Source organism: Pseudarthrobacter sp. TE3704 (genome assembly GCF_056279405.1).
In genome coordinates this window covers 563991-620905 of record NZ_JBWCCJ010000001.1, presented here as the reverse complement: position 1 = coordinate 620905, position 56915 = coordinate 563991, and the positions used below count along the sequence as shown (strand labels likewise).

Annotated in this window: 53 protein-coding genes (2 of these 53 cut by a window edge); 12 read left to right on the top strand and 41 right to left on the bottom strand. The window is 67.0% G+C overall.

Annotated elements, in window-relative coordinates; all coding sequences use genetic code 11:
- From ACZ9BC_RS02930 to ACZ9BC_RS02910, 5 genes are all read right to left on the bottom strand, one after another.
- Positions 1-142, bottom strand: partial view of an acetyl/propionyl/methylcrotonyl-CoA carboxylase subunit alpha gene (locus ACZ9BC_RS02930; RefSeq protein ID WP_476244653.1) — the 5' end (the start) only. The gene continues 1592 nt to the left of window position 1, outside the view; the window shows 142 of its 1734 coding nt (coding positions 1-142); its start codon is at positions 140-142; the stop codon falls past the left edge of the window.
- Positions 139-1806, bottom strand: a complete 1668-nt coding sequence (locus tag ACZ9BC_RS02925; RefSeq protein WP_476244652.1) for a 5-oxoprolinase subunit B/C family protein — start codon at positions 1804-1806, stop codon at positions 139-141. Before ACZ9BC_RS02925 ends, ACZ9BC_RS02930 begins: the two co-directional genes overlap by 4 nt.
- A complete protein-coding gene (locus tag ACZ9BC_RS02920; protein WP_476244651.1) occupies positions 1803-2561 on the bottom strand; it encodes a LamB/YcsF family protein in 759 nt (252 codons plus the stop codon). The genes ACZ9BC_RS02925 and ACZ9BC_RS02920 overlap by 4 nt, the downstream gene beginning before the upstream one ends.
- A gap of 158 nt (positions 2562-2719) precedes the next feature.
- Complete coding sequence (locus ACZ9BC_RS02915) at positions 2720-3949, bottom strand: beta-ketoacyl-[acyl-carrier-protein] synthase family protein (protein WP_476244650.1); 1230 nt, start codon at positions 3947-3949, stop codon at positions 2720-2722.
- 6 nt (positions 3950-3955) lie between these two features.
- Entirely contained in the window at positions 3956-5569 is a 1614-nt protein-coding gene (locus ACZ9BC_RS02910) for a peptide chain release factor 3 (protein ID WP_476244649.1), read from the bottom strand.
- 269 nt (positions 5570-5838) lie between these two features.
- Between ACZ9BC_RS02910 and ACZ9BC_RS02905 the strand changes: the two genes are divergently transcribed.
- Entirely contained in the window at positions 5839-6075 is a 237-nt protein-coding gene (locus ACZ9BC_RS02905) for a hypothetical protein (protein WP_476244648.1), read from the top strand.
- 41 nt (positions 6076-6116) lie between these two features.
- Positions 6117-6623 (top strand): 2'-5' RNA ligase family protein, encoded by a 507-nt coding sequence (locus tag ACZ9BC_RS02900; RefSeq protein ID WP_476244647.1) that lies wholly within the window; start codon positions 6117-6119, stop codon positions 6621-6623.
- A gap of 27 nt (positions 6624-6650) precedes the next feature.
- Here ACZ9BC_RS02900 and ACZ9BC_RS02895 read toward each other — a convergent pair whose 3' ends face one another.
- Entirely contained in the window at positions 6651-7673 is a 1023-nt protein-coding gene (locus ACZ9BC_RS02895) for a DUF808 domain-containing protein (protein WP_476244646.1), read from the bottom strand.
- A 400-nt stretch (positions 7674-8073) separates the two neighbouring features.
- On the opposite strand from ACZ9BC_RS02895, the gene disA reads away from it, so the two are divergent.
- The gene (gene disA, locus ACZ9BC_RS02890) at positions 8074-9150 is read left to right on the top strand and encodes a DNA integrity scanning diadenylate cyclase DisA (RefSeq protein ID WP_476244645.1); all 1077 of its coding nucleotides are present in this window, start codon (positions 8074-8076) and stop codon (positions 9148-9150) included.
- 24 nt (positions 9151-9174) lie between these two features.
- On the opposite strand, the gene ACZ9BC_RS02885 is transcribed toward disA, so the two are convergent.
- Entirely contained in the window at positions 9175-9861 is a 687-nt protein-coding gene (locus ACZ9BC_RS02885; RefSeq protein ID WP_476244644.1) for a hypothetical protein, read from the bottom strand.
- Between the two features lie 283 nt (positions 9862-10144).
- Between ACZ9BC_RS02885 and ACZ9BC_RS02880 the strand changes: the two genes are divergently transcribed.
- The 3 genes from ACZ9BC_RS02880 to ACZ9BC_RS02870 all read left to right on the top strand — a co-directional run bounded on the left by ACZ9BC_RS02880 (position 10145) and on the right by ACZ9BC_RS02870 (position 12065).
- Entirely contained in the window at positions 10145-10963 is an 819-nt protein-coding gene (locus tag ACZ9BC_RS02880; protein ID WP_476244834.1) for an HhH-GPD family protein, read from the top strand.
- A gap of 68 nt (positions 10964-11031) precedes the next feature.
- The gene (locus ACZ9BC_RS02875) at positions 11032-11463 is read left to right on the top strand and encodes a DUF3592 domain-containing protein (RefSeq protein WP_476244643.1); all 432 of its coding nucleotides are present in this window, start codon (positions 11032-11034) and stop codon (positions 11461-11463) included.
- A gap of 110 nt (positions 11464-11573) precedes the next feature.
- The gene (locus ACZ9BC_RS02870) at positions 11574-12065 is read left to right on the top strand and encodes a hypothetical protein (protein ID WP_476244642.1); all 492 of its coding nucleotides are present in this window, start codon (positions 11574-11576) and stop codon (positions 12063-12065) included.
- Positions 12066-12081: 16 nt separating this feature from the next.
- Here ACZ9BC_RS02870 and ACZ9BC_RS02865 read toward each other — a convergent pair whose 3' ends face one another.
- From ACZ9BC_RS02865 to ACZ9BC_RS02840, 6 genes are all read right to left on the bottom strand, one after another.
- Positions 12082-12276 (bottom strand): hypothetical protein, encoded by a 195-nt coding sequence (locus ACZ9BC_RS02865; protein ID WP_476244641.1) that lies wholly within the window; start codon positions 12274-12276, stop codon positions 12082-12084.
- Positions 12277-12332: 56 nt separating this feature from the next.
- The gene (gene dhaM, locus ACZ9BC_RS02860) at positions 12333-13028 is read right to left on the bottom strand and encodes a dihydroxyacetone kinase phosphoryl donor subunit DhaM (protein WP_476244640.1); all 696 of its coding nucleotides are present in this window, start codon (positions 13026-13028) and stop codon (positions 12333-12335) included.
- Entirely contained in the window at positions 13025-13657 is a 633-nt protein-coding gene (gene dhaL / locus ACZ9BC_RS02855) for a dihydroxyacetone kinase subunit DhaL (protein ID WP_476244833.1), read from the bottom strand. Before dhaL ends, dhaM begins: the two co-directional genes overlap by 4 nt.
- Positions 13658-13659: 2 nt before the next feature.
- Complete coding sequence (dhaK, locus tag ACZ9BC_RS02850; protein WP_476244639.1) at positions 13660-14661, bottom strand: dihydroxyacetone kinase subunit DhaK; 1002 nt, start codon at positions 14659-14661, stop codon at positions 13660-13662.
- A 208-nt stretch (positions 14662-14869) separates the two neighbouring features.
- A complete protein-coding gene (locus tag ACZ9BC_RS02845; protein WP_476244638.1) occupies positions 14870-16285 on the bottom strand; it encodes an FAD-binding oxidoreductase in 1416 nt (471 codons plus the stop codon).
- A gap of 160 nt (positions 16286-16445) precedes the next feature.
- Positions 16446-16955: an amino-acid N-acetyltransferase gene (locus ACZ9BC_RS02840; protein ID WP_476244637.1), complete on the bottom strand. Its 510-nt coding sequence runs from the start codon at positions 16953-16955 to the stop codon at positions 16446-16448.
- Positions 16956-17209: 254 nt separating this feature from the next.
- On the opposite strand from ACZ9BC_RS02840, the gene ACZ9BC_RS02835 reads away from it, so the two are divergent.
- Positions 17210-18685, top strand: a complete 1476-nt coding sequence (locus ACZ9BC_RS02835; protein WP_476244636.1) for an amino acid permease — start codon at positions 17210-17212, stop codon at positions 18683-18685.
- A gap of 265 nt (positions 18686-18950) precedes the next feature.
- Here the strand turns inward: ACZ9BC_RS02835 and ACZ9BC_RS02830 are convergent, their stop codons facing one another.
- From ACZ9BC_RS02830 to lysS, 5 genes are all read right to left on the bottom strand, one after another.
- A complete protein-coding gene (locus ACZ9BC_RS02830; RefSeq protein ID WP_476244635.1) occupies positions 18951-21068 on the bottom strand; it encodes a S9 family peptidase in 2118 nt (705 codons plus the stop codon).
- 550 nt (positions 21069-21618) lie between these two features.
- Positions 21619-24111: an ATP-dependent Clp protease ATP-binding subunit gene (locus tag ACZ9BC_RS02825; protein WP_079596847.1), complete on the bottom strand. Its 2493-nt coding sequence runs from the start codon at positions 24109-24111 to the stop codon at positions 21619-21621.
- 358 nt (positions 24112-24469) lie between these two features.
- Entirely contained in the window at positions 24470-24802 is a 333-nt protein-coding gene (locus ACZ9BC_RS02820; RefSeq protein ID WP_476244634.1) for a histone-like nucleoid-structuring protein Lsr2, read from the bottom strand.
- 138 nt (positions 24803-24940) lie between these two features.
- On the bottom strand, positions 24941-25132 hold the full coding sequence (locus ACZ9BC_RS02815) for a hypothetical protein (protein WP_476244633.1): 192 nt from the start codon (positions 25130-25132) through the stop codon (positions 24941-24943).
- A 2-nt stretch (positions 25133-25134) separates the two neighbouring features.
- Positions 25135-26673: a lysine--tRNA ligase gene (gene lysS / locus ACZ9BC_RS02810; RefSeq protein WP_476244632.1), complete on the bottom strand. Its 1539-nt coding sequence runs from the start codon at positions 26671-26673 to the stop codon at positions 25135-25137.
- A 69-nt stretch (positions 26674-26742) separates the two neighbouring features.
- On the opposite strand from lysS, the gene ACZ9BC_RS02805 reads away from it, so the two are divergent.
- A complete protein-coding gene (locus ACZ9BC_RS02805) occupies positions 26743-27639 on the top strand; it encodes an alpha/beta fold hydrolase (protein ID WP_476244631.1) in 897 nt (298 codons plus the stop codon).
- On the opposite strand, the gene atzF is transcribed toward ACZ9BC_RS02805, so the two are convergent.
- The 5 genes from atzF to ACZ9BC_RS02780 form a co-directional block, all read right to left on the bottom strand.
- Entirely contained in the window at positions 27587-29371 is a 1785-nt protein-coding gene (gene atzF, locus ACZ9BC_RS02800) for an allophanate hydrolase (RefSeq protein ID WP_476244630.1), read from the bottom strand. The genes ACZ9BC_RS02805 and atzF overlap by 53 nt on opposite strands.
- Positions 29368-33144, bottom strand: coding sequence for an urea carboxylase (uca, locus tag ACZ9BC_RS02795; protein ID WP_476244629.1), 3777 nt, complete (start codon positions 33142-33144; stop codon positions 29368-29370). Before uca ends, atzF begins: the two co-directional genes overlap by 4 nt.
- Complete coding sequence (locus ACZ9BC_RS02790) at positions 33141-33818, bottom strand: urea amidolyase associated protein UAAP2 (protein WP_476244628.1); 678 nt, start codon at positions 33816-33818, stop codon at positions 33141-33143. The genes uca and ACZ9BC_RS02790 overlap by 4 nt, the downstream gene beginning before the upstream one ends.
- Positions 33815-34690, bottom strand: a complete 876-nt coding sequence (locus ACZ9BC_RS02785) for an urea amidolyase associated protein UAAP1 (protein ID WP_476244627.1) — start codon at positions 34688-34690, stop codon at positions 33815-33817. The genes ACZ9BC_RS02790 and ACZ9BC_RS02785 overlap by 4 nt, the downstream gene beginning before the upstream one ends.
- 85 nt (positions 34691-34775) lie before the next feature.
- On the bottom strand, positions 34776-36278 hold the full coding sequence (locus tag ACZ9BC_RS02780) for an amino acid permease (protein ID WP_476244626.1): 1503 nt from the start codon (positions 36276-36278) through the stop codon (positions 34776-34778).
- 226 nt (positions 36279-36504) lie between these two features.
- Between ACZ9BC_RS02780 and ACZ9BC_RS02775 the strand changes: the two genes are divergently transcribed.
- Together ACZ9BC_RS02775 and ACZ9BC_RS02770 are read left to right on the top strand one after the other, a co-directional pair.
- Positions 36505-37176, top strand: a complete 672-nt coding sequence (locus tag ACZ9BC_RS02775; RefSeq protein WP_476244625.1) for a TetR/AcrR family transcriptional regulator — start codon at positions 36505-36507, stop codon at positions 37174-37176.
- A 71-nt stretch (positions 37177-37247) separates the two neighbouring features.
- Positions 37248-38084 (top strand): alpha/beta fold hydrolase, encoded by an 837-nt coding sequence (locus ACZ9BC_RS02770; RefSeq protein WP_476244624.1) that lies wholly within the window; start codon positions 37248-37250, stop codon positions 38082-38084.
- Between the two features lie 69 nt (positions 38085-38153).
- On the opposite strand, the gene ACZ9BC_RS02765 is transcribed toward ACZ9BC_RS02770, so the two are convergent.
- Complete coding sequence (locus ACZ9BC_RS02765) at positions 38154-39629, bottom strand: DHA2 family efflux MFS transporter permease subunit (protein ID WP_476244623.1); 1476 nt, start codon at positions 39627-39629, stop codon at positions 38154-38156.
- A gap of 137 nt (positions 39630-39766) precedes the next feature.
- A complete protein-coding gene (locus tag ACZ9BC_RS02760; protein ID WP_476244622.1) occupies positions 39767-40324 on the bottom strand; it encodes a type 1 glutamine amidotransferase domain-containing protein in 558 nt (185 codons plus the stop codon).
- A 236-nt stretch (positions 40325-40560) separates the two neighbouring features.
- Here ACZ9BC_RS02760 and ACZ9BC_RS02755 point away from each other — a divergent pair, with 236 nt between their 5' ends.
- Positions 40561-42438 (top strand): HNH endonuclease signature motif containing protein, encoded by a 1878-nt coding sequence (locus tag ACZ9BC_RS02755; protein ID WP_476244621.1) that lies wholly within the window; start codon positions 40561-40563, stop codon positions 42436-42438.
- Between the two features lie 69 nt (positions 42439-42507).
- Here ACZ9BC_RS02755 and ACZ9BC_RS02750 read toward each other — a convergent pair whose 3' ends face one another.
- Entirely contained in the window at positions 42508-43128 is a 621-nt protein-coding gene (locus ACZ9BC_RS02750; protein ID WP_476244620.1) for a TetR/AcrR family transcriptional regulator, read from the bottom strand.
- Between the two features lie 128 nt (positions 43129-43256).
- Here ACZ9BC_RS02750 and ACZ9BC_RS02745 point away from each other — a divergent pair, with 128 nt between their 5' ends.
- Positions 43257-43523, top strand: a complete 267-nt coding sequence (locus ACZ9BC_RS02745; RefSeq protein ID WP_079596862.1) for a hypothetical protein — start codon at positions 43257-43259, stop codon at positions 43521-43523.
- A gap of 10 nt (positions 43524-43533) precedes the next feature.
- Here ACZ9BC_RS02745 and ACZ9BC_RS02740 read toward each other — a convergent pair whose 3' ends face one another.
- From ACZ9BC_RS02740 to dacB, 15 genes are all read right to left on the bottom strand, one after another.
- A complete protein-coding gene (locus ACZ9BC_RS02740; protein ID WP_476244619.1) occupies positions 43534-44451 on the bottom strand; it encodes a 4-phosphopantoate--beta-alanine ligase in 918 nt (305 codons plus the stop codon).
- A gap of 2 nt (positions 44452-44453) precedes the next feature.
- A complete protein-coding gene (locus ACZ9BC_RS02735; protein WP_476244618.1) occupies positions 44454-45347 on the bottom strand; it encodes a Rossmann-like and DUF2520 domain-containing protein in 894 nt (297 codons plus the stop codon).
- Positions 45340-46935 carry a PH domain-containing protein gene (locus ACZ9BC_RS02730; RefSeq protein WP_476244617.1) on the bottom strand — a complete coding sequence of 532 codons (1596 nt, stop codon included), beginning with the start codon at positions 46933-46935 and terminating at the stop codon, positions 45340-45342. The genes ACZ9BC_RS02735 and ACZ9BC_RS02730 overlap by 8 nt, the downstream gene beginning before the upstream one ends.
- Positions 46932-47444: a PH domain-containing protein gene (locus ACZ9BC_RS02725; RefSeq protein WP_079596866.1), complete on the bottom strand. Its 513-nt coding sequence runs from the start codon at positions 47442-47444 to the stop codon at positions 46932-46934. The genes ACZ9BC_RS02730 and ACZ9BC_RS02725 overlap by 4 nt, the downstream gene beginning before the upstream one ends.
- Positions 47425-47973 carry a DUF3180 domain-containing protein gene (locus ACZ9BC_RS02720; RefSeq protein WP_476244616.1) on the bottom strand — a complete coding sequence of 183 codons (549 nt, stop codon included), beginning with the start codon at positions 47971-47973 and terminating at the stop codon, positions 47425-47427. The genes ACZ9BC_RS02725 and ACZ9BC_RS02720 overlap by 20 nt, the downstream gene beginning before the upstream one ends.
- Complete coding sequence (gene folK, locus ACZ9BC_RS02715) at positions 47970-48515, bottom strand: 2-amino-4-hydroxy-6-hydroxymethyldihydropteridine diphosphokinase (RefSeq protein ID WP_476244615.1); 546 nt, start codon at positions 48513-48515, stop codon at positions 47970-47972. Before folK ends, ACZ9BC_RS02720 begins: the two co-directional genes overlap by 4 nt.
- Entirely contained in the window at positions 48512-48922 is a 411-nt protein-coding gene (gene folB / locus ACZ9BC_RS02710) for a dihydroneopterin aldolase (RefSeq protein WP_476244614.1), read from the bottom strand. Before folB ends, folK begins: the two co-directional genes overlap by 4 nt.
- A 13-nt stretch (positions 48923-48935) precedes the next feature.
- On the bottom strand, positions 48936-49856 hold the full coding sequence (gene folP, locus ACZ9BC_RS02705; RefSeq protein WP_115524708.1) for a dihydropteroate synthase: 921 nt from the start codon (positions 49854-49856) through the stop codon (positions 48936-48938).
- A gap of 10 nt (positions 49857-49866) precedes the next feature.
- Positions 49867-50511: a GTP cyclohydrolase I FolE gene (folE, locus tag ACZ9BC_RS02700; RefSeq protein ID WP_079596871.1), complete on the bottom strand. Its 645-nt coding sequence runs from the start codon at positions 50509-50511 to the stop codon at positions 49867-49869.
- Positions 50512-50520: 9 nt separating this feature from the next.
- Entirely contained in the window at positions 50521-52584 is a 2064-nt protein-coding gene (gene ftsH / locus ACZ9BC_RS02695) for an ATP-dependent zinc metalloprotease FtsH (protein ID WP_079596872.1), read from the bottom strand.
- A gap of 176 nt (positions 52585-52760) precedes the next feature.
- Positions 52761-53774, bottom strand: a complete 1014-nt coding sequence (locus ACZ9BC_RS02690; protein WP_476244613.1) for a LacI family DNA-binding transcriptional regulator — start codon at positions 53772-53774, stop codon at positions 52761-52763.
- 73 nt (positions 53775-53847) lie between these two features.
- The gene (hpt, locus tag ACZ9BC_RS02685) at positions 53848-54399 is read right to left on the bottom strand and encodes a hypoxanthine phosphoribosyltransferase (RefSeq protein ID WP_041651844.1); all 552 of its coding nucleotides are present in this window, start codon (positions 54397-54399) and stop codon (positions 53848-53850) included.
- Between the two features lie 30 nt (positions 54400-54429).
- Entirely contained in the window at positions 54430-55488 is a 1059-nt protein-coding gene (gene tilS / locus ACZ9BC_RS02680; protein WP_476244832.1) for a tRNA lysidine(34) synthetase TilS, read from the bottom strand.
- 96 nt (positions 55489-55584) lie between these two features.
- Entirely contained in the window at positions 55585-56718 is a 1134-nt protein-coding gene (locus ACZ9BC_RS02675; RefSeq protein WP_476244831.1) for a zinc-dependent metalloprotease, read from the bottom strand.
- Between the two features lie 80 nt (positions 56719-56798).
- On the bottom strand, positions 56799-56915 hold the final stretch of the coding sequence (dacB, locus tag ACZ9BC_RS02670; protein ID WP_476244612.1) for a D-alanyl-D-alanine carboxypeptidase/D-alanyl-D-alanine endopeptidase. It continues 1386 nt past the right edge of the window; 117 of the gene's 1503 nt are visible here — the last part of the coding sequence; its start codon lies off the right edge, out of view; it ends in the stop codon at positions 56799-56801.

Here is a 56915-nt window from a genome sequence, read left to right as displayed (position 1 = left end):
AGGCCTCGTCAGCGAGCCGCACGTGCAGGCTGTCGGCGTCCGGGTCGGAGTAGACGGCCACGGACTCGAGCCCGGAGTCCGAGCACGCCCGGGCAATCCGCACTGCGATTTCGCCACGGTTGGCAATCAGGACTTTTTTCATGGCTGGCTTCCTTCAAACGTGGTGGCGCCTACGGCTGATTCACGGGGGGTTTCCTGGCGGGCTGCTGCGTCGCCAACGGGCGCCAGGGTGCGGGGGTCCACAATGGTGAACTCGACGTGCTGCCCGGGCGGCAGCTGGGCAGCCAGGGGCAGGTCTTCGGGCACGACGACGGCGATCACCGGGTAGCCGCCGGTCACCGGGTGGTCGGCCAGGAACAGGACCGGGTGTCCGTTGGGCGGCATCTGCAGTGCCCCGGCCACCGTTCCTTCACTGGGCAGTTCGCCGTCCCGGGCGCGTGCCAGGGCGCGGCCCTCCTCCGGCGGGGCGAGCCGGACACCGATCCGGTTGGACTGCTCGGTGACCAGCCACTGCTGGCCGGTGAGGAGGGCGATGGCTTCGGCGTCGAACCAGTCATCACGGGGGCCCAGGGTCACCCGCAGGGTAGTGGTGGACGACCCTGCGTCCAGCATGCCGTCCTCCGCTATTCCCACCGGCCGGACTCCTGTTACCGGAGCGACGGGCAGGAAACTGCCCGCCGCCAGCGGGGCGGGTCCGATGCCGGACATCGAATCGCTGGAACGGCTGCCCAGGACCGGGGGAACAGCGAACCCGCCGCGCACGGCCAGGTAGGTCCGGACGCCGGCGCCGGGCGCACCGACGGTGAGGGTCTCGCCGTCGAGCAGGGCAAAGGGTGTGTGCATGGCGGGGTGCCGCAGGAGCGTGCGGTGTTCGTCGCGGATTTCCAGGACTGCCGGTGCGCCGGCAACAGCCAGCACCTGGTCTCCCTGCGCCTGCACGGTGAGCCCGCCGAGGAGGTTTTCGACGACGGCGGCATCCGGCTCATTGCCTGCCAGCCGGTTCGCCTGGCGGGTTGATCGGTGGTCGGCGGCGCCGGATACGGAGACGCCAAGGTCCCCGAAACCGGGCCGGCCCAGGTCCTGCACCAGGGACTGGAGCCCCGGGGCCTGGACGGTGAGCCCGGAGCCGGAGCTTGGGTCCTCGACCGGTGCCTGCTCTGCCCCTTCAACTGAGGGCACTGCCACAGACTCCCGCACCGCGACGTAACGGACTGTATCGCCCGGGCGGACCAGTGCCGGGGACTCCCGGCCCAGGTCCCACATCACCGCGCTGGTGTGGCCGAGGAGCTGCCAGCCGCCCGGGGACTGCCGCGGGTAGACGGCGGAGAATGCGCCGCCAAGCGCCACCGAACCGGCGGGAACCGCGGTGCGGGGCGAGCTGCGGCGGGGCACGTTGAGCGAGTCGTTCTCGCCCACCAGGTAGGTGAAGCCCGGGGCAAAGCCGCCGAACGCCCCGGTCCATGCCTGCCCGGTGTGGGCGGCAATCACGCCGTCAGCGCCCAGCCCGGTAAGCCGGCCCACTTCGGCGAGGTCTTCGCCGTCGTACACCACTTCGATGGTAACCTCGTTGCCGGTGCCGTGGTGGCGGGCCGTGAGGTCAAGGTGCGGAAGCAGTTCGCGGGCGGCGCCCGTGTGGAACCGGGAAGCAAACTTGACCAGCACGGTGGCGGCCCCGGCGATGGCATCGAGCTGGCCGGGAAGGGGTTCGGCCTCCAGCCGGTGGTGCAGCGCAAGGACCGATGCGAGGTCGGTCAGCTCCACGAGGACCGCACGGGGGCCGGCCCAACGGATACCGGTGATGCTCATACAAAGCTCCGCACAGTGACGCCGGCGTCCTCGAGGCCGGTCCGCACGGCTCCGGCCATGGCAACCGCCCCCGCGGTGTCGCCGTGGACGCAGATGCTGTCCGCCTGGACCTGCAGCAGGGATCCGTCGCGGGCAATGATGGTGCCCTCGGTGGCGAGCCGGACCATGTTGCCGGTGATGGCGTCGTGGTCGTGCAGCACGGCGCCTTCCTCGCGGCGGGACACCAAGGTTCCGTCGGGGTTGTAAGCGCGGTCCGCGAAGGCTTCGGACAGGGCCGTCAGGCCGCGGGCCCCCGCCTTTTTCGCGGCAACGGCTCCCGGCAGGAGCAGCAGCGGCAGGTCCGGGTTGAAGGCGTGTACGGCGTCCACCACGGCCTGAGCGTGGACCTCGTGGTGCACGATGGTGTTGTAGAGGGCGCCGTGGGGTTTGACGTACTTGACCTCCGCGCCGGCTGCCCGGGCAAGCGCCTGCAGCGCACCAAGCTGGTACAGCACGTCGTCGGCCAGTTCGTTGGCGGAGCAGTCAAGGAAGCGGCGGCCGAAGCCTGCCAGGTCGCGGTAGCCCACGTGCGCGCCGATGGTGACGCCGGCGGCCACAGCGTCCCGGCAGGTGCGGGCGATAGTGGAGGGATCGCCGGCATGGAAGCCGCAGGCAACGTTGGCGCTGGTCACGTGGCGGAAGACGGCGGCATCGTCACCCATGGTCCAGTTGCCGAAGGATTCCCCGACGTCGCTGTTCAGATCGATGAAAGGCATGTGACCCTCGTCTCAGGTTGGATTCTTCATCCATCATGCCTTACGAACCAAGATTGTTCAACAATCTTTTTATCGCAGTCTGGTTAAAGCAAGGCGGGGTCACTTACGGCCCAATCCGCACCCCGGATTGGGCCCGTAGTGACCCCGCGTTGCTGTGCTTACTCCCCGGTGATCACCAAAGCGACGCTGTGGCCGCCGAAGCCGAAGGCGTTCACCAGGCCGGCCCGGGGATTTCCCGCCGGCAGGGCGTGCGCTTCCTCGGTGATGACGTTCAGGTCCACTTCGGGGTCCTGCGCCTCAACGTTCAGGGTGCCCGGAAGCTGGCCGGTGCGCAGGGCTTCAAGCACAACGACGGCGGCCAGCGCGCCGGCGCCGCCCAGCAGGTGGCCGGTGTGCCCCTTGGTGGAGGTCACCGGCACGTCCGCGCCGAAGATCGCGTTGATGGCCTGACCTTCGAGCCGGTCCCCGACAGGGGTGGAAGTGGCGTGGGCGTGGACGAAGCCGATGTCCGCAGGCTGCATGCCGGCCGATTCCAGCGCCTTCTGCATCACGCGCCGCTGCATGGCGGGGTCTGCCGCGACGATGTCGTTCGCGTCGGAGGTTACCGCGCCGCCGGCCACGGCCCCGAGCACCAAGGCGCCGCGGGCGCGGGCGTGCTCTTCGCTTTCCAGCACCACCACGCCGGCGCCTTCCGCGAGCACAAAGCCGTCCCGGCCGCCGTCGAACGGGCGCGAGGCCCGCTGTGGATCGTCGGAGCGGGTGGACAGTGCGCGGATCTGGGAGAAGCCGGTGATCACCAGGTCGTTGACGGAGGCGTCAACGCCGCCGGCGATCACGACGTCGGCAGCGCCGGAGCGGATCATCTCGGCTGCCTGGACAATCGCCTCGGCGCCGGACGCGCAGGCGCTGACGGGCGTGCGGGCGCCACCGCGGGCGCCAAGGTCGATGGACACCCAGGCCGCGGGGCCGTTGACCATGAGCCGGGTCAGGGTATGGGGAGACACCTTGCGGGGCCCGGATTCGGCCAGGGTCCTGTCCTGTTCCAGGGTGGAGCCCAGCCCGCCGTACGCGGAGCCGATCACCACGGCGAAGCGTTCCGGGTCCACCTCAGGGGCGCCGGCTTGCTTCCACGCTTCCCGCGCGGCAATGAGCGCGAGCTGGCCGCAGCGGTCCATCCGCTTGATCTCGCGGGTGCTCAGGTGCTCCGAAAGGTCGGCGGGCGCCTGGCCGGCGATCTTGACGGGCAGCTGCTCAGCCCACTCCTCCTCCAGGGCCGCGATGCCGGACTGCCCGGTCAGGAGGGCCGTCCAGGTTTCGGCCACCGACGATCCGAGCGGGTTGATGGTCCCGGCACCGGTGACCAGCGCGCGTGGTTGTGATGCTGTCATGTCGCCCTACTTCGCGGGGTTGTGGGTGCCGATGGGCACCAGGGTGAGGTCCGGATGGTTCTTTTCGATCCGCCGCAGTGCCCAGACGTCGTTGAACAGGGCGAGGTATTCGCCGTCGGACCGCAAAAGCACCTCCGCGCCCGGGACGTTTGCAAGCGCCGGCATGGCATCCGCCGTCGAAATCCTGGCCAGCGAGTAGGGCAGGCGCTCCAGGCGCATGGGGGCGCTGAAGTCGTGGGCCATGCGGTCCTCCACCACTTCGAACTGCATGGGGCCGACGGCGGCAAGCACCGGGGCCTGGTCGCCGCGGACGTCGGAGCGGAGCACCTGGATGACGCCCTCGTGCTCAAGCTGTTCGATGCCGCGGCGGAACTGCTTGAACTTGCTGGGGTCCTTGGAGCGCGCAACCTGGAAGTGCTCGGGAGCGAACAACGGGATGGCGGGGTACTCCACCGGTTCTTCCAAAAACAGGCTGTCGCCGACGCGCAGGGAGGAGGCGTTGACCAGGCCCACCACGTCGCCGGGGTATGCCTCGTCGATGACTTCGCGTTCCCGGCCGAACACCTGCTGGGCGTACTTTGTGGCGAAGGATTTGCCGGTGCGGGTCTGGGTGACCACCATGCCGCGCTCGAAGACGCCGGAGCAGACGCGGATGAAGGCCACATGGTCGCGGTGGGCCTTGTTCATGCCGGCCTGGACCTTGAAGACAAAGCCGGAGAACGGTGATTCGACAGGCCTTGGCATGCCTTCCACGTCCGGGCGGGGTGCTGCGGGCGGGGCGAAGTCCACCAGCGCGTCCAGCAGTTCCTTGACGCCGAAGTTGAGCGCGGCGGAGCTGAACAGGATGGGTGTGGCCTTGCCGGCGTGGAAGCTCTCGACGTCGAACTCCAGGTTCGATTCGATCACCAGGCCGGCCTCGTCCACGGCGTCCGACCAGTTGCTGCCCTGGCTTTCCGCCGCTTCCTCCGGGGTGAAGTATTCCGTGATGGCGATCTGCGCGCCGGCGTTGTTGCGCTGGAACCGGGCGAAGCGGTCATTGCGCAGGTCCCAGACGCCTCGGAAATCGCCGGAGATGCCCACCGCCCAGGTCAGGGGCATGGGCTGCAGGCCAGTGCGCTCGGTGATCTCGTCCATCAGGGCCAGGGCGTCGAGGCCGGGACGGTCCCACTTGTTGATGACGGTGATGATGGGAAGGTTGCGCTGCTTGCAGACCTCGAACAGCTTCATGGTCTGGGTTTCCAGGCCCTTGGCGGCGTCCACCAGCATCACGGCGCAGTCCACGGCGGCGAGCACGCGGTAGGTGTCTTCGGAGAAGTCCGCGTGGCCGGGGGTGTCCAGCAGGTTGATAACGGTGTCCCGGTAGGAGAACTGCAGGGCGGCCGAGCTGATGGAAATGCCACGGTCCTTCTCCATCTGCATCCAGTCCGAGACGGTCTCCTTGCGGTTCGCCTTGCCGCTGGATGCGCCGGCAGTGCCGATCACCTTGGCGTGCAGTGCGAGCGCCTCGGTCAGCGTGGACTTGCCGGCGTCAGGGTGCGAGATGACAGCAAAGGTCCGACGGCGGCCTGCCTCTTTGTGAATCGCCGAGATCCGGGCGGGGGTCAGGACATCTTGGGACACGGTGCTACTTTCGCTGCGGGTGGGACTGCCCGGGCGCCTTTCAGGCACTGCGCACCGGGGCGCTGGGGCCCGGGGCCGGGAAACGGGCTGGCGGAAAGCCAAGTTCCAGTTTATCGCAGGGCGGCAAATCCCAACGGTCCCGCTTAACGCCGCCGAAACCAGCAGTTCAAAGCCGCGAAATGAGCCCCCGCTACCGTGGCCGCATGATGACGCTTGGCAATGCCTTCCGCGGCAGTTGCACATCCCGCGGGGGAAGGAACTGATCAGCCGTGCACGGTATCTCTTTTTCGGGCAACCTCTTTTTTGATCCCCTTGCGGGCGGGCTGGCAGCACCCGGAGGTGGCGCCGGTGTGCGCGGCAGCGGACCTGCTGAGGGCGCAGGCAGCATGCCCCCGCGGCGCGGGACGCAGACGCTGGCCGAACAGAAGGCGCTCCGCGCCGCATCCCTTGTGAAAGTCAGCAGGGACCTGGAACGGATGGTGCGGGAGCGCACACGCTCCCGGTGACGCTTCCTGGTGTTTATGGCCTGTAGCGGCATGATGGGTGCATGCGCAGTATCGAGTTGACCTTCGACGACGATACGGACGCCCGCATCAGGTCCGACTGGGCCAGGCTCGCCGAGGCGGACGTGCCCAGCCTTGCTGCCCACACGGCCCCCAGCAACCGCCCGCACATCACCCTCGCGGCGGGTGCCGGCCTGCAGCTTTCCGGCGAAGGCCAGGAGTTTCTGCAGATGCTGCCGGTTCCTGTTGAGTTTTCCGGTGTCCTCGTTTTTCCCGGCGGTCCGGGAAAGTACGTTCTCTCCCGCTCCATCGTGCTGACCCGGCAGCTTCTGGAACTGCATCGCCTGGTGCATGAGGCGGCGGCTGGAGCCGTACCCCTCACCCGTCCCGATGCCTGGACACCGCACGTCACCCTCGCCCGCCGCGTCCCGCACCACCTGCTCGGCAGGGCAGCGGAACTTCTGGACCTGCGGTTGGAGGGCGAATGCACCAACGCCAGGCTGTGGGACAGCGGCACCAAAACGGTCACGTCACTGGGAAGCCACCCCTAGGTCTGGCTTGGGCGTACCGACCAGAGCCTAAGAGGCGGGATCGTGAGGTTTCGCCGGCTTGTAGCCGGCGAGTTCGGCGCGGATGTCGCCCTCCTCGTGCCCGCCCTTTTTCTTGCCAATGGGCAGCGCTTTCAGCAGGGGGTGCACAACAGCCATGACGACGAGGCCCCAGGCCAGGCCGACGACGGCCGAGCACAGGGTGTTCACAAGCCACGCCAGGAAGCCGCCAACCACGGCGATGCCGGCGAAGGGCTTCTCCAGGACATGGACCAGGTCGTAAGGGGCGTGCCAGCCAAGGTCGTGTGCACCCTGCAGCATGATGTGGCCGCCCACCCACAGCATGGCGATCGTCCCCACAAACGTGATCCCGGCCAGAACGGCGGGCATCCCCTTGACGAGCAGCTCGCCAAAACGCTTGGAGCCGGCAGAGTCCTTGGTGGTCAGATGGAGGCCGATGTCGTCCATCTTGACGATGAGGGCAACGGCACCGTAAACCAGCACCGTGATGACCAGTGCCACCACTACCAGGATGAGCGCCCGGACCCACAGGGATTCATCGGCCACCTCGTTCATCGAGATGACCATGATTTCGCAGGACAGGATGAAGTCGGTGGTGATGGCGCCCTTGACCACCTTGGCTTCCGCGCCCGGTCCGCGGTCCACCGCCGGTGCATCCTCGTCGGCGGTGTGGTGGCCGCGGAGCTTGTGCCAGACCTTTTCGGCACCCTCGTAGCAGAGGTAGGTGCCGCCCAGCATCAGGATGAACGGGATTGCCCAGGGGACGAAGGCGCTCACCAGCAGCAGTGCCGGCAGGATGATGAGCAGCTTGTTCCGCAGTGAGCCCCAGAAGATCTTCTTGATCATGGGAAGTTCGCGGGACGGGTCCCTCCCGGACACGTACTGCGGTGTGACAGCGGCGTCGTCGATCACCACGCCGGCGGCTTTGGCGCCTGCCTTGGCGGCGCCGGCCGCGACGTCGTCCACCGAGGCTGCCGCGATGCGGGCCAGGGCTGCGACGTCGTCCAGCAGGGCGACGAGACCGCCGCTCACAGGAGGTCCCCGTGCTGCGCGACGGCGGACGGCTGGGCGGAGATGCGTCGGTTCAGGCGCGTGTTTGGCATGTTTGGAGTATATGACGGCGGGACTCCCGTGGGTGAGAGCAGGAGCGTTAACAGGGAGGGTGCCAGCGCCCGGCGGCACCCGACCCGCTTCTCCGTCCGGAAGCAGGTCCAAGCCAAAGTGCCTTTCGGGCACCCGCCGCGGAACGCGCTTCCAGCGGCTTCCGCAACAGCCCCTAATGGGGCACTTTGGGGCTTGCCCGTGCGGAAGTTGGGGTTTCTTACCCCTATCATTGAGCTTGCGGGAAACTGAGCATTTTCAGATCCTGCCGGCCATCCAATAAAGCCGGCATTCTTGCGGGCGGCGGTCCGCACCTTTGAAGGGAACACCTATGGCGCGGAGCCCCGAAGAGTCACTCAGGGCAACTCTGGGCAGGGTGGCACCCGGAACCCCCCTCCGTGACGGCCTCGAGCGGATCCTGCGGGGGCGGACCGGCGCGCTGATTGTCCTGGGCTCGGACCGGACCATCGACTCCATCTGTTCCGGCGGGTTCGATATCGGCATCGACTTCTCCCCCACCCGCCTCCGCGAACTCGCCAAGATGGACGGCGCCATCATCTGCGACAAAGACGCCGGAAACATCCTCCGCGCCGCCGTCCAGCTTGTCCCGGACTCAAGCATCGAAACGCAGGAATCCGGCACCCGGCACCGCACCGCGGAACGCGTGGCAATCCAGACCGGCGTTCCCGTGATCTCGGTCAGCCAGTCCATGCAGATCATCGCCCTCTACGTCAACGGCCTGCGCCACGTGCTGGAAGGCTCGGAAAAGGTCCTGGCCCGCGCCAACCAGGCACTGGCAACTTTGGAACGCTACCGCTCCCGCCTGGACCAGGTCACCAGCTCGCTCTCGGCCCTCGAGATCGAAGCAATGGTCACCGTACGGGACGTCGCCGTCACACTGCAGCGGCAGGAAATGGTCCGCCGCATCTCGGAGGAAATATCCCAGTACGTCCTGGAACTCGGCGAGGACGGCCGCCTACTGTCGCTGCAGCTTGACGAACTGACCGTAGGCCGCGGACCGGGCAGCGACGTCATCATCCGCGACTATGCCAGCCCGGACGCCTCCGCCGAGGACATCGAAAAGGCCGTCAACGAGCTGGTGAACCTCGGCCCCACCGAGCTGATCGACCTCGGCAAAATCTCCGGGATTGTTGGCTTTGCCGGCGGTGAAGCCAACCTCGACGCCGTCGTCCAGCCCCGCGGCTACCGCCTCCTGTCCGGCCTGAAGGCAGTACCCAAGGCCGTCGCCGACCGCCTGGTGGACCACTTTGGCGGCCTGCAGTTCCTGATGGCCGCCACCATCGACGACCTCATGACCGTGGACGGAATCGGCGACCAACGCGCCCGGACAGTCCGCGAAGGCCTGAGCCGCATGGCTGAGGCAAGCCTGCTGGACCGCTTCCTCTAGAAGCCCCCAGGAGCCTCCCAGAGACTAGTTCAGTTGGAAAACAGCCTTGGGGCTGGCCTTCGAACCGAGCTTCGCGGTGAAGATGTAGTACGCCCCGCCGGTGCCGGGCTTGGACTCCACCGCCTGGCAGCCCTCCACTGTCCGGTTCCGGGACCACGGAAAGTTGGCCGTCTCGCTCGCGCCGGGCGCGATGGTCTTCACGAGGTCCTCGCTGGTGGCCTGGCAGTCCCGTGACGAGAAGACCCGGTCCGGGCCGCTGGTCACCAGGAATTCCATCTGGGAGGTCCCGATGTTGACCTGGCACGGCATGGTGCCGCCGTTGGTCACCTTCAGTGTCAGCATGGGGTTTTCCTCCGGACCGTACGCGGCCTTGTCCGTGGAGGCGGAGACCGTTACCAGGTTCTGGTTGCAGGTGGGCGTAGGGGAAGGCGTGGGTGTGGCGGACGGAGCGGAGGCGGACGGTTCAGGCGTGGCGGTTGGCGACTCGGAAACGGCAGGGCTGCCCGCGCGATCCGTGGACGAGGCCTGTTCGGACCCGGAGAATACGCCGGCCAGGGCGAACCCGCTTACCACCAGGGCGATGACCATCAGCAGCGCGCCGCCCGCGAACAGCCGGCGGCGGCGGTAAACGGCAGGGCTGGCCTTCCGAACGCTGCTGGAACCGGATGCCGATGCTTTGCCGCGCGTTGATGAATCCCCTTGCCTGCCCATCCTCCTAGGCTAGAGAAGCGCACCGGTTCTGCCTGGCCACCACGCCGCCGGGCCTCCATTGCTCTGGTCACATCCGCTTTTCAGGCTCCCGGAACACATCCATTACAGTGTTGGCATCGACACTAAGACTCCCCCTCCGGCCGCGCCCGCAACACTTCATGGAAACGGTGTGGAGCTTCAGCAGCTGCACAGCAGGATCACCGGCTGGTTCGCCGAAACCGCCCGCGACCTGCCCTGGCGCGGACCCGCATGCTCTGCGTGGGGCGTGCTGGTCAGCGAGATCATGCTGCAGCAGACGCCCGTGGTCCGGGTGCTGCCCGTCTGGCAGGAATGGCTCAAACGCTGGCCCACACCCGCAGGGCTGGCAGGTGAACCTGCCGGTGAAGCGGTCCGTTCCTGGGGCAGGCTGGGATATCCCCGCCGGGCCCTTCGCCTGCACGCGGCCGCAGGCGCCATCGTCCAGGACCACGGAGGGAAGGTCCCTGACACCTACGCCGAACTGCTGGCTCTTCCCGGCGTGGGAAGTTACACGGCCGCAGCCGTCGCTGCGTTCGCCTACGGCCGCCGGGAGACCGTCGTGGACACCAACATCCGCCGCGTTCACGCACGCCTGGTTTCCGGCGTCGCGCTTCCCGCCCCGGCGCTGACCGCGGCGGAGATGCGCCTGGCCGCCTCCCTTTTGCCGGACGACGACGGCACGTCCGTGCGCTGGAATGCCGCGGTCATGGAGCTGGGCGCCTTGGTTTGCACCGCGCGTGCGCCCAAATGTTCCGCCTGCCCGGTGAAGGACTCCTGTGCGTGGCTCGCGGCAGGTGAGCCGCCGCCGTCGTACGTCCCCAAAGGCCAGGCATGGCACGGCACTGACCGCCAGGTCCGCGGTGCCGTGATCGCTGTGCTGCGCCTGGCTGAAACCCCTGTGCCGGCAGAGATGTTCACCCATGAGCCCGCGGACTTGGGCTTTGCGCCCGCAGGCATCGGCGTGCCGCTGGCAGCCCTGCACCGGCTAAACCCGCCGCCCGAGCAGCTGGAACGTTCCCTGTCGGGGCTGCTCGCGGACGGACTCGCCGAAATGCACGACGGCGGATACCGGCTTCCTGCCTGACCCGCCAGGTTGACGTGCGATTATGCCTGAGCTGGCATACTTCTTGGTGACCGAAGCCGGGGGAAGCCATGAAAATCATCCTGTACATCGAGTGGGCGCTGTTCGTCGCCGGCGCCGTCTTTGCACTGATCCACGCGGCGCGGAAGACCAGTCGCCAGGAACAGCTCATGACGGCCTGGCCGAAGGCGCAGGCTACAGTGACCGGCAGCGTTGCGGGCTGGACAAGCGGTGGCGGCGGCTCCAGCCGGAGCCGGCGCTTCTTCCCCACCTACCAGTTCACCGACACCCGCGGCACCCTGTTCATGGGCAAGTCCGAGATCTCCCTTGCCACCCAGCCCGTTCCCGGTTCGCTCATTGAGGTGGCCTACAACCCCTCCAACCCGAATGAATCGCTGCAGGTTTCGTCGGCCCCGCGGACCACGCTCGGCTGCCTGATCCCGTTCTTTGCAGTCTTTGCCATCGCCCTGTTCTGGTTCATCGGCATCTTCCCGGTGGGCTGACGCGGCGCTCGGTCTCCTTTTGGCTGTCGACAGGCCTGCAGCCATAACAATGCCGGTACCAGTTTGGCCGCTCCGGGGAACACTTGCGCGGGCCGGTCCTACGCTGAAGTATGCGCAAGCCGGGGCTGCTTTTGGCATTGATGACGACGGCGGGACTCGCCTCGGGATGCGGGCCCGGCCCCGGCGCGGTCCCGTGCCCGGCCATCGCGCAGGCGACGGCCGTTTCCGTAACGGTCGCGGCGGACTATGCGCCGCAGGTTGGCGCTCTCCACCTCAAGGCATGCCAGGACGGCACCTGCAAGGAATCCGCCGTGGAGCTGCATCCCGGGAGCGCCTCAATTGACCAGGGCTGCACCCCGGACGGCGTCTGTTCCGCAACCGCTTCGCCGGACGGCACCAAAGTGGGGGCGCTGATGCTGGAGACGCTGACGGAATCGCCCATGACGGTAACTGCTTCGGGAACCGCCCCCGACGGGACGGCCCTGCCTGTCCGCACCCTTGATTTCCGGCCCCGCGGTGAGTACCCCTTCGGGGAGCAGTGCGGCAGGTTCGTCACTGCATCAGTGACCCTGGACGCCTCCGGCCTCAGCGAGCGGTTCTGACCCGGGAAGGCTTGGCTCAGAACAGTGCGGGTTGGCTGAAGGGATGTCCCGCTTCCCCCGCGGCACCGGCAGCCGCAGCTTCGGCATCCCAGTCGAGGCCCAGTTCGGCGAGCAGCTCCTCCACAGACATCTGCCCGTCCAGCACTTCAATTTCGGGGGAGTTGTCGTCAAGGTGGAGCCGTTCCATGGCATCGAGCTTATTCGCAGCCATCTCCAAAAATGCCCTGAACACACCGCGATGTGGCGATTCGGCCGGCGCGGAATTGCCTACGGCTCGCCGAAACCCGCCTGCACCAGCCCGCCCACGTAGTTCACGGCCCGTTCGGCGTCCACGCCCCACGCTTCAACATGCAGCAAGGACCCCTTGCCGGCAGCGAGCGTCATGAGCGACGTCATGGAAGTGCCGTCCACCCCGTTGATGGTGACCTCGGCGTCCAGCGAGGACAGCCCGCCGGCGATCTTCGCTGCCGGCCGCGCATGCATTCCGGCCTGGTTGATGAGTTCGAACTCGCCGGTGCAGGCCGGACCCTGGCCGGTGACCGAGCCCTCCTCCACTACCTGCTGCGGCGGAACGTCGGTACGCCGCGGCGGACCACCCGCTGCCTCCGCAGCGCGCCTGACCGCCTGGAGGTCCGCTCCGCCCTGCGCCGCGACGGCGGCTGCCACCAGCCCCTCCACCAGCGGCGCGTCAGCCAGGACCACACCGGCCGGGTTGTCCGCGAACTCCAGGGCGGACTCCGCCGTCATGACCGCCGACCCCAGGTCCGTGAGGATCACGGCGCCGTCGCTGCCGGCGGCCTGGTCCAGGGCGGCCAGCACCTTCTCAAGGCTGGTGCCGATCCTGCCGTCGCTGGTGCCGCCGGCTGCGATGATCACGACGTCGGGCGCCATTTGGGCGGCGAGTTCCACGGCGCCGTCGGCAATCTTTTCGCTATGGGAGACCACCACAATGCTTACGGTCACGCAGCCGCCCCCACCGCAGCCCGAAGAATCAGCGCAGTGGACGCTGCCCCGGGGTCCCGGTGCCCGATGCTCCGCTCGCCCAGGTAGCTGGCCCGGCCCTTCCGCGCCATCAGCGGATCGGTGGCCGCAGCTCCGGCTTCGGCAGCCTCCGCCGCCGCCACCAGAACCGTCAGCACGTCCGGCCCGCCGAACTCGGCAGCGGCCCGGGCAGCCTCGGCTGCCGGCGTCCAGGCATCCACCATCGTCTTGTCCCCGGGCTCCGCCTTGCCCCTGGCCACAATCCCGTCCCGGGCAGCGGCCAGGGCGCCGGCCCAGGCCGCCGGTTCGATCTCCAGGGAGTCGCCCAGTGCTGTGGCCGCGCGGAGGAACGCCGTACCGTAAAGGGGCCCGGCCGCGCCGCCCACCTTGGACATCAGGGTCATCGCCGTCAGCTTCAGGGCCGCACCGGGTGTTTCCGGCGCGGCTTCAGCCAGCTTGTCAAGCACGGCCTGGAAGCCGCGGTCCATGTTCTCGCCATGGTCGGAGTCGCCGATTGCGCGGTCAAGCTCAATCAGTTCAACGCGGTGCTCGGCCATGGCCTGGGCGCACAGCGTCAGCCATTTGACTGCCCACACAACATCCAGCACCACGGCTACACGCCCCAGCGGAGCGCTGCGGTGTGCACGGGCGCGTCCCACAGTTCGGTCAGTTCATCGTCCAGCCGGAGGACGGAGATGGAGCAGCCCTGCATCTCCAGGGCTGTGATGTAGTTCCCCACCAGTGAGCGTTCCACCACGGCTCCCCTGTCTGCCAGGATCTGCGCAGCCCGCCGGTAGACGATATACAGCTCGCTGAGCGGAGTGCCGCCCATCCCGTTGACGAAGAGCAGCACCTTGTCGCCCGGCTGGACTTTCAGGTCACCCAGGACCGGCTCAAGCAGGCGCTCGGTGATTCCGTCCGCATTTTCCATAGGGATGCGGTGCCGGCCCGGCTCCCCGTGGATTCCGATCCCGATCTCTATCTCATCCTCGCCAAGGTCAAAGCTGGGTGACCCGGCGTGGGGAACGGTGCAGGCAGAGAGGGCCACGCCCATAGTGCCAACGTTCGCATTAACGCGCTCACCGATGCCGGCTACGGATTCCAGGTCGTCGCCCCGTTCGGCGGCGGCGCCGGCAATCTTCTCCACCAGCAGCGTTCCGCCCACGCCGCGGCGCCCTGCCGTGTACAGGGAATCCTCGACGGCGACGTCATCGTTGACAAGGACGGTGCGGACACTGACGCCTTCCGCTTCGGCCAGTTCAGCAGCCGTCTCGAAGTTCAGCACGTCGCCGGTGTAGTTCTTGACGATATGCACGACGCCGGCCCCTGAGTTCACAGCGAGGGTTGCGGGAAGGATCTGGTCCGGCGTCGGTGAGGTGAACACCGCCCCCGGCACGGCGGCGTCGAGCATTCCCTGCCCCACGAAGCCGGCGTGCAGCGGCTCATGGCCGCTGCCGCCTCCGGAGACCAGTCCTACCTTCCGGTTCACCGGCGCGTCCTTGCGGGTGATGTACGTGGGGTCGGTGCTGACGGTGACCAGGCCGGCGTGCGCCAGGCCAAAGCCCTGGACAGATTCTTCGACGACAGACCGGGGATCGTTGATGAGCTTTTTCATGGCGGTGCTCCTGGCCGTGTTCCTGGAGGGTGTCCCTTCGACCCTACTACCGGCACACCACGCGACGGTAGATTTCCGCTGGTAGGAGGCAGACGCAGCAAAGGGACAGCCCCCAATGACTGTCCCTTTCCTGAGGCCCCCCATTCCCGGCCTCGAGTAGTTTATCCATCAACTCGAATAAAGCCAATGCCTGCCATACGTGACACCGTTAGGCCGCCGCGGCCTCCTGGACCGCCGGGAGGACTGCATGGCCGTGGCGGAAGAGGTTCTTTGGATCGAACTCCGCCTTGGCCGCGGCAATTTTTCCCCGCGCTTCTTCAGGCCAGGCGCTGGCGGCAAGGTCCGGGGAGGCGAGGTGGCCGTGCAGGTTCACAAGGGTGCCGCCGGTGCCGTAGGGCTTCAGCGCCGCCCGGGCGGCCTCGATTGCTTCAGGAACCAGGTGTGCGATGGGCGGCGCCATGATGCCGACGGTGAAGAACGAGAGCCCGGCGTCGCGGCTGCCCAGGCAATCCGCCCCGGCAGCGGCCCCGGCAAGGGGTTCGGCCAGGGCGCCGCCCATCAGGCGGATTTCGGTCAGCAGGAGCGGGGCTCGACTGTCCGGGCCGGCCAGGTCAAGCAGGACGTCCTCGAGCCCGGGACCAAAGCCTTTGAGGAGCATGCCGCCTTCGCGCACGGGGACGGGATGCTGCGGATCTGCGTGGATTTCGTCCACCCTGTCATAAGGAAGCGGTCCCACTGCGTCCACCAGAACCGGCGCGGCGGCCCGCATGGGAGCAACAAGGGCGGCACCCTCCGCTTCACTCCCCTGCCAGGCGAACCGCAGGTGCATCACAAACGTGCCCCGCAGGAAGGCGGGCACCTCTTCCATGTCCGGCAGCCGCAGGAAGGCCAGTGATGCAGAGGCCCCCAGCGGAAGGTCCCGCGTCCAGCTCCTGAAGCCGGCCAGGACGTCTTTGGCGTGCACACCGTCGTAAAAAATGCCGCCGGCATACAGTTGGCCGGCCGGGAAGAGAGAGAACTCCATTGCGGTGACGATGCCGAAGTTGCCCTTGCCGCCGCGAAGCAGGGAAAACAGCCGCGGCTCGCTGACGGCGTCCACCCGCCGCAGTTCGCCGTCGGGCGTGACCAGGTCAAAAGCCAGGACATGGTCCGAGGCGAAGCCGTATTTGCGGCCCAGGAGCGGCAGCCCGCCGCCAAGGGTGTAACCGACTACGCCGACGTCGGTGGTGGAACCGTGCAGGCCGGTCAGCCCGTAGGGTGCAGCCGCGCGGAGGACGTCCCGCCAGCGGATGCCGGCCCCAACGCGGGCAGTCTGCTCCTCCGGATCGATGGATAGCTCCAGCATGAAGCGGGTGCTGATAAGGAGGCCGTCAGTGATGGCGTTCGCGGCGCCGTGGCCCGTGGACTGGACGGAAATGGACATGTTGCGGGCAGAAGCCCACTTGACCGCGGCCACGACGTCATCGGCGTTGACTGCGGCCAGGACCAGGTCCGGCCTGTGCCGGGTAGCGAGATTAAAGGCTGCGGCTTCTGATTCGTATGAAGGGTCACCGGGGGCATAAACCAGCCCGCGGACAAGGAGCTGCAGTTCGGTTTTTGCCGTATGGGTAGGGAGATTCTGCATTTCTGGCTTTCACTAGTTGGGTTGCTCCCCAGCAAGCCTCAACCAGTTTATCCATCGAATGGATGGATAGGAAGAGCCGAAAAATCATCCATAATCCGGCACAGCACCAGGCACGATCGGACGACCCCGCGCTTGGGCCCGGGACGGGGCCCGCGGGGCTCTAGAGGGACCGGATCATGCGGGTGTTGCCCAGGGTGTTCGGCTTGACCCGGGCGAGGTCCAGGAATTCGGCAACGCCTTCGTCGTGAGAGCGGAGGAGCTCGGAGTACACTTCCGGGTCCACCGCAGACTGGTCCGCCATGACCTCGAAGCCGTGGCGTTTGAAGAAGTCCACCTCGAAGGTCAGGCAGAAGACGCGTGCCACGCCTAGGGCGCGGGCTTCGTCCAGCAGGCTCTCCACCAGCACGTGCCCCACTCCCCTGCCGCGCCAGTCCTCCGAGGCCGCCAGGGTGCGCACCTCCGCCAGGTCCTCCCACATGACGTGCAGCGCCCCGCACCCGATGACGTCACCGTCACTGGACTCCGCAATCCGGAACTCCTGCAGGCTTTCGTAGTAGGCCACCGTCTCCTTCGCCATCAGGATCCGCTGATCCGCCAGGGGCGCCACCAGCTTCTTGATGGCGGACACATCACTCGTGCGGGCAGGCCGGATATGGAAGGAGTCAGTCACAGGCCAATCCTAGTTCGACGGCACCGCTGGTTGCGTTCTCCTCGGCGCCGGCCCGTGAAGATACCCAGCAGTCGTACTTCATGGAGAGGTCGAGTTGAAGCTCCGCTTATGCTCAGTGGCTGGATACGGCGGTAACTGCACAGAGTTCTGAGATGTGCCGCGGTTGCGTTTGCGCAGGTGGACGCCGAACAAGGAGTGTTTCCGGTGTTACCCCCGTCACGCCGATGGGCAATGATGCCCACCCCGGAGGAAAAATGGCTTTAGGCTCCCCCACCCTGTCCGACACCCAACCGAAGCACGACCAGGAGCACAGCGAGAAACGGGGCCTACGGCGCTCCATGGAGGCCCGCCACCTGGTGATGATCGCGATGGGAGGTGTCATTGGTTCCGGCCTCTTCCTCAGCTCCGGCTACACGATCGCCCAGGCCGGCCCGCTCGGCGCCATCATCGCGTACCTGATCGGGGCGGCCGTGGTCTACATGGTGATGGCCTGCCTGGGCGAACTCGCCGTTGCCTATCCTGTGTCCGGAGCTTTCCACATCTACGCGGCGAGGTCCATTGGGCCCGCTACCGGGTTTGCCACCGCGTGGCTTTACTGGCTCTGCTGGGCAGTTGCCCTTGGCTCTGAATTCACCGCTGCGGGACTTTTGATGCAGCGCTGGTTTCCGGAGGTGGATGTCTGGATCTGGTGCTTTATTTTTGCCGCGGTCCTGTTCACTCTGAACGCAATTTCGTCGCGGGTCTTCGGTGAATCCGAATTCTGGTTTGCGCTGATCAAGGTAAGCGCAGTCATCGGGCTGATCGTCCTGGGCGGGGCGGCGTTGTTTGGCTTCCATCCGCTGGCTGAAAATGCCTACCCCTTCCTCGGCGAGAACCTGAATACCCCGCAGGGGCTGTTTCCCAATGGAATTACCGGCGTCCTCATCACCACGCTTGCCGTGTTTTACGCGTTTTCCGGTTCGGAGCTAATTGGCGTTGCCGCCGGAGAAACCGCCAATCCCGCCGTCAACATCCCCAAAGCGATGCGGACCACCGTTATTCGGCTGCTGATTTTCTTCGTTGGCGCCATTACCGTGATTGCCTGCACGGTTCCCTACGAGGACGCCTCGCTGGAGGCAAGCCCCTTTGTCACCGTCTTCTCACAGCTCGGCATTCCGTACGCCGCCGACGTCATGAATTTCGTCATCATCACCGCCCTTTTGTCCGCCGGAAACTGCGGCCTGTTTTCCTGCGCGCGGATGCTTTTCTCCCTTGCGGATGAAGGACATGCACCCAAGGCGCTGGGGAAACTGACAAAACGGGGAATTCCCATGCTTGCCCTGTGCGTCAGTATGCTGGGCGGCCTGGCGTCCCTGGTGAGCAGCGTGGTGGCCCCCACTACCGTGTACCTGGTCCTGGTGTCGATCGCCGGGTTCGCCACGGTGGGGGTGTGGATGTCCATCACGGCATCCCACTTCTTCCACCGCCGTGCTTTTGTGCGGTCCGGAGGCCGCACCGCAGACCTCGCATACAAAGCACCACTGTTTCCGCTGCTGCCCATCGTGGCATTCATCCTGTGCCTGATCTCCCTGATAGGCATCGGCTTCGACCCCACCCAAGCCACCGCCCTCTACTTCGGCATCCCCTTCGTGGCAGCCTGCTACGCCTACTTCCACTACAAGTACGGCCGCAAGCAAAAAGGCCGGCCGAACGACCAGGACGCGGAACAGGAAACGGTGGACGCACCCTAACCCCGACCAACAGCGCGGCCAGGAAAAGAAGGCCGGGACAATATGTAGCGTGCGCCGCGAGTACGGCGAGTCGCGGCACTCGCGGCGAAGGAGGCTGGGACATCTACTTAGCTCGCGCCTCTGGCCGGCGATGCTCCGCACGAGGCGAAGGAGGCTGGGACATTTATGTAGCGTGCGTCAAAGCGACGGAGGAGCAGCACGCGGTAAATGTCCCAGCCTCCGAGCCGGACCCAGCCAAACGCAGCCGGACTAAGCCGAAGGATGACTAGAGTCCGAGTTCCGAGGGCAGAGGCAGATCCTGGTCCAGGACGTGCCGGGCCAGGAAGTGCTCTACGACGCCGTACCAGACCTTGGCGTGCTGTGGCTGGAGGACCCAGTGGTTCTCATCCGGGAAGTAAAGGAACCTGTGGGGCGTCTGGCCGTCCTGGTCTGCTGCGAGCTGGGATTTGGACAGCAGCTCGTACCAGAGCCGGAGTCCTTCCCCGATGGGTACCCGGTAGTCCTTGTCCCCGTGGATGACCAGCATGGGGGTGCTGATCTTTTCGACGTGCAGGTGCGGCGAGTTGTCGAGGGCCATCTCCCCGGTCATTTCCTTCAGCCAGTATTGGGAGGCATCCGTGGTGGGACCGAACTGGTCGAGGGCCCACAGGCTGGCGTGGGTGACGATGGCCCTGAACCGGTCTGTTTGCCCCGCCACCCAGTTGGCCAAATAGCCGCCGAACGAGCCACCCATGGCCGCAATCCGCTCCGCGTCGACGTCAGGACGGCCGACGGCGGTATCCGTCACCGCCATGAGGTCGGTGAAAGGCGCCTTGCCCCAGGAGCCCCAGCCGCGCTGGATGTACGCCTGGCCGTAGCCTGTAGACAGCGCCGGGTCAGGCAGCAGCACCGCATAGCCCCTGGCCGTCAGCAACCACGGGTTCCAGCGCCAGGTCCAGGCGTTCCACGAGCCCAGCGGCCCGCCGTGGATCCAGAGCAGCATCGGCGCCGGGCTTTCAGCTGAAGCACCCTCCGGCAATGCAAGGTAGGCGGGGACACGGGAACCGTCCGCAGCCGTCGCGGCAATGCGCTCCAGCCTGCCCGCACAGGCGGGCCGCTCCGCAGGTGCCGGCAGCCTCGTGGTCTCCCCGGTCTGGAGGTTGATGCGTACCGCCTCCGGCGGGAACTCATACGAGCTGCGGAGCGCGTAGGCACTGCGGCCCTCCGGCGAAACCACGACGTCGGTGTATGCCGCGGCGTCCTGCGTCACCCGGGTGACGCTCACTTCCGCGGCAGCCGCCGGAACGCTGATCCGGAAAAGCGGCGACGCGCCGTCGTCGTCCGCGGTCACCAGGACGGCTGAACCGTCCGGCAACCAGGCTGCGGGTTTGGGCCAGCGGTCCCAGTCATGGGCCAGGGGCTCCAGGCTGGCCCCGTCCGCACTCCCGGAAATGTCGAGCAGGTGCAGCTTGACCTCAGGGGCCCGTCCCGGGGTGGAGTCGCTCTCGCTCACGACCAGCAGGGTCCTGCCGTCCGGGCTAACGGGACCCGGGAAATAACTCATGCCTTCACTGTCCAGCAGCACCTCGTGGTTGCCGGAAGCGACGTCCACCGCCACCAGGATGGACCGGCTGTCCGCCCGGGCTAGGGGTTTGGTGTAGCTGGTGAAGATGGTCCGGCCGTCGGGGCTGGTGACGGTCTCCGCCTCCCGTAGCCGGGGACCGGCGACGGGCGTCAGGTTGCGCAGGACCAGGGGCGCGGTGGCATCCACTGTTGCGGGCTTGCCGGCCGCCTTATCCTCGCCCGGTTCGACGGCGAAGATATGGGGCTGGCCGGGGCCAAGGTCGGCGTCCCAGTACCGCACGGGATATTCGCTGTGCAGGATAGCCGAGACCTTATTGTCCTTGCGGGCTTTGCGGCGGCGGGCGTCATCTTCCTCATCAACGGAACCCGCCAGGATCTCCGCCGTGACGAATGCCGCGTCGGCGTTCCTTGCCGTCAACACGCTCCCCACACCGCCGGGCCGGCTGAGAACCACCCGTGCCTCGCCGCCGTCGGCGGGGAGCAGCCAGAGGGCACTGACGGGATCCTCGTCCGGGTTCTCCGGATCGGGGCGGGCAGAGGTGAAATACACATCGCCATTGGCAGCGAAGGCGGCACCCGCCTCGCCCTTGGCGCTCCGCGTGATTCGCCTGGCGTGCTTCTGCCCCGCGGGGTCCAGCTCCCACAGCGCCGTGGCGTACTCGGTGCCTTTGCCGTTCAGGGTGGCCACGGTAGTAACCAGCCGGGTGCCGTCCGGGCTAAGGGTCAGCCCACTCACCCGCGGGATGGACAGGTAATGGTCAAGGTCATGGAAAGGGGTCAAAGGTTGCTCGTCCGGGATCACCGGGTTCTCGATAGCCATGCCCCTGATTCAACCCGAGTTGTGCGTTCCGTCACAACCGCCACGCTCCGTGCCTCTCCGCGGCTGGGTCCGCGCCGGCCCCGGCGCCCCGCCTTGGGTGCATTCCTGTGGCTGGGTCCGCTCCGGCCCCGGCGTCATTTGCCGCTTGCTGCTCCTCCGTCGCTCTGACGCAAGCTACACAAATGACCCCGGCACCTTCGCTTGTGCTTGGGAAACGATCCGCAATCAAAGGCTTTCCGTAAGAGCGGCCCCGCCCCGCTTGAACGGTGTTGGGCAGCAACGGTTATGCGGGTCAAAGCCGCTTGTGCCGCCATCCAATGCCTGCAGAGGGTGGGGACGCACGAGGTGCCGGGCATCAGGGATTTATGTAGGCGCCGTCAAAGCGAGGAACGAGCAGGCGCCGGGAAATCCCTGATGGTCGGCACCGGACGCAACCACGGAACGGCACCAGGCCCAGCCACGGGACCCGCGGACTCAACCTTTGGGTGGGGCGGGTTAAAAGCGGAAGGCCCCGCCTGCTCTGGGAGCTGGCGGGGCCTTACGTGATGCTTTAGACGCTCGGGGCGATTTCCGGGATGCGCGGCTTGGCGTTGCCGGCGAACGTGAACTTGGCGTCGTCGCCGTCGCCTTCCACGTCCACTACGACAATGTCGCCGGCGTGGATCTCGCCGAACAGGATCTTCTCGGAGAGCTGGTCCTCGATCTCGCGCTGGATGGTGCGGCGCAGCGGCCGGGCACCCATGGCGGGATCGTAGCCGCGGGTTGCGAGGAGCACCTTGGCCGCGGGCGTGAGCTCGATGCCCATGTCCTTGTCCTTAAGGCGCTTCTCCAGGCGGGTGACGAACAGGTCCACGATCTCGATGATCTCGTCCTGGGTCAGCTGCGGGAACACCACAACGTCATCAACACGGTTCAGGAACTCGGGGCGGAAGTGCTGCTTGAGCTCCTCGGTCACACGGGCACGCATGCGGTTGTAGCCGGTCTGCGTGTCGGTGCCCGACTGGAAACCGGTGGCAACGCTCTTGGAGATGTCCCGGGTACCCAGGTTGGTGGTCATGATGATCACGGTGTTCTTGAAGTCCACCACGCGGCCCTGGGAGTCGGTCAGGCGGCCGTCTTCAAGGATCTGCAGCAGCGAGTTGAAGAGGTCCGCGTGGGCCTTCTCAACTTCGTCGAACAGCACCACGGAGAACGGACGGCGGCGGACCTTCTCGGTCAGCTGGCCGCCTTCCTCGTAGCCCACGTATCCCGGAGGGGCACCGAAGAGCCGCGAGACGGTGTGCTTCTCCGAGTATTCGGACATGTCCAGCGTGATGAGGGCGTCCTCTTCACCGAACAGGAACTCCGCGAGTGCCTTGGCCAGCTCGGTCTTGCCGACGCCGGTGGGGCCGGCGAAGATGAACGAGCCGCCGGGGCGCTTGGGGTCCTTGAGCCCTGCACGGGTGCGGCGGATGGCCTGGGACAGGGCCTTGATGGCCTCGTTCTGGCCGACCACGCGCTTGTGCAGTTCGTCTTCCATCTTCAGCAGGCGCGAGGACTCTTCCTCGGTCAGCTTGAACACGGGGATGCCGGTGGAGTTGGCCAGCACCTCGGCGATGAGATCCTCATCCACCTCGGAGATGTCGTCCATGCCGCCGGACTTCCAGTGGCGCTCCTTCTCCGAGCGCTCGGAAATCATCTTCTGCTCCTTGTCGCGGAGCGCAGCAGCACCTTCGAAGTCCTGCGCGTCAATCGCGGACTCCTTCTCCATCTTCAGCTTGGCGATGCGCTCGTCCATGGCCTTTAGCTCCGGCGGAGCGGTCATGCGGCGGATGCGCAGCCGTGCGCCTGCCTCGTCGATCAGGTCGATCGCCTTGTCCGGCAGGAAGCGGTCCGAGATGTAGCGCTCGGCGAGGCTGGCAGCGGAGGCCAGGGCGCCGTCGGTGATGGTGACGCGGTGGTGTGCCTCGTAGCGGTCACGCAGGCCCTTCAGGATCTCGATGGCGTGTGCCACGGAGGGTTCCTTGACCTGGATCGGCTGGAAGCGGCGCTCCAGCGCAGCGTCCTTCTCGATGTGCTTGCGGTACTCGTCCAGCGTGGTGGCACCGATGGTCTGCAGCTCACCGCGGGCCAGCATGGGCTTCAGGATGGATGCAGCATCGATGGCGCCTTCGGCGGCACCGGCACCGACGAGCGTGTGAATCTCGTCAATGAAGAGGATGATGTCGCCGCGGGTACGGATCTCCTTGAGGACCTTCTTCAGGCGCTCTTCGAAGTCACCACGGTAACGGGAGCCGGCCACCAGGGAGCCAAGGTCCAGCGTGTAGAGCTGCTTGTCCTTGATGGTTTCCGGTACGTCGCCGCGGACAATGGCCTGGGCCAGGCCTTCGACGACGGCGGTCTTGCCGACGCCGGGCTCGCCGATGAGGACCGGGTTGTTCTTGGTGCGGCGGGAGAGGACCTGCATGACGCGTTCCATCTCCTGCTCGCGTCCGATGACCGGGTCCAGCTTGTTCTCGCGGGCAGCCTGGGTCAGGTTGCGGCCGAACTGGTCCAGGACAACGGAACCGGCAGGGGCGCCTTCGGGCTGGCCCGAACCGACGCCTGCACCGGTGGTCTCCTTGCCCTGGTAGCCCGAAAGCAGCTGGATGACCTGCTGGCGGACCCTGTTCAGGTCGGCGCCAAGCTTGACCAGAACCTGCGCGGCAACACCTTCACCCTCGCGGATGAGGCCGAGCAGGATGTGCTCCGTGCCGATGTAGTTGTGGCCCAGCTGGAGTGCCTCGCGCAGCGAGAGCTCCAGTACCTTCTTGGCACGGGGGGTGAAGGGGATATGGCCGGACGGCGCCTGCTGGCCCTGTCCGATGATCTCCTGCACCTGCTCGCGAACGCCGTCGAGCGAAATGCTCAAGGACTCAAGAGCTTTGGCGGCAACGCCCTCACCCTCATGGATCAGACCCAAGAGGATGTGTTCGGTACCGATGTAATTGTGGTTCAGCATGCGTGCCTCTTCTTGGGCAAGCACAACTACGCGACGGGCACGGTCCGTAAATCGCTCAAACATTTCGCCACACTCCTAGCTACGACGTACTTTGATGCTACGTGGCGGGCCCGGACTTGTGGAGCGTGTTCGCCACAGGGGAAACCGGAGGGGTTCGGGAATATTGACACGACCTTTCCCGAACCGCAGGCAGGCCGGCCTCATGGACTGGCCACTGCGGGTGTCTACGGCACTTTCCCTATGGAGCTGGCGGGCAGGCCGCAGCATGAACGAAAGCGGCCCTGCTAACCGCTGCCACCCCAAAAGTCTGGATTAATTACGACGACGGCGGGCCACTTGGGTTTTTAGCGTTTCCGGACCCGAAAAAGCCCTGCTTCCCGGTAAGGGGAAGCAGGGCTTAATACGGGCGCCTGGCCTGCGGCTAGGAATTTGCCTTTTGGTAGGCTTCCTGGATTTCGGCCTGAATTCGGCCGCGGCTGTTAACGGTGTAGCCGTTATCCCGCGCCCATTGGCGAATCTGTGCTGAATCGTGACTGCGGCCCCCGGAAGGAGCAGCCTTGGTGCGGGTGGCGCGGCCACCCGAAGCCTTTCGCGCCGCGGCAATAAACCGCTCAAGCGAAGACCGGAGTTCGGCGGCATTGGCCGTCGAGAGGTCAATCTCGTAGTTGGCCCCGTCGAGGCCAAACTTTACATTCTCGTCTGCGGATCCCCCATCCAGATCATCAACGAGGATGATGTTTACTTTCTGTGCCATTAAAGGTCTTCCTCTTGGAAAGGGTCGGTTTTCAGAAAAGCAGGATGTTTCCTTTAAAAGTATGACTCTTTTTATGGCAACGCGTCAAAGCGCCTAATGGTTCCTTGGGGATAAAGGCAGGGGATTAGGGGTTTTTATCTATTTTGATTCGGGGTCCGGGCGGTCCGCCGGCGGCCCGTCCGGGAGCTGCGCCGCGCGGGCATCCGCTTCAGCCTGGGCCCGGGCCTCCGCCTGGCGCTCGGACTTGTCCGCATTGAAGATTGCCTTCATGGCGAACCAGAAGATGAGGCCCACCACCAGCGAGGGCAGGAGGACTGCCACGTATTCCATGATCAGTGCCCTTCGGGCTTCAACAGGGGGAACAGGATGGTTTCCCGGATACCCGCACCGGTGAAGAGCATCACCAGGCGGTCGATGCCGAGGCCGATGCCGCCCATGGGCGGGGCGCCGTACTCAAGGGCGCGTAGGAAGTCCTCGTCCAGCTGCATGGCCTCGTCGTCGCCGGCCGCGGCATGGCGTGACTGCTCGGTGAGCCGTTCGCGCTGGATGACGGGGTCGATCAGCTCCGAGAAGGCGGTGCCGCGCTCCATGCCGCCGATGATCAGGTCCCAGGCCTCGATGAGCCGGCCGTCCTCGCGGTGCGGGCGGGCCAGCGGCTGCGCGGAGGGCGGGTAGTCGTAGACGAAGGTGGGGTTCAGCAGGGTGGGCTCCACGATTTCGCCGAAGAGTTCCACCGCCAGCTTTTCGGCGTCCCACTTGGGATCGACCTTGACGTCGTGCTTCTCCGCGATTCCGCAAAGCACCTCAAGCGGAGTGTCCGGCGTGACTTCCTGCCCAACGGCGTCGGACAGCCCGTGGTAGACCGCAAGCCAGGCCCACTCGCCGTCGAGGTTGATTTCCCCGGCGTCGGTCTGGATGACGCGGCCCGCACCCACGGCGTCCGCGGCGTCGAGGATGATCTCCTTGATGCGTTCGGCCATAACGAACTGGTCCGCCCACGCCTCGTAGCACTCCAGGGTGGTGAATTCGGGGCTGTGGGTGGAGTCCACGCCCTCGTTGCGGAACACACGGCCCATGTCGTAGACGCGGTCGATGCCGCCCACCACGGCACGCTTGAGGTAAAGCTCCGTGGCGATGCGCAGGGTCATCTTCTGGTCGAAGGCGTTCATGTGGGTCTCGAACGGCCGTGCCAGGGCACCGCCGTGGACCAGGTTCAGGATGGGCGTTTCCACCTCGACATAGTTGTGGCGGAAGAGCGTTTCGCGGATGGACCGGGTGATGGCGGCACGCGTGTAGACCATTTCGCGGGCTTCGTCGCGGACCATCAGGTCCACGTAGCGCTGGCGGACGCGGGTTTCCTCGTTCAGCTCGGCATGCAGCACCGGCAGCGGACGGAGGGCCTTGGAGGCCATGGTCCAGGATTCGGCCATGATGGACAGTTCGCCGCGGCGGGAGGAAATCACCTCGCCCTTGATGAACACATGGTCGCCGAGGTCCACCAGGGCTTTCCAGTCGGCGAGCGCTTCCTCGCCGATGTTGGCGAGGCTGAGCATGGCCTGCAGCCGGGTTCCCTTGCCGTCCGTGCCGCCCTCCTGGAGCGTGGCGAAGCACAGCTTGCCGGTGTTGCGGACGAAGACCACGCGGCCGGTGACGCCCACAACGTCGCCTGTGGTGTCGTCTGCCTCGAGGTGGGCGTACTTTTCACGGATTTCGGCGAGGGAGTGGGTCCGTTCCACGCCCACCGGGTACGCCTCCGAGCCGCGCTCAATCAGCTTGGCGCGCTTCTCCATGCGGATCCGCATTTGCTCGCTGGCATCGAGGGGCTCTGGGGCGTTCTTGGGGGCGGGGGTGTTTTGGGAAGTCACAGTCATCAAGTTTACCGGGAGTTGGGCTGGCCCGGCTTCGCGGCTGCTCCCCCGGCGCCCGCCTACGATGGGGTGGTGAAAGAACAGGTCATTCCAACGCACGACGGCGGCCGCCTGGCCTTATACAGTTACGGCACCGTTGATGCGCCGGGGGAACGCCGCGTGGTGCTGATCGGCGGGGCGTTCCTGACCGCACTGATCTACCGGCCGTTTTCGGTCGGGCTGGCGAAGGGCCTGGGTGACGGCTGGGCGGTTGACGTGTATGACCGCCGGGGCCGCGGCAGCTCGTCGGAGCAGCCCGCCGATTATTCGATGGCCACCGAAATTGCAGACGTGCGGGCTGTCCTTGATGTCACGGGAGCACGGAACATCCTGGGCCACAGCCTGGGCGGGGCGGTTGCCCTGAATGCCGTCCAGGAGTTCACCGGAACCTCCTACGTGCCTGACAAGCTCGCGGTGTACGACGCCGCGGTGAACATCGACGGCAGCATCGACACCACCTGGCTGGACGGGTTCGAGGACGCTGTCAATAACGGCAAGGTGGGTCATGCACTGGCGCACATGAAGAAGGCCACCAGCCCCGGCACAGCCCTCGCAAGGATTCCCGAGCCTGTCCTGGCCGGGCTGATGGCCCTGGTCTCGAACACCAGGATCAACAGGATGTTCCAGGAGGTCATGCCCAGCGGCGTGGGCGAGCTGCGCGCCGCCTACAACGAGGCCGACCATGCCAGGGACTTCAGCGTGCTGCCCGCCTCGACCCATTTCATGGCCGGCGGCAAGAGCCCCAGCTACTACAAGGTCACGGCGGAGCGGCTGCACGCCGCGGTCCCCGGCAGCACCTACGAGCTCTCCCCCAAAGGCTTCCACGGCTCCATCCCCGCGGCCGTCAATGAACTCGTCACCGATATCTCGGAGTATTTCAAGGGCTCACGAGCTCCTTCCGGTCCGCCAGCCAGTCACCAAAGCGCGTGATGTCCTCGCCGCTGGCGGCGGCCACGGCGTCGCAGGCGAACCCTACGGCGGTTGACCCGTCGGAGAGCTGCACGGATCCGAGCAGCATGGGTTCGGGTAGGGACGCCAGGAACGAGCCCAGCCCCGCAGGCGACAGAAGCCACCGTTCACCCACGAGTTCCGCGCCGTCCTCGGACCGGTAGACGCCCGGCTTGGGCGGCACGGTGTCCAGGGACACCATGCGGTAGCGGGCGGCCGTACGGACGGGACCGTCCCAGACCGCCCCGAGTTCCTCCAGCTGCGGAGCCAGCGGCTGGCCCTTCCGGTGGGCACCGACCACAACCAGCGGGACCGCCGCAGCGCCGGCGGCCACCGCCCAGGGAACGGACGACGACGGCTGGCCGGCTGCAGCCGTCACTGCCGGTACTGCGCCGGCGGCAAAGAGTTCCGGCGCGGCAGGGGTTGTTTCGATCCTGCGGGCGATGTCGGCGGCAACCGCGTCGTCAAAGGTCCGGCCCACCACTGTCAGCCCGAACTGGGAACCGCCCACCACGCCAGCCGGGACGGCCACCGCGCAGAGGTCGAACAGATTGCAGAAGTTCGTGTAGGTGCCCATCAGGGAGTTCACGCCCACAGGGTTGGCGGCCACCTCGGCCAGCGTGGGGTGGAACGGCGCCGTGGGAACCAGCAGGGCGTCGAAGCCTTCAAGGCCTGCCATCGCCTTGCGTTTCAGTTCTTCCAGTTTGGCGGTGTCCGCAAGGTAGCGGTGGGCGGGCAACGTGCCGGCCGCCCGGATGATTCCGCCCACCGTGGGGTCGATGCCCTCCTGCCCGTCCGTGCCGCCGTCGGCCGTTTCGATGAACGTGCCCACCGCGGCATAGCGCTCGGCCACCAGGGCTCCGTCGTACAGCAGCCGCGCCGCGTCCAGGAAGGCGTCGAATTCGATGGGCTGGACGTCCACGCCCGAGGCGCGGAGCCGGTCCACCTGGCGCCCGAACTCTGCTGCCCAGGAGTCCGGAAGGGCGGGCAGGCCGGCGGGGTAGGCCACGCGTGGCCTCGCCGGTGCTGCCAGCCGGGTATCGCTGGGCCAGGTCCGCGCGCTGCCGGCCATCACCCCCACCGCAAGCTCCGCGGTGGACAGCTCCCGGGCGAAGATGGTGACGGCATCCCAGGACCGGCAGGCGGGGACCACGCCGGCGGTGGACACAACGTGCAGCGTCGGCTTGATTCCCACGATTCCCTGCAGCCCCGCCGGCACCCGGCCTGATCCTGCAGTGTCCGTTCCGATGGCGATGTCCACCAGCCCCAGCGCCACTGCCACCGCGGAACCGGAGCTGGAGCCGCCGGAGATGAACTCCGGGCGGCGGGAGTCCCGGACGGCACCATACGGGCTGCGCGTGCCGACGAGCCCGGTGGCGAACTGGTCCAGGTTGGTGGCACCGAGGACGAGTGCGCCGGCGGCCCGGAGCCGGGCCACCGCGTGGGCGTCCTTCTCCGGCAGGTAAGCGAAGCCGGGGCACGCCGCCGTTGTGGGGATGCCCGCCACGTCCACGTTGTTCTTGACGGCCAGCAGGAGCCCGGCGAGCGGCAGGTCCGCACCGCCGGCTACGGCTGCGTCGATGCCAGCGGCTTCGGCCAGCAGCTCCGCCTCACCGCGGAGGGTGATCCAGATTTCGGGGCGGTCCACTGCTTCGACGGCGGCGAGCGCCGCCTTCACCCGTGCAGTGGCCGTGCGCGTGGTTGCGTTGCTCATACTGCTGCCTCTTCCAGTTCCGGGGCATCCAGGTCCGCTGGCTTCAGGTCCGCAGGCTCCAGGTCATCGCTGCCGAGGACCACCACGGCCTCGCCCGCCACCACCTGTGAACCGGCGGCAGGCAGGACGCGGAGCACCACGCCGTCACAGGGCGCTTCCAGCACCGTTTCCATCTTCATGGCCTCGAGGGAAACCAGCGGCTGGCCCTTGGCCACCCGGTCCCCCACTGCAACATCAACCTTCCAGACGCTCGCGGCAAACGGCGCGGACACGAGGGACCCGCCATCCGGAACCACTACGTCGTCTGCCGCGGGGGCCACGACGGCGGCCAGCGCCTCCGCGCGGTCGAACTCGCCGGCGTCGGCCCATGCCTGCCGTTCCACCGCAAATGCCGCGCCCTGCGTCTCGCGGAATGCCGCGATGGACTCACGGTTTTCCTCAAGGAACAGCTCATGCTCGGCCAGGGAGAAGGTGCCCTCCTCGATCTCGACGCCGCGGCCCCTTCCGGCGGCCATGTCGGCACGCAGGTCAAGGAGTTCCTCGGGGCTGACCGGGTACCAGGAGATCCGGTCGAAGAAACGCAGCAGCCAGGGGGAGCCCGCCTCAAAGGGAGCCGAATCGGCGTAGCGCGACCACACCTGGGTGGTGCGGCCGACGAACTGGTAGCCGCCGGGGCCTTCCATGCCGTAAATGCACATGTAGGCCCCGCCGATGCCCACCGCGTTCTCCGGCGTCCAGGTCCGGGCCGGGTTGTACTTGGTGGTCACCAGCCGGTGCCGCGGATCCAGCGGCGTGGCCACCGGGGCGCCGAGGTAAACATCCCCGAGGCCCAGGACCAGGTATTCGGCGTTGAAGACGGTGTCGAAGACGTCGTTGACGGAGTCCAGTCCGTTGATCCTGCGGATGAACTCGATGTTCCAGGGGCACCAGGGGGCGTCATCGCGGACGCCTGCCATGTAGCGCTGAATGGCTTCCCTCGTTGCCGGGTCGTCCCAGGACAGCGGCAGCCGGACTGTGCGGCTGGGAACCACCAGTTCGGAGCTCGCGGGCAGTGCCGCCTCGATGTCCTGGACGAGGCCCAGCAGCCGCTTGGTGGCCAGGACCGACGGGTCCACCTTGACCTGAAGGGACCGGATCCCGGGGGTCAGGTCCACAATCCCGGGCACGCGGAGCTGTTCGAGGTGCTGGTGCAAGGCGTGCACCCTGGCACGCAGCCCCAGGTCCAGGACCATCTCGCCGTATTCCACCAGCAGGTTGTCATCGCCGGAGCGTCGGTAGGTGACCGCGGGCCGTCCGGCGCCTTCAGGCACCCGGCCGAGCACGCCGTCGTCGCCGTCTCCCCGCCCGGCGCTCCTGCCTGCCGGCGCTGCTGCAGTCTTTGTTGGGAGGTGCGCTGACAGGTTGCCTGACAGCTCTGACGACCAGCCGGCGTCGCCGGGCAGCACCAGCTGCCGGCCGGGCCCGAGGTCCTTGGCGGACGGTGCCTGGCCGACTTCGATGGGAACGAACCGGACCTTGTCCCCCGGCCGGAGCTGGCCGAGCTTCCAGCGGTCGGCCGTCACCACGGTGACGGGGCAGACGAAACCGCCCAGGCTGGGGCCGTCCGGTCCCAGCAAGATGGGGGTGTCGCCGGTGAAGTCGAGGGCGCCCACGGAGTAGGCGGTGTCATGGATGTTGGACGGGTGCAGGCCCGCCTCGCCGCCGTCGGTCCTTGCCCAGCGGGGTTTGGGACCGGTCAGCCGGACGCCGGTGCGGGCGGAGTTGAAGTGCACCTCGTACTCGGCGGCGTACAGTTCCTCGATGTCTTCGCGCTGGAAGAATTCCGGGGCCCCGTGCGGGCCTTCGGCCACGGCGAGTTCCCAGGTTGCGGTCAGGGCGGGCCGGCTGTCGAGGGGCACCGCTGTTTCCGGTGCTGCTGCTGCGGTGCCGGCTGCGGGCTTCACGGTGCGGAGGACGTCGCCGGCACGGAGGACGCGTCCGGCGTGTCCGCCGAACTGCCCGAGTGTGAAGGTGGAGGCACTGCCAAGGTACTCCGGAATGTCCAGGCCCCCTTGGAACAGGATGTACCCGCGGAGCCCGTGCCCTGCGGCGGTGCCGACGTCGAGGGTGCCGCCTGCGGGCACTGTCACCGGCGCCCAGGCGGGCACCTCCGCCCCGTCAACCGTCACTGTTACCTCGGCGCCGGTGACGCAGAGGGTGGTGGCGTGGGTGAAGGTCAGGCTGGGCCCGGTCATGGTGAATTCCAGACCGGGGGCGCCTTCGGGGTTGCCCAGCGCGGTGTTGCCGAGCCGGAAGGACAGGTCATCCATGGGCCCGCTCGGCGGGACGCCGATCTGCCACAGGCCGGTCCTGCCGGGCCAGTCCTGCACGCTCGTCTGCAGGCCTGGGCGGTCCACGGTGATCCGCGGTTCCGGATCGCCCACCGAGTCCAGGGTGCTGGTGGAGTGCTCGACGCTGCGGACCACGTCCAGTCCCGCCACGGCGCGGAGCATTCCAAGGTTGGTTTCGATGCCGTCGATCCGGGTTCCGGCGAGCGCTGCGGCCAGCCGGTCGAAGGCCTCAGCGCGCGTTGCTGCCGAGGTGATGATCTTGCCAAGGAGGGGATCGTAGTTGGTGGACACCTCGGTGCCGGTTTCCACCCAGGCGTCCACGCGAACATCCTCCGCGGCGGGGAACACGGCGTTGGTGACGGTTCCGGCGCTGGGCTGGAAGCCGCGGGCCGGATCCTCGGCGTACACGCGTGCCTCCACCGCGTTGCCGGAAACCGGCAGGCTGTCAGGGACGCCGGCGAGTACGCCCTGGGCTTCCGCGCCGCCCTGTGCCAGCCCGAGCATCCACTCCACGAGGTCCACCCCGGTGACGGCCTCGGTGACGGGGTGCTCCACCTGGAGCCGGGCATTGACCTCCAGGAAGGACGCTTCGCGGCGGGTGGAGTCGTAGACGAACTCGACCGTTCCTGCGGAGCGGTAGTTGAGCGAGGCGCACAGTGCGCGGGAGCTGCGGTGCAGTTCTTCGCGCAGCTCCTCGGGCAGGTCCGGAGCCGGCGCTTCCTCAAGAACCTTCTGGTGGCGCCGCTGGAGGGAGCAGTCGCGGTCGCCGAGGCTGACCACCCGGCCCTCGCCGTCGCCGAAAACCTGGACTTCGATGTGCCGGGCGTTTTCGACGTAGCGTTCCGCGAAGACGCCCGCAGTGCCGAAGCTGGCCCCCGCCAGGCGGGCAACCCGGGGGAAGCTCTCCACCAGTTCGGCCTCGGTGCGGCAGATCGTCATGCCGATGCCGCCACCGCCGCCGGTGGCCTTGAGCATCAGGGGGAAGCCGATGGCGGCACTTGCCTCTACGGCCTCAGCCACATCCGCCAGAAGTCCGGATCCGGCGATCATGGGGACGCCGGCGGCGCGGGCGGCGTCCCGTGCCGTGTGCTTGGTGCCGAAGATGCGCAGCTGTTCCGATGTGGGGCCAACAAAGACCAGTCCTGCTGCTTCCACGGCTTCGGCAAAAGCGGCGTCCTCGGACAGGAACCCGTATCCGGGGTGGATGGCTCCTGCCCCGGTGGACTTCGCCGCTGCCAGGAGCGCATCCACCCGGAGGTAGGACTCTTTGGCAGGTGCGGGGCCGAGGAGTATAGCTTCGTCGGCGAGGCGGACGTGGCGGGCGCCGCGGTCCGCTTCGGAGAATACGGCGACGGTCCGCAGTCCGAGTTTTTTGGCTGATTCGATGATGCGGCAGGCGATTTCCCCGCGGTTGGCGATCAGCAGGGTGTCGAAAGTGTTCACAGCGCTGCCTCCGGCCGGGTGACGATCATGCGGACTGGGGTGGGGTTGAAGCCGTTGCAGGGGTTGTTGATCTGCGGGCAGTTGGAGACGAGGACCAGGGTGTCCACCTCGGCCCGCAGCGCCACACGCTTGCCGGGGGCTGACAGTCCATCAACAATTCCCAGGGCACCGTCCGGATCCACGGGAACGTTCATGAACCAGTTGATGTTGGACACCAGGTCCCGCTTTCCCAGGCCCCAGCGGGAGCCTTCGATGAGGAAGTTTTCAACGCAGGCGTGCTGTTCGCGGGTGTGCTGGCCGTAGCGGAGGGTGTTGGATTCCTGCGAGCAGGCGCCGCCGATGGTGTCGTGCACACCCACTTCGTCTGCCATGACGGTCATCAGCGGAGCTCCGGTGTCCGCGCGAAGCACCGAACCTGTGGTGAGGACGATCGACTGCTGCCGGGCGATGGTGACGGGTGCCGAGTAGCGGACGGTCGTGTCTCCTGCGGCGTACAGCAGGCAGTCCACGGCCTGGTTGCCTTCCAGGTCCACGATGGTCAGCACGTCGCCGGCTGCCACGACCGCTGACCAGGGGCCTCTGGCTTCCACGAACTCGTCGAGGACCACGGCGCCGGGCACCAGTGCGGTTTCGCCCGCGGCCGGGATGGGTTTGGTGTCAATGGCGGTGTTCATCGGGCCTTCCTTGCGGTGAGGTCGTGTTCGGTGTTGCGGAGTGCCTGCAGGTGTTCGGGCGCCAGGGGGCTGGCGAGGGTGCCCGCCTCGAGCGCGGCGAGGTCCTGCGGCGCGTGCCAGGCGACGACGTCGACGGCGGTTCCGGTGAACGTTTCACGGGGGTCAAGGGGGTGGGCGGTGTTGGCGAGCACCAGCACCGCGTCCATCTGGAGCAGGAGTTCGACGGCGGTGCCCGGGCCGGCGCTCCCGGTGAAGGTGATGGTGCCGGCGGGGTCAACGTTGATGCCCTTGAAGAGCGTCAGCGACGGTGCCACATCGCGGGGGCCGAGCCCGGTTTTCAGGGCTCCGAGGGTAAGGAGTTCGCGGGCTGCCGGGGATGCGCTGTGGGCCGTTCCGGCGCCGTACCGCGCGGTGTTTCCGCTGAGCGTGGTGGCGCCGGTCAGGGCATCGTGGCGGGATGAGGTGTCAGCCACGATGGTGGCGATCAGGCGGCCGGCGTCGGACAGCAGCGGGTGGCCCTTCCCGGGGTAGGCCTGCCACGGGACCTTGACGGTGTCCGCGGCGTTGAGGCGTTCGTGAAGGGCCCCGGCCCGGTACAGGAGCGTGTGCACGCAGGCATCACCGGCGGTGTCCGTGAGCCGGACGCGGGTGCCGCGGGCAAGCGTCATGGTGGTGTACCGGCCGAAGGCCAGGGACTCGGCCCAGGTGGGGCGAACGCCGTCGGGCAGTCCCTCCGTGAAGCGTGCCGGGGCGGAAGCGGCCGGTACGAAGCGCATAGTGTCCGCGGTCCGGCCGTGCTGTTCCCGGGCGTGGGCGCGCGCACCGGCGGTGGTGGCTGTGCCGGCTGCTGGTGTTTCGATGGTCTGTGTCATGTCAGTCCTGTGTTCAAGGGCTTGGGTTTTCAAGGGCTTGGGTTCTTGCGGCTTCGGTTCTAAGGGGTTGCTCGCTTGGTGCCTGTTACGCGCTGGCTGCCAGGTTCCGGCGGCGGACCCAGAGGCCCAGAAGCAGGACCGCCGTCACCATCAGCGGCGCCGAGTAGAGGAGGATCCCGTTCTCGCCGGAGGGGTCGTAGACCTCGGGCCGCGGCCAGCCAAGGTTGACCACCATCACGGCGCCGTAGAGGACGGCGAGGATGTTGACGGGCAGTCCCCAGCGGCCGAGTGAGAAGAGGCCCGCGGGCATGGTCTGCCCCACCCGGTTCCAGTCGCCGCGGAGGCGGTTCACCAGCTGCGGCACGGTGACCAGGAGGTAGGCCAGGTAGACCATGACGATGCAGACGCTGCACAAGGTGGTGAACAGTGCGGCGTTGCCGACGTTGATGGCCAGCACGCCCACCGCCAGTGCGCCGATGACGATGGACGGCCACATGGGCGTGCCCCGGGTGGGGTGGACGGAGGAGAGCAGCGCGGAGGCGGGTAGTTTCCCGTCCCTTGCCATGGAGAACACGAGGCGGGAACCGGCGGTCTGGATCGCCAGCGTGCAGACGAAGATGGCGATGGCCACGTCCACCAGCAGGACCTTGCCCCAGAGCGTGCCCAGCACGGCGGTGAGGACGTAGGGAAGACCTTCGGTGGCGAGCCGGCCGTCGTCGAGGCTGGGCGCAGCCATCAGGGCGGTGATGATCATCAGTGCGCCGCCGATGCCGGAGATCAGCAGCGCGGAGAGGATGGTGCGGGGTGCGGTGCGGCGCGGGTCCTTGGTCTCTTCGGACAGTTCGCCGGCGGAGTTGAAGCCGACCATGACGTAGGCGGCCATCAGACCGGACACCAGGAAGGCTCCCACTGCGCCGAGCTCTGAGTTTTGCAGCACGGTGGTGTCCGCGACGACGTCCGGACCGCGCTGGGCAGCGCTGATCAGGGCGAGGATCACGGCCACGACGCCGACGATCTCGCACGTGACACCGACGGAGTTCACGTGCGCCATGAGCTTGACGCCCAGCGAGTTGATGATGGTGGTGGCCACCAGGAGCACAGCCCCCAGGACCACAGCGTTGGCGGCACCGCTGACCGTGTTGAGGGCGGGATCGCCGCCCACAATCTGGAAGCCGTCCCAGAGCTGGGGCAGCACCACCTGCAGGGCGATGGCGGCGGCCGCGGAAGTGACCACCTGGGCGATGGCCATGAACCAGCCCGCGAACCAGCCGACACTTTCACCGCCCACGCGCCTGGCCCACTGGTACACGGCACCGGACAAGGGGTAGCGGGCGGCCAGTTCGGCGAAATTCAGGGCCACCAGGAGCTGGCCCACCAGGACAACCGGCCAGGTCCAAAAGAACGCAGGCCCCGCAAAGGAGTAGCCGAACGCGAAGAGCTGGAAGATGGTGGTCAGGATCGAAACGAAGGAGAAGCCGGCGGCAAAGGAAGCGTAGCGGCCGAGCTTTCGGTGGAGGGTGGGCTCATAGCCAAGGGACGTCAGGTCCGCATCGTCCTGGTGGACGGTGGGGAGAACGGTTGATGTCATCGGAATCTCCGGGGCTGGAATGGCAGGGGGGATAAAACCTCCCGGCAGCGCAGCGCTCGGCCGAAGGCTGCTGATTACCGGTCAATTGATAGTTTTCCAGCGCCATGTCCCCAAACAGTTTCACCTCTGTAAAAGGCGCATAGACATCTTGTTTCGGGTTCATTTCCGTCCCCTCACATCCCCGGTCCGCAGTTTTCGGGCCGGACGGGAATGCAAGAATGATGCGGTGACTTCAGCCGGACCGGGACGCCCTCGCCACCAACAGCCCTCCCGTCCGGGGGCCACCGCCCGCGACGAAATCCTCGATGCGGCCGCCGAACTTTTCACCACGCACGGCTTCGCCAGCACCTCCACACGGTCCATCGCGGACGCCGTGGGAATCCGGCAGTCCTCGCTCTATCACCACTTCAAGACGAAGGACGACATCCTCGAGGACCTGCTGGAGGGAACCGTGAGCGGCGGATTGAAGTTCGCGCGGGCCGTCGCAGCCGACACCGCAGGTGAAGCTGCCGCCGGAAGCCGGCTTCACGCCGTCGCGCTTTACGACGGCACCCAGCTCTGCAGCGCCCGCTGGAACCTCGGAATCCTCTACCACCTGCCCGAAGTCCGCGCCGCACGCTTTGCCCGGTTCCTCGCGGACCGACAGGAGCTGCGCGGCCTGTACGGGCAACTCGGCGCCGGCCTGTCCCCCTCCCGCGGCGAAGGGCACCCGGACGCCAGCGGCGGAGATTTCGCTTTCCGCCTGGTCGAATCCCTGATCAGCCTCCGCGCGGATGGCATGGCCACCCCGGAATCTCCGCTGGAGGCCGCGGATGCGGGACTGATCCTCTGCGGGCTGGCCGGAGAACTGCCCGCCATCCGGGCGGAAAGCGCCGCGCTCATCTCACGCCTCGCCTAGATCCCCTCCGGATCCTTCAGCCGGCAGTGTCCATGGTGCCCGCGCTCAGGTTGCTCAGCTAGGCTCGGAACATGACGCGTGAGAACATCAGGACCCCCGACGGCGGCACTCTGGAGCTCTTCTCCACCGGCGCGGATCTGGCTTCCGCCGGCTCCGGCGTGGTGATTGTCCCGCCATCCATGGTGACGGCAGCGGATTACACCAAGTTCGCGCAAAAGCTGAGCGCCGCCTTGGGCCGGCCCGTCCATACGTTCAACCGCCGCGGCCGCGGATCGTCGTCTCCCCAGCCGGAGGACTACACGCTGGACGTGGATATCCGCGATTTGGACACGGTGATGAAACACACGTCCAGCACGGACGTGTTCGGCCATAGCTTCGGCGGCGCGGTGGCACTCCACGCGGCACGGACGCTACCGGTGGAGCGACTGGCCGTGTACGATCCCGCGGTATCCGTGAACCACAGCGTCAAGGCTGAGTGGATCGCCGAATATGAGGCCACGGCTGCCGCTGGCGATGACGACCGCGCCCTGGCCGTGATCCAGCGCGGGCTCGAAGAAGGTGGACCGTTCTCGTCCCGGATGCCGCTGTCCATGCTGACCCTCGCCAACAAGCTGACCGCCGGCACGTCAGAGGGCAAGCAGCAGCGTGAGCTGATGCGGACCGGCGTCCGGGAAATCAAGGCCATCATCGCCGCGGACATGCCGGCCGAGCCGTTCCTGGCGCTTCCGCTCGAAACGCTGATCGTGGTGGGCGAAAAGAGCCCGGCCTACTTCGGCGTGGCCTGCGGGCAGATCCACGACGTCCTCTCCGGCTCCAGCTACACCATCCTCCCCGGCTTCGGGCACGATGGCGCCATCAAGGCCCCGGACGTCCTGATCAAGGAACTCAGCGACTTCTACGCCGGCTGACCCCCATGTAAGTAGCACTAACTGTCGTTTTGAAGGCTCAAAACGACAGTTAGTGCTACCCAGTTGGGGTCAGTGCCCGCCGTGGCCCGCGCCGGCCCCTTCGGTTTTGCGCATCATCGCGGAAAGGACGACGGCGGCGAAGGCGATGACTGTTGCCGTCATGAAGGCGGCGCTCATCCCGGCGACGAGTCCCGACGTCGCGGACACCACGGCGAAGATGGACACCAGCAGCGCCGTGCCGGCGGCACCGGCAACCTGCTGCGTGGTGCTCATGATCGCTGAACCGTGTGAGTACAGGTGCGGCGGGAGCGGGTTCAGGCCGGTGGTAAACGCCGGCGTGAAGAGCAGCGCCAGGCCGAAACTCAGCCCCACGTGCAAGGCGACGATCCACCAGACTTCCGTGCCGGCGTCGAGCATTGAAAACTGCCAAAGGGTCACGACCATCAGGATGGACCCGGTGACGGTGAGCGGCAGCGGGCCCACCTTGTCGAAGAGCCGGCCGATAACGGGGCCCAGGAGGCCCATGGCCAGTCCGCCGGGGAGCAGTGCCAGCCCGGTTTCGAGGGAACCCAGGCCGCGGACTTCCTGAAGGTAGAGCGGCAGCAGGATCACGCCGCCGAACAGGGCCATCATGGCCACCACCATCAGCAGGACCGAGACGGTGAACATGCGGAAGTTGAACGCGCGGAGGTCCAGCAGCGGGGCGCTGGCCTTCTGCAGCCTGAGCTGGCGGAGGACGAACACGGCGAGGCTGGCCACGCCGATGACCAGGGCAGCAATCGCGGTGGTGCCTGGACCCGCCTGGCCGCCGTGGCCGCCGCCGATCTGGCTCAGGCCGTAGACCAGGCCACCGAACGCGGGGACGGTGAGGAGTACGGACGCGAAGTCGAGTTTGGTCTTCTCCGCTTCGCCCACGTTGGTGAGGTACTTCGCACCGATGGCCAGCGCCGCGAGGGCGACGGGCAGGACGAACACGAACATGAACCGCCAGGTGAAGTGCTCCAAAATCAGGCCCGAAACGGTGGGGCCCATGGCCGGGGCTACCGAGATGGCGATGCTGACGTTGCCCATGACGGCACCGCGTTTGGCGATCGGGACCAGCGTGAGGATGGTGGTCATCAATAGCGGCAGCATGATGGCGGTGCCGCCGGCCTGGATGATGCGGGCCAGGAGCAGGATCTCGAATCCGGGAGCCACGGCGGCCAATGCGGTGCCGCCGGCGAAGAGGCCCATGGCCAGCATAAAGACGGCCCGGGTGGACAGGCTCTGGAGGATGAAGCCGGTGGTGGGAATGACCACGGCCATGGTCAGCATAAAGCCGGTGGAGAGCCACTGGACCGTGGGCGCGTCCACCTGGAGATCCACCATGAGCCGCTGGAGGGCGACGTTCATGATGGTCTCGTTCAGGATCACCACAAACGTCGCCACCAAGAGCGTGGTGATGATGGTGACGGACTCGCGGGACATCTTCTCCGGCGCGGCGGGCTTGATTCCTTCGGTGTTGACGGACTGGCCGTTGGCGGTCGGAGAGACTTCGGTAGACATGAGTGTTCCCTCAGGGAGAGTAATGAGTGTGGTGCGCGAACATGGCCGCTGCAGATGGCAACACTCTACCGGCTGGAGTAATTCCTCCGCACCGGATCTTTTTTCAAACCCTGAGGGAACAACAGGTGTCAGGCGGTCTAGCCTGCGTGCTCGCCTTCGGAGATTTCCTCCACCAGCTTGCTGTTGAATGCGGGGAGGTCGTCCGGCTTCCGGCTGGTCACCAGCCCCTGGTCAACCACTACTTCCTGGTCCGTCCAGTTGGCGCCGGCGTTCCTGAGGTCCGTTTCGAGCGTGTGGTAGGACGTGACGTTCCGGCCGCGCAGCACGCCGGCTTCGATGAGGAGCCACGGTCCGTGGCAGATCGAGGCGACCGGTTTGTGCTGTTCGAAGAAGCTCCGCGTGAAGCCCTGCGCGTCCTTGTCCACGCGGAGGTGGTCTGCATTGACGACGCCGCCGGGCAGGACCAGCGCGTCGAAGTCGGAGGCGTTGGCTTCTGCGACGGTGAGGTCGACGTCGAAGGTGTCACCCTTTTCCGTGCCGTTGTAGCCCTGCAGCTTGCCGGCCTTGGGGGCCACGAGCGTGGGCACGCCGCCGGCGTCCTTTACCGCCTGCCAGGGGCTGGTCAGCTCAACCTGCTCCACGCCGTCCGTCAACAGGAATGCGACCTTCTTGCCTGTGATGCTGTGTTCTGACATTTTTCCTCCTCGTGTGAAGCGGCGTACAGCGCGTCTGCTTCAGGGCGCGGACTACCGCTTCGAGAGTTGTTTGCCTGACGGTTTCCAGCCTAGGAAAGGTGAAAGTAATAAGCAAGCTGACTATTGGGTGGCGCGCTTTGAGGATTTACGACGGCGGCAGGCTGGCTTGACGCGCCATCTCGCCCTGACTGGGCAACGTACCAAAGAATGTCGTACCCTCCCACGATGATTTAGATATGGGAAACAGCACAGTGATAGCAGCACCATTGGAGGGTGTTTTTGCCACTATGGCTGCCGTCAACGCGCTGTTCCTTGAAGAAGAAGGTATGAAGGCGGCCACCGTCGTTGACGGGAGCGCCGGGGTTGATGTGCTGGAACGGCAGTACGAGATCCGGCTGAAACGGATGGGCCTCGTTTCCCGGCTGGAGGCGCAGGTCGCAGCGATCAAGGCCCGGGATACCGCCGAGGCCCTCGAACTGCAGGAGGCCATGACCCCGCCCACTGCTTCCCTGCAGGACCGGGTTTTTGCTGAGATGTCCGTCGTGGCGGAGATCGCCGGTGTCCTGACCATCGGTTCGGGGGCCGCCGGGGCGTTCGTCCGCCAGTCCCGGCAGTTGTGCGCGCTGCCGCCGGCCATGAATGCGCTCCCTGCCGGGAACGTGTCCTGGCTGCACGCGCGGATCATCGCCGACGAGACCGCGGATCTGGACCCGGCCGCTGCCGCCGCGCTGGTGGCGCATTTCTTCGATTCGGATACGCCTCATCGGGCGCGCGGGGCCGCGCCCGGGGAACTGGTGCCGTCGCGGTTCCGGCACAAGGTGCGCACCTGGCGGGAGCGGCATCACCCCGAATCCCTCGAGAAGCGGCACGCCAAGAGCGTCGCCGACCGGCGGGTGGAGCACTGCCCGGACCGCAACGGGATGGCATGGATCTCCGCGTACCTGCCCGCCGACTCCGCGTCAGCGATCTGGAACAGCACCACCGCCATGGCACGCGGCCTCCAGGGACCCCACGAAACCCGCACCCTGCCCCAGCGACGTGCCGACGTCCTGGCCCACCGCCTCCTCACGCGCACCACCTTGGCTGGCGCGGACACGGCAGGCAGCGGCCGACCCCACACCCGCAGCCAGGACCAGGCTGGCATTGATGAACAGCTCCCCGAGGCCTTCATCGGGCTCGCCACGCTCGTCGGTTCGGAGGAAACAACCGCGGACCTGGGCATCCCGGACACCGGCCACTACCCAACCAACGGGCACATCTTCGCGAGCGGCAATCCAGACACCACAGCACCCGCCAGCCACCTCGCCGGAAAAGTACCGGCCCCTCGGACGGACGTGCTGATCACTGTCCCGGTGTTCGCCCTACTCGGCCTCACCGATGAACCGGCCATGCTCGATGGCCACGGGCCCATCCCGGCCTCGATGGCCCGGGAACTGGTCGCGGACGGGGCAACCTCTTTCTTCCGGGTCCTGGTGGACCCGCGGGACGGAACGCCTCTGGAGATCGGCCGCACCAGCTACCGGCTCACGAAAGCCATGAAACAGGCACTCCGCCTCAGAGATGGCAGATGCACCTTCCCCGGCTGCAACAACCACACCCTGGACAACGAAGCAGACCACCTCACAGCATGGCAGCACGGCGGAACCACCGGAATCAGCAACCTGGCACAGCTCTGCCCCAAGCACCACCGGCTCAAGCACAACAGCGCCTGGACCCCCACACCGGCACCCAAAAACGAGCCGCCCGGCTGGACCTCACCCACCGGCCGCAAATATCAAAGCGAACAACCTGACTGGGAACCACCCATCAGGCCCGACAAGCTGCAGGATCAGTCGCGGAGTGCCCTGCGGCATCCCCAAGAAGCAGGCGAGCCGGACCCCTCAACCGCCGACGGGTGGCCACCACAGGAATGGCTGGATTCGGCTCCGCCCTACTTCGAGCCACCCTGCGAAGAACCCGCAGGCGAAAACCTCATCGACCCTGACGACATCCCGCCCGACTCCCCCATATGGGATGAGCCCGTGTGGAACGACTTTTATGCCATGCCGTTCGTCCTCCCGCAGGACCCGGACAAGGACTGGGCCCTGCGCGGGTGGGCCCTGCTCCAGACCTGACCACGCCCGAGGACACTCAACGACGGCTGAGGACATGTCCAGCGCGGGACGTGGACAGCAAGCCAGGAACTACGGCCGGTGGTGTTCGATCAGCCAGCCAGCCATCTGCTGCGCACGCCTGTTGGCCTGCATGTCGCCTTCAGTAGCGGAGATGATGGACCCCTTCATGAGGATGTGCCATGAACGGGCGAACTCCTCGGGGCGCACCAGTCCGGCCTCTTCCGCCAGGACCTGCACATGCCCCCTGATTTTGGCCAGGTAATCAATGCTCGCCTGCCCCAGCGGGTGGGCGGGCCCCATCTCCAGCAGGATGTTGATGAAGGAACAGGCTTCGAAGTCCTCCCGGAGGAACCAATCACCAAAGACGTCGAAGATGGCCAGCAACTGTTCGGCAGGGGTGTTTCCGCGGCGCCGGGCCTCCGAAACAATCGCGTTGACGGTCCACTGCTTGTCACGCTGCTCAAGGAATGCCAGAACCAATGAGTCCTTCGAGGGGAAGTGCCGGTAAAAGGTTGCCTTGGCCACTCCGGACCGTTCGATCAGTTCGTTGACGCCGACATCGCGGACACCGCGCCGCGAAAAAAGCTCGTATGCGACTGCCATGATGCGTTCCGCAGAACCGGCAGGAGTCATTGCCGCCACCGCCGGAGGAGACACGGGGGACGCTGAAAACTCTGACTCAGGATTCATCGCACTTTCAGTCTATCGCGGGGAAGACAGACCGGTCTTTCCCGCTGTAATGTTTTTCCTATGCGCAGTGCTTAGGACACCATGGAGGCCATAAACCGGCCGCTTCGGATTGGTGCAAGGAGGCCCCGATGTCAGCAGAGCGGTTGTTCCAAAGCGTACCTTCGGACCCCGACCCTTGGATGGCCGGTGACACGCCTGCCGAAATCCGCGAGTTCGCCATCCAGTCCCTCCGCTGGCAAGCCCAGGAAATCATCGACGAGATCCTCCGCAGCAATGAACCCGCCGAAGAGCTCTCCCGTGCGAGGCTCCGCCGCTGCGTCGCCAAAAACCCGGGCCGGCCCGAACGGGCGCTCCTGGAACAGCTGATGACCAACCGGGACGTCCCGGGACTATAACAAAGGCCGGTCATGAACTCAGCGGCGCGTTGTCGATCAGCCGCACCGGCCCCACCTTGGCGGCAATAAGCGCCAGCCCCTCGCCCCGGAACGGCGTTTCGCGGCAGTTTTCGGCCAGCGGCTCGAGCGTGGCCGGATCCACCACGTCGAAGTAGTCCAGCGCCACCAGGGGCTGGGACTCCACCAAGCGGACGGCTGACTCAAAATCCAGCGGCTCCCGTGCGGCAGCCCGCTCCCCAAGCAGCCGGAGGGCCCTGGACAGCACCAGCGCGGCCTCCCGCTCTTCGTCCGACAGGAAGCGGTTGCGGCTGGACAAGGCCAGGCCCTCCGCGGAACGGACCGTGGCAACCCCCACGATCTCCACCGGAAAATTCAGGTCCGCCACCATGCGCCGCACCAGCGCCAGCTGCTGGGCATCCTTCTGGCCAAAGTACGCACGGTAGGCGGGAAGGCCTGAACCATCCGAACCACCCCCGGCCAGCCCCGCGGCGGGCATGCCGTAATGCAGCAGTTTGGCCACCACCGTCAGGGCACCGTCAAAGTGACCGGGCCGGGAAGCGCCCTCCCACTTCTCCCCCAGCCGGCCGGACGTTACGCGCACCAGCGGCTCACCCCCCGGGTACACCTCCTCCACCGACGGCGCGAACGCAAGGTCCACGCCCTCGGCTTCCAGCAGCGCCAGGTCTGCCTCCAGCGTGCGCGGGTACCGGTCGAGGTCCACGGCGTCGCCGAACTGCAGGGGGTTGACGAAGATGCTGGCCACCACCACGTCGTTCTGTTCGACGGCGGTGCGCGCCAACGCGGCATGGCCTTCATGGAGTGCGCCCATGGTAGGCACCAGGCCCTGGGAAGCACCCTGCCTGGAAGTGAGCAGCCGCGCGCTTTCGGCATGCAAATCGGCAACTGTCGTGACGAGTTTGATGGGCATGGTCAGTCCTCCCTCGGTTCGAGGGCCTTGCGCAGCCCCTCCAGCTGGTCAGCTTTCAGCAGGCCGCGACCCTCGGCGCGCAGGGCTGTGGCGCGCGCCATCGCGAGGTAGGCCGCCAACACGTCACCCTGCCCGCCGCCGTCGAACTCCCGCAACGCCTCCGCATGCGCCTGTACTGTTCCCACATCGCCGCGGGCCACAGGGCCAGTGAGGGCGGATTCCCCGGAGGCCAGAGCGTTCTCCAGGGTTGCGCGCAGCAGCGGACCCAGCATGCGCCCGGGCAGGTCAACGCCCACCTCCGCCAACAGTTGCGAGGCCTGCGCCACCAGGGTGACCAGGTGGTTGGACCCGTGCGCCAGGGCCGCGTGGTACAGCGTCCTGTCCGCTTCGGCGATGGCTACGGGCTCCGCGCCCATCTCCACCACCAGCGCCTGCGCGATGGGAAGCATGGCGGCGTCGGCCGTGACACCGAAGGTGCAATCCAGCAGGCGCGTCAGGTCAAGGCTCATCCCGGTGAACGTCATGGCCGGATGCAGCGCCAGCGGGACAGCGCCGGCAGCCCGCACGGGATGCAGGACCCCCACGCCGAACCTGCCCGAGGTGTGGGCCACCAGCTGGCCCGGCTGCCAGGCGCCGAGCTTGGCCAGACCATCCACCAGGTCCGGCAGGGCGTCGTCCGGCACCGCGAGCAGCACCAGTTCCGCCCGCTCCACGATGTCCTGCACCTCAAGGATGGGGACGCCGGGGAGCAGCGTTTCGGCCCGTTCACGGCTCGCGTCGGACACCGCTGAGACACCGACGACGGCGTGTTCCGCCGCCCGCAGGGCGGCGCCGAGGACCGCGCCCACTTTCCCGGCGCCAATGATTCCGACGCCGAGGCGTCCGGGTTTAGCCATGCTGCGGGCCTTCCTGGGTTGGGGCATGCGGCGCCCGGGTTTCGACAGGCTCAACCACCGGCGCGGGCCTGGTTTCGGCGGGCTCAACCGCCGGGACCGCTACCTGCCGCAGCCACTGTTCCGTTGTTTGCCGTTTCCTGGCCAGCCGGGCGCGTGCCGACTGTTCGTTGAAGAGGGCCCGCGCCTCGTCCACGCCGGCCTGGGTCAGCCGCGGCGCGACAGGGCCGGCGGTGGTGTGAAGCACCAGGTCGGCAACCCTGAACCGCCGTGCCAGCGGCCCCTGGTGCAGTGCCATGGATTGGGTTCGCTGGTGCGGAACCACCACGAGCTCCCGCCACCAGCGGCCGGAGCGGATGAGCAGGGCGGTGTCCGTGGCGGCAAACCCGTTCCGGCGCCATCCCAGCGGGGCAAGTATCCGCGCCCGGCGCGGCGTGGTGACGAATCCGCCGTCGGAATCCAGGCCGGTGAGCCCGGCACCAAAAACGGCGGCAGGCTGGGCAGTGCCTGGATCCGGCAGCACCAGGGCGAGCATGTTCATGGCGTCCTCAAGCTTGCCGACGGGCAGCAGGGTGGTGCGGGAGGTGCCCTCTCCGGCGTTTTCCACCAGACCGTAGCCGGCCACGTTGACCTGCATCCGGTACCAGCCGAACGGACGCCACAGCGGCGGCTGGGCGATCTTGAGTGCCTGGATCCGGCCGGGCGGCAGCGTCTGCGCCTGCGTGTCCAGCAGCCCGTACCGCAGCCTGATGCCGTCCGGCGAAACGGCTGCCGTGAAGTTGTAGCCCTTGTTGAAGAGGGTCCAGTAGCTGGCCGCGAGGCCCAGCGCGGCCGGAATCAGGTAAAAGTAGAAGCTCTGGTTGTCCGTGACGGCGGAAAGAACCACGGAGGCCACACCGCCCACCGCCACGAAAAAGCTTTGTTCGCTCAGCAGCAGCGAACCGACAAGGCGCGACGGCGGCACCGACAGGACCGGGTATTCCGGCGCCTCGGGCGCGGCCTCGCCAGGGCCCTCGACGCCGGTGCTCACCCCGGCGGCCCGGGCCAGGATGGTGGCGCGGAGCTGCCGGGCGTCGTCCATCTTCAGGTAGGCCAGCCGCACGGCCGACTCCCCGGCGTCAGCAACCTCGAACTTGAGTTCGGCCAGGCCGAAGATGCGCGCGAGAAGGGGCTGGACGATGTCGATGGCCTGGACCCGGTCCAGCCGCGCCTGCCGTTGCTGGCGGAAGAGGAAGCCGGTGTTGACCCGGACGTAGCCGCCGGACACCTGGTACTTGGTGAAGTACCAGGTCAGGACGAAGCCCAGGACGGCGATCAGCAGCATGGCCGCACCGCCCGCCAGCAGCCACGGCGCCCGGCCTGCCAGCTCGTCCGTGAACACCGGCCGCCCCTGCAGCATCCGCTCCAAAATATCCCGGCCAAAGAAAAAGCCGATGGCGGCCAGCGCTACCCAGCCGCGGACAAACGGCGATGCCGGGTGCACACGCAGCCACCCGTCGTCGGGCGCGGCACCGTCTGCGGCAGCCGGTCCGGCGGGCAGTGGCGAACTGCCTGGCGCCCCCGTACCGGGGATTTGCCCGTCAGCGGTCACAGTCCTGCCAGCCTGGCTTCGCCGCGCGCCGCCAGCTGTTCGCGGAGCCGCGCGCCTTCGGCGGCGGGCAGGCCCGGGATCTTGGCATTGGTGCCCGGCGCGGCAGTGTGCAGCTTGAGCGTGCACAAACCCAGCCCGCGTTCCACCGGGCCCACGCCGATGTCCACGTACTGCATCCTGCCGTAGGGAACGGCCATGGTGCGCTGGAAGAAGATCCCGGTCCTGACCAGGAGGTCGTCGTCGCGCTCGGCATAGCCGATGGCCCGGACCTGGCGCGGGATCAGCACGAGGCGCCAGAGGGCCAGCACCAGCATCGCCGCGGGAAGGGCGACGGCCAGCCACAGCGGCGGCCAGCGCCATACGCCAAGGAGGACAAAGAGCAATGGCAGGGAGAGCAGCAGTACCGCGACGAGGTTGCCCACGGCCCACTCCACCAGCCGGACGGTGATGTACTTGGGCGAGACGCGCTGCCAGGCGATGCCCGGCGGATCAATCGCCTCGGTATGCATATTCGCCTTCCCCCGCGGCTTCGCCACGGACCTGGCGCCCGGGCTTGCCGTCAACACCCTTGGTGTCGCCGTCCTCCGGGGGAATCTTGCAGAAGCGCTCCACCAGGAGGCCAATCACGATCATCACCAGTCCCCCGCCGGCCATGGCCAGGGCCAGCCAGGTGATGCCCTGGTCGCTGCGCAGGCTCCAGATCCGCAGCTGGTCCAGGAAGATGCCCACGTGCCAGCCCAACAGCACGGTTCCGGCGTAGGCGCACGCCTGGGCCAGGACCAGGGTGCGGGCTGCCAGCAGCGGATCGAGCACCGTCTTCTTTTTGGCGTTGGCGTTCGTGATGCTGTTGCGCCACCTCAGGACCCGGATGCCCAGGATCAGGGTGATGGCGACGATCACGCCCATCGTGGCCAGCGCCGTGGCGGGCAGCACGGGAGTGGCCATGCTGTACCGGCTGGTCACCACGGTGGCCGCCCAGCCCGCGACTGCCAAGATGATGCCGATCAGCATGAGGCGAAGCGGGTTGATGGGCTTCATCGTTCTTCCACCGCCCCGGCAGTGGGCATGCCATCGAAGTCGCCGAAGCCATCGAACGGGGCAAGATCGCCGTAGTCCGCCGCCCGGGCGGCCAGCGCACTGATGCGTTCACCGTTCAGGGTTGCCGCGGGTTCGATCAGCGACCACGGGTACAGCACAAAGGCGCGTTCGGCGGCGCGCGGATGAGGCAGGGTCAGCACGGGGTCGTCGCTGCGGAGGTCGCCGTAGGTGATGACGTCGACGTCGAGCGTCCGCGGCCCCCAGTGCACCTCGCGGACACGGTGGTGCTTGTTCTCCACCGCCTGGCAATGTGCCAGCAGTTCCAGCGGAGCCAGGCTGGTTTCCACGGTGATGACCATGTTCAGGAAGTCGGGCTGGCCTGCCGGGCCGCCCACCGCCTTGGTCTGGACCACCGGGGACACCGCCAGGAGGCGCACCTCCGGCGGGTCGACAAGATCTGCGACCGCCTCGGAGAGGGTGTCGTTCCGTTCCCCCAGGTTGCTGCCAAGAGCCAGCACTACCTTGGCATAACCGGCATTCACGGTGTCCCCCCATTGAAGGTTGACTCCCGGCGGACGGAATTCCCGCTGCCCGGATTCCCGCGGTGGACGGTGACGGCCACGTCGCCGAAGGGAACCTCGATGGGCGCCTGCGGTTTGTGCACGGTGATCTCCACGGCGTGGAGCCGGAATTCGGCCAGCAGGCTGTCCGCGATCCGGACGGCCAGGGCTTCGATCAGGTTCAGCGGCTCGCCCGAGACCCATTCGGTAATACGCTGGGCCACCTCGCCGTAGTGCGCGGTGTCGCGGACGTCATCGGACTCCGCCGCCGCGGCGAAATCCAGGTAAAGCACTGCGTCCACAACAAAAGGCTGGCCCTCGCGGCGTTCAAAATCAAACACTCCGTGATGGCCGACGGCGGTCACACCGGTCAGCGTAATTTTGTCCATGGGTCCCCCGGCCCTACTGAGTTTTGGGTACTGCGGCCATGCGGGCGGCAACCTTGACGGCGTCCAGGCTGGAGCCGACGTCGTGCACACGGACGGCCCAGGCGCCGCGGTAGGCACTGATGGCGGTGATTGCGGCGGTGGCGCCGTCACGCTCCTCCGGGGACGCGGACTTGCCGGCCACGGTAAGCAGGGTTCCAAGGAACCGCTTGCGGGACGCTCCCACCAGCACCTTGTGGCCCAGGCTGTGCAGCTGGTCCAGGTTCTGCAGGAGTTCCCAGTTCTGGGCATCGTTCTTGGCGAAGCCCAGGCCCGGATCGATGATGATCTGGTCCTGGCTGACGCCGGCGGCATAGAGCTTGTCCCGCACGCCGGCGAGTTCAGCCACTACGTCCCCTGCCACGTCCGTGTATTCGGCGAGGGAATTCATGGTGCGGGCGTCGCCGCGGCGGTGGGTCAGGATGTACGGAACCTTGGACGCAGCCACAAGCTCTGCCATTTCCGGTTCGATGCTGAGGCCGGAGATGTCGTTGATGATGGCGGCCCCGGCTTCCACAGCGGCCGCGGCGGTGGCGGCATGGGTGGTGTCGATGCTGACCAGCGCACCGGCCTTGACCAGCGCCTCAATAACGGGGATGACGCGGCGCTGCTCTTCTTCGGGGCTGACGTCTTCAGCGCCGGGCCGGGTGGACTCTCCCCCGACGTCGATGATGTCCGCACCGGCGTAGAACATACGCAGGCCGGCGGCGATGGCGGTGTCGGACGTGGCGTGCTTGCCGCCGTCGCTGAAGGAATCAGGGGTGACGTTCAGGATTCCCATGACCAGGGTGCGGTCCGTGGGCAGGTCTTCGAAACGGGCGGCCGGCCGCGGTTTTCGCAGGATGGGCAGCGGCGAAGTTGCGGGCCCGGTTCCCGGGGCTGCAGCGAGTGAGTCCATGGTCTGTTTGTTACCTTCCGAGGATGAGGCTCATGGCTTCGGCGCGGGTGGCCGGGTCATGAAGCTGCCCGCGGACCGCACTGGTGACGGTCTTCGCTCCGGGCTTGCGGATACCGCGCATTGACATGCACATGTGTTCGCATTCAACAACGACGATGGCGCCACGCGGCTTGAGGTAGCGGACCAACGCCTCAACGATCTCAGTGGTGAGCCGCTCCTGCACCTGCGGGCGGCGGGCATAGATGTCCACGAGCCGGGCCAGCTTGCTCAGCCCGGTGACCTTGCCCTCATGCGAGGGGATGTAGCCGACGTGGGCCATGCCGTGGAACGGCACCAGGTGGTGCTCGCACGTGGAGTAGAAGGGGATGTCCTTGACCAGGACCAGTTCCTCATGGTCAAGGTCGAACGTGGTGGACAGGACGTCCGCGGGGTCATGGTGCAGCCCGGCAAAAACCTCGGCGTAGGCTTTGGCCACCCGTTTGGGGGTGTCCACCAAGCCGCCGCGGTCCGGGTCTTCACCGATGGCGAGAAGGATCTCCCGGACGGCCGCCTCGATCCGGGGCCGGTCCACTTTCTGGTGCTTGGAGTGGGAGGATCCGTCCTCCGCCGGGTATCCGGCGGAGGCGGGAACGTCGTCGTCGTCGAAGTGAGTCACAGAGAAAGCTTAGCCGCGAAGGGTGTCCGGCCCCGATTCGGGGACGCCGCCCTGAAACGGTGCGTCTTCCGTAACGCCCTGCGGATGCGGAGGGTTGGCGTCCAGCGGCTCGTCCAAACGGGCCTGCTTGGCTTCTTCCTGCGCCTCGCGCTCGGCCCTCTCCTGGCGGCTTTCCACGGGGCCGGCCATCTGGACGGGGCGGGTCTCCTTGGACAGCCACACCTCGCGGAAGTCGCGCTTGCGGATGTCGCGGAAGATGTCGGCGATTTCGGCCTGGTTCAGGGTTTCGCGTTCCAGGAGTTCGAGCGCCAGCCGGTCCAGCACCTCGCGGTTCTCGGTGAGGATGGCGTAGGCCTCGTCATGGGCCTGGTCGATGAGGCGGCGCACTTCCTCGTCCACCACGTAGGCGATCTGGTCGGAGTAGTTGCGTTCGTGGCCAGCATCGCGGCCAAGGAACGGCTCGCCGCCGCCCTGGCCGAGCCGGACAGCGCCCACCCGCTCGCTCATGCCGTATTCGGTGACCATCTTGCGGGCGGTTCCGGTGGCCTTTTCGATGTCGTTGGAAGCGCCGGTGGACGGATCGTGGAACACGATTTCTTCGGCCACGCGGCCGCCCATGGCGTAGGCCATCTGGTCCAGGAGTTCGTTGCGGGTCACGGAGTACTTGTCGTTGTCCGGCACCACCATGGTGTAGCCCAGGGCACGGCCGCGGGGAAGGATGGTGATCTTGGTGACGGGCGCCGAGTTGCGCAGGGCTGCCGCCACGAGCGCGTGGCCGCCTTCGTGGTAGGCGGTGATCTTGCGCTCGTGTTCCTTCATGACGCGGCTGCGCTTCTGCGGTCCGGCCATCACGCGGTCGATGGCCTCGTCCAGGGCGCGGTCGTCAATGAGGTTGGCGTTGGAGCGGGCCGTGAGCAGCGCGGCCTCGTTGAGGACGTTGGCGAGGTCGGCGCCGGTGTATCCGGGCGTCTTCTTGGCCACGGCCTTCAGGTCCACGCCGGGCGCCATCGGCTTGCCCTTGGAGTGCACTTGCAGGATCTGGTCGCGGCCGATCAGGTCCGGCGCTTCCACGCCGATCTGGCGGTCGAAGCGGCCCGGGCGCAGCAGCGCGGGGTCCAGCACGTCGGGGCGGTTGGTGGCGGCGATGAGGATGACGTTGGTCTTGACGTCGAAGCCGTCCATTTCAACCAGCAGCTGGTTGAGGGTCTGTTCGCGTTCGTCGTTGCCGCCGCCGATGCCGGCGCCGCGGTGGCGGCCGACGGCGTCGATCTCGTCCACGAAGATGATGGCCGGGGAGTTCGCCTTGGCCTGCTCAAAGAGGTCGCGGACACGGGAGGCACCCACACCGACGAACATTTCGACGAAGTCGGAACCGGAGATGGAGAAGAAGGGAACGCCGGCCTCACCCGCGACGGCGCGGGCCAGGAGGGTCTTACCGGTGCCCGGCGGGCCGTAGAGCAGCACGCCCTTGGGGATCTTGGCGCCGACGGCCTGGAACTTGGCCGGTTCCTGCAGGAATTCCTTGATTTCCTGGAGTTCCTCCACCGCTTCGTCAGAACCGGCGACGTCGGCGAAGGTCACCTGCGGCATGTCTTTGCTGACCATCTTGGCCTTGGACTTGCCGAACTGCATGATCTTGGAGCCGCCGCCCTGCATCCGGGTCATCAGGAACCAGAACAGCGCACCGAGCAGGATGACGGGAATCAGGAGGGAGAGGAGGCCGGAGAACCAGTTGCTCTCGATGGGCTGGTCCGTGTAGCCGCCGCTGAGGTCAGAGGCGGTGACTGCCCTGACGATGTCCTCGGCGCGGGCGTCCACAAAGTAGAACTGGACGCTCTTGCCCTTGTCCTGCCCCTCCAGGTTCAGGTTTTCCTTCAGCGTCAGGTCAACACGGTTTTCACCATCGAATATCTTCGCCTGCTCCACCTGGTTGCCGGAGAGCAGTTCGAGGCCCTTATCGGTGTCAATCCGTGCCGCACCGCCGGGAGCCAGCGTTGCAAAAGCCACAAGGAGCAGACCGACCACAACGACGATCCAGATGCCCGGGCCCTTGAAAAAGTTCTTAGCTTTCATCTGTTCGGGGGCTGGCCCCGTCCCTTCTGGTAGTGCTGCACGGCGAGTAGTTTGCGCGCGTGATGGTGCTGCGTCAGCTTCTAGCTATACACCGTCCGGAGTAGATCACGCATGATGGAAAGCAAAAGTTCCCTGTGGGCGTAGCTACACGGAGGGGTGGGGCCTGTGCGGTGGTCCTACTGCCGCGGCGGCACAACGGACTCCCGGATGACCAGCGGACACTCCAGGGAGGTGGTTCCGGCGTCGGGGTCATCACCGCCGGTTCTGCCTTCGAGGGTGTCGATCAGGTGGTTCACGGCCCAGGCGCCCATTTCGTAGTGGGGCAGCGCCACGGTGGTCAGCCCGGGGTGGAGACTGCCGGCAATCAGTGCCTGGTCGTCGAATCCGACGACCGACAGGTCGCCCGGGACGGACAGCCCCAGCTCGGCTGCCGCTCGGTACGCCCCCATGGCCATGCGGTCGTTGTAGCAAAAAAGGCCCGACGGCGGGTTGCCACCGCTGAGGATCCTGCCGGCTGCCGTATATCCCCCGGCGGCATCGGACGACGCCGCCTCGACAGGGGCGGCTTCGCCGTCGAGGCCCGCGCGGGTCAGCGCCTCCCGGAAACCGCGGAGCCGCTGCGAGGTGGAGGGCACGTCCTCCGTGTTGTTAATGAACCCGATGCGCGTGTGGCCGGCGGCGAGAAGGGCATCGACGGCAGCCGTGGCGCCGCCGTGCTCGTCCGGCACAACAGCCGGAAAACCGCCGTCCGCGGTCACGGCATCCACAAGGACCGCAGGCACCCTGGCGAGGTTGGCGGGCGCCTCAAGGTACCGGTGGTACATGGTGGCGTAGAGGATCCCGTCCACCTGGCGTTCCAGTACGGCCTCGACGTCGCTTTCCCGGGACGCCCGGCTGGCCGATCCCGCGGTGTTGATGACCATCAGGGTGTAGCCGCGGGCGCGGGCGGCCTCATCCGCGCCGAGGATGATCCGGCCGGCGTGCGGGGTGGTGGCGACGTCCTCGCTGACCAGCCCGAGCACCCCCGTGCGGCGGCTGCGCAGGGCCTGCGCCACGCGGTTGGGACCGTAGCCCAGCTCCAGGGCGGCGGCCTTCACCTTGCCGCGGGTTTCCGGGCTGATCCGCGCGTAGGAAACGTCGTTCAGGACGTGCGACACGGTGGTGGCGGACACCCCTGCCGCCAATGCCACATCCTTGATGCCGATGTTCCTGTTCAGCCGGCCTTCCCTTTCATACGACGCTTCGTAGGGCGCGGAAGGTGGCTTACTCGTAGACGTGCGGCGCGAGGGTGCCCACAAAGTCCAGGTTGCGGTACTTCTCGGCGTAGTCCAGGCCGTAGCCGACAACGAACTCGTTGGGGATGTCGTAACCGACGTACTTGACGTCGATCTCCACCTTGGCGGCCGTGGGCTTGCGGAAGGCGGTGCAGATTTCCACCGAGGCGGTGCCGCGGGATTCCAGGTTGGTCTTCAGCCAGGAGAGCGTGAGGCCGGAGTCGATGATGTCCTCGACGATCAGCACGTCCTTGCCCATCAGGTCCGTGTCCAGGTCCTTCAGGATGCGGACCACTCCGGAGGACTGCGTGCCGGAGCCGTACGAGGAAACAGCCATCCAGTCCATGGAAATGTGGCTGTGCAGCGCACGGGCCAGGTCCGCCATGACCATCACGGCACCCTTGAGCACACCGACAATGAGGATCTCGCGGCCTTCATAGTCCTTGTCGATCTGGGCAGCGAGTTCGGTGATCCGCTGCTGGATCTGTTCCTTGGTGTAGAGAACGTGCTTGAGGTCTGCCTGGACGTCGTTTGAATCCACCAATGGCTCCTGTGTAGATGCGGGGTGCGACTATTTTGTGGGCGGTTTTTGAGGCCGGAACACTAGCTTCCCACAGCGCGGCCCTTCACGGGGAACGGAGCCGGGGTTATCCGAGCCGGCAGGCCGGCCGGCGGCGGGCGACGCGTCGAGCTGCGCGAGGGACAGCCGGTAGGCGCTCACCCCGCCCGGAAGTTCAACGGGGCCCGCGGAGCCCTGCCTCCTCAGCAGCGCCTCCGCCGCCAAAAGGCGCTTGTAGCTGGGCTGCTGCCCGCCGACGTCGGCCGCGGCCTTGGCGATCACGCGGAACCTGATGGCGGGGGCCAGGGCGCGCAACGCCTCCTCCGGAAGGCTGACTTCCGGCCCGTTCCGTTCGGCCAGGGAGGCGAAGGTGGCTTCCGCCACATCCTCGAGGTAGTCGGCGTCCAGCTGCAGGATGGACGCCGTCCGGGCAAGGGATTCGGCGACGCCGGGCCCCAGTTTTTCCTCCAGGTGCGGGAGGACTTCGGTGCGCGTGCGCGACCGGGCGAAGGACGGGTCCGTGTTGGTGGGATCGTGCCAGGGGTCCAGCTCCTCCACCTCGCAGATCTCTTCCGTGTCCGCCCGGCGAAGCCCCAGGAACGGCCGCAGCAGGATACCCCGGGCGGGCCGCATTCCGGCCAGCGAACGGGTACCGGAGCCCCGGGCCAGGCCCAGCAGCACCTGTTCAGCCTGGTCGTCCAGGGTGTGTCCGAGCAGGATGGCCTCCGCGCCCTGGCCGGCCGCAGCCGCTTCCAGCGCTTCATGCCGGGTATCCCGGGCGGCGGCTTCGGGACCCATGCCGGTGCCTGCCACGGTCACGGCCCGGATTTCCACAGGGGCCAGCCCGAGGTTCTGCAGCACCTCCGCGGTGTGCGCGGCCACCTGGCCGGAGCCTTCCTGCAGCTGGTGGTCCACCACCACCGCGCCTACCGTTACGGGGTGGCCATCAACATGGCCGCGCCGTGCGAAGTAGGCCGCGACGGCGGCGAGCGCCAGGGAGTCCGGCCCGCCGCTGCAGGCCACCAGTACGTGATGCGGATAGCCGGCCCCGGCGAGTGCCTCCTGGACCATTTTCCGCGCGGTGCCGACGACGGGCGCCAGCCTCCCGGGCCGCCGCCGGCCGCTGCCGGCCGGGGAAGGAAGGGAAACGCGGGGAACGTCAGGCAATTACAGGCCCATCCGGTCCAGCCACAGCTTGGCGTCGTGGATCTCGGGTTCGGTGGGCAGGTGGTCAACGGACTCCCAGACCCTGTTGAAGCCGTCCATTCCCGCAACGTCCACCACGGCGCGGACGAACCGGGCGCCGTCGGAGTACTGGCGCATCTTGGCGTCCAGTCCAAGGAGGCTGCGGATAAACTTCTCGATCACGCCGCGGTCCTTGCCGCGGTCGTTGAACCGTTGCCGGATGGTCTTGACGGACGGGACGATGCTGGCATCCACACCATCCATCACCACGTTGGCGTGGCCCTCCAGCAGGCTCATGACGGCGGTGAGGTGCGAGATGGCAGCCTTTTCCTCCGGGTCCTGCAGCAGGTCCAGGATGGCGCCGCGGCCAGGGGTGTTTCCGGTGGCGGAGCGGTCCTTGAGCGAGCGGGCTGCGGCGGTGGCCCGCTCCATCAGCGAATCGACGTTGCCCAGCAGGTGTCCGCTCAGGTCGTCAATCTGCTGCAGCATGTGGTGGCGCAGCCAGGGCGCGGCGGCGAACTGCACCCGGTGGGTCTGTTCGTGCAGGCACACCCACAGGCGGAAGTCCTCGGGCGCGACGTTCAGTTCGCGTTCCACGGAGATGATGTTCGGGGCCACCAGCAGGAGCCTGCCCCCGGCGGGCGCGTTGGAGCCCTCGGCCAGCGCGGCGAAGGGATCGTACTGGCCCAGGACCTTGCTGGACAGGAACGCCAGGACTGCGCCCAGCTGGCTGCCGGTGATGGCGCCGCTGACGCTGGCAGCTGCCGGGCTGAGGGAGCCGCGGCGGTTTTCCAGCATCTTTTCCATGGCGGGCTTCAGCATCACGGCGAAGCTCTGGGTGTTGGCCTTGGCCCACGAGGCACGGTCCACCACCAGCACGGTGGAGTCGCGGAGGTCCCTGGCAGCTTCCAGCCCACTGATCTCGTGGACGTGCTCCACCGAGGCGTCCGCGAGCCGGCGCAGGCTGTCCACGGCTTCGCCGATGGCGGCCTTGCTCAAGTCAGGCCCGGCAGGAGCCAGCCGTGCCGCGGTGGACGCGGCAAGGTCCCAGTTGATCAGGGCCTGGGCCGTATTGGACAACGTTTGTGCTGACGACTCACCTGCAGTGGACTCCATAAGTCCCATCAGAACACAGCAGGCCGGGGATCGTCCTTAAGTTCGCTCACCGGCGAACCACGGCGGCGACAACCACGCAGCTAGCGGCAGCCGCAGGCGGCGAGGGCTGTTGCGGCCCGGTCCAGGGCCGCCCTGTTGCCCGCGGCACCCGGGGTGAGACCGTTTCCGATAAAGGAGAACACCAGGAGCCGCCCGTC

Excerpts from the sequence above, each read along its gene's own strand:
- ACZ9BC_RS02760 (WP_476244622.1), bottom strand. The coding sequence starts at position 40,324 with ATGTCAGAACACAGCATCACAGGCAAGAAGGTCGCATTCCTGTTGACG.
- tilS (WP_476244832.1), bottom strand. The coding sequence starts at position 55,488 with ATGGTCCAGGAGGCACTCGCCGGGGCCGGCTATCCGCATCACGTACTG.
- disA (WP_476244645.1), top strand. The coding sequence starts at position 8,074 with ATGGCGCGGAGCCCCGAAGAGTCACTCAGGGCAACTCTGGGCAGGGTG.
- dhaK (WP_476244639.1), bottom strand. The coding sequence starts at position 14,661 with ATGAAAAAGCTCATCAACGATCCCCGGTCTGTCGTCGAAGAATCTGTC.
- folP (WP_115524708.1), bottom strand. The coding sequence starts at position 49,856 with ATGGACTCACTCGCTGCAGCCCCGGGAACCGGGCCCGCAACTTCGCCG.
- ACZ9BC_RS02875 (WP_476244643.1), top strand. The coding sequence starts at position 11,032 with ATGAAAATCATCCTGTACATCGAGTGGGCGCTGTTCGTCGCCGGCGCC.
- ACZ9BC_RS02865 (WP_476244641.1), bottom strand. The coding sequence starts at position 12,276 with ATGGCTGCGAATAAGCTCGATGCCATGGAACGGCTCCACCTTGACGAC.
- ACZ9BC_RS02745 (WP_079596862.1), top strand. The coding sequence starts at position 43,257 with ATGTCAGCAGAGCGGTTGTTCCAAAGCGTACCTTCGGACCCCGACCCT.
- ACZ9BC_RS02925 (WP_476244652.1), bottom strand. The coding sequence starts at position 1,806 with ATGAGCATCACCGGTATCCGTTGGGCCGGCCCCCGTGCGGTCCTCGTG.
- ACZ9BC_RS02825 (WP_079596847.1), bottom strand. The coding sequence starts at position 24,111 with ATGTTTGAGCGATTTACGGACCGTGCCCGTCGCGTAGTTGTGCTTGCC.
- ACZ9BC_RS02720 (WP_476244616.1), bottom strand. The coding sequence starts at position 47,973 with ATGAAGCCCATCAACCCGCTTCGCCTCATGCTGATCGGCATCATCTTG.
- ACZ9BC_RS02880 (WP_476244834.1), top strand. The coding sequence starts at position 10,145 with ATGCTGCAGCAGACGCCCGTGGTCCGGGTGCTGCCCGTCTGGCAGGAA.
- ACZ9BC_RS02755 (WP_476244621.1), top strand. The coding sequence starts at position 40,561 with ATGGGAAACAGCACAGTGATAGCAGCACCATTGGAGGGTGTTTTTGCC.
- ACZ9BC_RS02920 (WP_476244651.1), bottom strand. The coding sequence starts at position 2,561 with ATGCCTTTCATCGATCTGAACAGCGACGTCGGGGAATCCTTCGGCAAC.
- ACZ9BC_RS02790 (WP_476244628.1), bottom strand. The coding sequence starts at position 33,818 with ATGAACACCGCCATTGACACCAAACCCATCCCGGCCGCGGGCGAAACC.
- ACZ9BC_RS02725 (WP_079596866.1), bottom strand. The coding sequence starts at position 47,444 with ATGCATACCGAGGCGATTGATCCGCCGGGCATCGCCTGGCAGCGCGTC.
- ACZ9BC_RS02820 (WP_476244634.1), bottom strand. The coding sequence starts at position 24,802 with ATGGCACAGAAAGTAAACATCATCCTCGTTGATGATCTGGATGGGGGA.
- ACZ9BC_RS02785 (WP_476244627.1), bottom strand. The coding sequence starts at position 34,690 with ATGACACAGACCATCGAAACACCAGCAGCCGGCACAGCCACCACCGCC.
- ACZ9BC_RS02770 (WP_476244624.1), top strand. The coding sequence starts at position 37,248 with ATGACGCGTGAGAACATCAGGACCCCCGACGGCGGCACTCTGGAGCTC.
- atzF (WP_476244630.1), bottom strand. The coding sequence starts at position 29,371 with ATGAGCAACGCAACCACGCGCACGGCCACTGCACGGGTGAAGGCGGCG.
- lysS (WP_476244632.1), bottom strand. The coding sequence starts at position 26,673 with ATGACTGTGACTTCCCAAAACACCCCCGCCCCCAAGAACGCCCCAGAG.
- folB (WP_476244614.1), bottom strand. The coding sequence starts at position 48,922 with ATGGACAAAATTACGCTGACCGGTGTGACCGCCGTCGGCCATCACGGA.
- ACZ9BC_RS02835 (WP_476244636.1), top strand. The coding sequence starts at position 17,210 with ATGGCTTTAGGCTCCCCCACCCTGTCCGACACCCAACCGAAGCACGAC.
- ACZ9BC_RS02750 (WP_476244620.1), bottom strand. The coding sequence starts at position 43,128 with ATGAATCCTGAGTCAGAGTTTTCAGCGTCCCCCGTGTCTCCTCCGGCG.
- ACZ9BC_RS02740 (WP_476244619.1), bottom strand. The coding sequence starts at position 44,451 with ATGCCCATCAAACTCGTCACGACAGTTGCCGATTTGCATGCCGAAAGC.
- ACZ9BC_RS02765 (WP_476244623.1), bottom strand. The coding sequence starts at position 39,629 with ATGTCTACCGAAGTCTCTCCGACCGCCAACGGCCAGTCCGTCAACACC.
- ACZ9BC_RS02815 (WP_476244633.1), bottom strand. The coding sequence starts at position 25,132 with ATGGAATACGTGGCAGTCCTCCTGCCCTCGCTGGTGGTGGGCCTCATC.
- ACZ9BC_RS02870 (WP_476244642.1), top strand. The coding sequence starts at position 11,574 with ATGCGCAAGCCGGGGCTGCTTTTGGCATTGATGACGACGGCGGGACTC.
- ACZ9BC_RS02845 (WP_476244638.1), bottom strand. The coding sequence starts at position 16,285 with ATGCAGAATCTCCCTACCCATACGGCAAAAACCGAACTGCAGCTCCTT.
- ACZ9BC_RS02735 (WP_476244618.1), bottom strand. The coding sequence starts at position 45,347 with ATGGCTAAACCCGGACGCCTCGGCGTCGGAATCATTGGCGCCGGGAAA.
- ftsH (WP_079596872.1), bottom strand. The coding sequence starts at position 52,584 with ATGAAAGCTAAGAACTTTTTCAAGGGCCCGGGCATCTGGATCGTCGTT.
- ACZ9BC_RS02780 (WP_476244626.1), bottom strand. The coding sequence starts at position 36,278 with ATGACATCAACCGTTCTCCCCACCGTCCACCAGGACGATGCGGACCTG.
- ACZ9BC_RS02675 (WP_476244831.1), bottom strand. The coding sequence starts at position 56,718 with ATGGAGTCCACTGCAGGTGAGTCGTCAGCACAAACGTTGTCCAATACG.
- ACZ9BC_RS02830 (WP_476244635.1), bottom strand. The coding sequence starts at position 21,068 with ATGGCTATCGAGAACCCGGTGATCCCGGACGAGCAACCTTTGACCCCT.
- ACZ9BC_RS02915 (WP_476244650.1), bottom strand. The coding sequence starts at position 3,949 with ATGACAGCATCACAACCACGCGCGCTGGTCACCGGTGCCGGGACCATC.
- ACZ9BC_RS02885 (WP_476244644.1), bottom strand. The coding sequence starts at position 9,861 with ATGGGCAGGCAAGGGGATTCATCAACGCGCGGCAAAGCATCGGCATCC.
- ACZ9BC_RS02900 (WP_476244647.1), top strand. The coding sequence starts at position 6,117 with ATGCGCAGTATCGAGTTGACCTTCGACGACGATACGGACGCCCGCATC.